The sequence below is a fragment of the Methanoplanus limicola DSM 2279 genome, from assembly GCF_000243255.1.
GTDB lineage: Archaea > Halobacteriota > Methanomicrobia > Methanomicrobiales > Methanomicrobiaceae > Methanoplanus > Methanoplanus limicola.
This window is the reverse complement of sequence record NZ_CM001436.1, coordinates 173706-231376: the sequence shown is the minus strand read 5'-3', so window position 1 is coordinate 231376 and position 57671 is coordinate 173706. Positions and strand designations below refer to the sequence as shown.

Annotated in this window: 37 protein-coding genes (1 of these 37 only partly in view); 19 read left to right on the top strand and 18 right to left on the bottom strand. The window is 39.4% G+C overall.

Going from position 1 to position 57671, the window contains the following annotated elements:
* Both METLIM_RS00995 and METLIM_RS00990 read right to left on the bottom strand, forming a co-directional pair.
* A protein-coding gene (locus METLIM_RS00995; RefSeq protein ID WP_004075968.1) for a DegT/DnrJ/EryC1/StrS family aminotransferase crosses the window boundary here: on the bottom strand, nucleotides 1-266 show its 5' portion. The gene continues 823 nt to the left of window position 1, outside the view; the window shows 266 of its 1089 coding nt (coding positions 1-266); its start codon is at nucleotides 264-266; its stop codon lies beyond the left edge, outside the window.
* Nucleotides 263-955: an acyltransferase gene (locus METLIM_RS00990; protein WP_004075966.1), complete on the bottom strand. Its 693-nt coding sequence runs from the start codon at nucleotides 953-955 to the stop codon at nucleotides 263-265. The genes METLIM_RS00995 and METLIM_RS00990 overlap by 4 nt, the downstream gene beginning before the upstream one ends.
* 652 nt (nucleotides 956-1607) lie before the next feature.
* Here METLIM_RS00990 and METLIM_RS16330 point away from each other — a divergent pair.
* The 3 genes from METLIM_RS16330 to METLIM_RS15290 all read left to right on the top strand — a co-directional run bounded on the left by METLIM_RS16330 (nucleotide 1608) and on the right by METLIM_RS15290 (nucleotide 6327).
* The gene (locus tag METLIM_RS16330; RefSeq protein WP_004075964.1) at nucleotides 1608-1745 is read left to right on the top strand and encodes a hypothetical protein; all 138 of its coding nucleotides are present in this window, start codon (nucleotides 1608-1610) and stop codon (nucleotides 1743-1745) included.
* Between the two features lie 629 nt (nucleotides 1746-2374).
* Nucleotides 2375-5416 (top strand): DEAD/DEAH box helicase, encoded by a 3042-nt coding sequence (locus METLIM_RS15295; protein WP_217177990.1) that lies wholly within the window; start codon nucleotides 2375-2377, stop codon nucleotides 5414-5416.
* Nucleotides 5413-6327 (top strand): SWIM zinc finger family protein, encoded by a 915-nt coding sequence (locus METLIM_RS15290; RefSeq protein ID WP_004075960.1) that lies wholly within the window; start codon nucleotides 5413-5415, stop codon nucleotides 6325-6327. The genes METLIM_RS15295 and METLIM_RS15290 overlap by 4 nt, the downstream gene beginning before the upstream one ends.
* Nucleotides 6328-6365: 38 nt before the next feature.
* On the opposite strand, the gene METLIM_RS00975 is transcribed toward METLIM_RS15290, so the two are convergent.
* On the bottom strand, nucleotides 6366-7352 hold the full coding sequence (locus METLIM_RS00975) for an NAD-dependent epimerase/dehydratase family protein (protein WP_004075958.1): 987 nt from the start codon (nucleotides 7350-7352) through the stop codon (nucleotides 6366-6368).
* Between the two features lie 140 nt (nucleotides 7353-7492).
* Here METLIM_RS00975 and METLIM_RS00970 point away from each other — a divergent pair, with 140 nt between their 5' ends.
* From METLIM_RS00970 to METLIM_RS00940, 7 genes are all read left to right on the top strand, one after another.
* Complete coding sequence (locus METLIM_RS00970) at nucleotides 7493-8296, top strand: cohesin domain-containing protein (protein ID WP_004075956.1); 804 nt, start codon at nucleotides 7493-7495, stop codon at nucleotides 8294-8296.
* A gap of 255 nt (nucleotides 8297-8551) precedes the next feature.
* Nucleotides 8552-8692: a hypothetical protein gene (locus METLIM_RS00965; protein ID WP_157202187.1), complete on the top strand. Its 141-nt coding sequence runs from the start codon at nucleotides 8552-8554 to the stop codon at nucleotides 8690-8692.
* Between the two features lie 31 nt (nucleotides 8693-8723).
* Entirely contained in the window at nucleotides 8724-11486 is a 2763-nt protein-coding gene (locus METLIM_RS00960) for a cohesin domain-containing protein (RefSeq protein WP_004075954.1), read from the top strand.
* A 17-nt stretch (nucleotides 11487-11503) separates the two neighbouring features.
* Entirely contained in the window at nucleotides 11504-15307 is a 3804-nt protein-coding gene (locus tag METLIM_RS00955; RefSeq protein WP_004075953.1) for a cellulosome anchoring protein cohesin region, read from the top strand.
* Nucleotides 15308-15319: 12 nt separating this feature from the next.
* The gene (locus METLIM_RS00950) at nucleotides 15320-16063 is read left to right on the top strand and encodes a hypothetical protein (RefSeq protein ID WP_004075951.1); all 744 of its coding nucleotides are present in this window, start codon (nucleotides 15320-15322) and stop codon (nucleotides 16061-16063) included.
* A 38-nt stretch (nucleotides 16064-16101) separates the two neighbouring features.
* The gene (locus METLIM_RS00945) at nucleotides 16102-19845 is read left to right on the top strand and encodes a PKD domain-containing protein (RefSeq protein WP_004075949.1); all 3744 of its coding nucleotides are present in this window, start codon (nucleotides 16102-16104) and stop codon (nucleotides 19843-19845) included.
* 216 nt (nucleotides 19846-20061) lie between these two features.
* The gene (locus METLIM_RS00940; protein WP_004075947.1) at nucleotides 20062-21324 is read left to right on the top strand and encodes a hypothetical protein; all 1263 of its coding nucleotides are present in this window, start codon (nucleotides 20062-20064) and stop codon (nucleotides 21322-21324) included.
* 453 nt (nucleotides 21325-21777) lie between these two features.
* Here the strand turns inward: METLIM_RS00940 and METLIM_RS00935 are convergent, their stop codons facing one another.
* The 11 genes from METLIM_RS00935 to METLIM_RS15900 all read right to left on the bottom strand — a co-directional run bounded on the left by METLIM_RS00935 (nucleotide 21778) and on the right by METLIM_RS15900 (nucleotide 35701).
* Nucleotides 21778-23412 carry a hypothetical protein gene (locus METLIM_RS00935; protein ID WP_004075946.1) on the bottom strand — a complete coding sequence of 545 codons (1635 nt, stop codon included), beginning with the start codon at nucleotides 23410-23412 and terminating at the stop codon, nucleotides 21778-21780.
* Nucleotides 23413-23952: 540 nt separating this feature from the next.
* Nucleotides 23953-25299, bottom strand: coding sequence for a coenzyme F390 synthetase (gene ftsA / locus METLIM_RS00930; protein WP_004075944.1), 1347 nt, complete (start codon nucleotides 25297-25299; stop codon nucleotides 23953-23955).
* 96 nt (nucleotides 25300-25395) lie between these two features.
* On the bottom strand, nucleotides 25396-26292 hold the full coding sequence (locus METLIM_RS00925; protein WP_004075942.1) for an exosortase/archaeosortase family protein: 897 nt from the start codon (nucleotides 26290-26292) through the stop codon (nucleotides 25396-25398).
* A gap of 165 nt (nucleotides 26293-26457) precedes the next feature.
* Entirely contained in the window at nucleotides 26458-27330 is an 873-nt protein-coding gene (locus tag METLIM_RS00920; protein ID WP_004075938.1) for a hypothetical protein, read from the bottom strand.
* A 365-nt stretch (nucleotides 27331-27695) separates the two neighbouring features.
* The gene (locus tag METLIM_RS00915; RefSeq protein ID WP_004075936.1) at nucleotides 27696-29138 is read right to left on the bottom strand and encodes a lipopolysaccharide biosynthesis protein; all 1443 of its coding nucleotides are present in this window, start codon (nucleotides 29136-29138) and stop codon (nucleotides 27696-27698) included.
* 233 nt (nucleotides 29139-29371) lie between these two features.
* On the bottom strand, nucleotides 29372-30415 hold the full coding sequence (locus tag METLIM_RS00910) for a GNAT family N-acetyltransferase (RefSeq protein ID WP_004075935.1): 1044 nt from the start codon (nucleotides 30413-30415) through the stop codon (nucleotides 29372-29374).
* A complete protein-coding gene (locus METLIM_RS00905; protein ID WP_004075934.1) occupies nucleotides 30412-32040 on the bottom strand; it encodes a polysaccharide deacetylase family protein in 1629 nt (542 codons plus the stop codon). Before METLIM_RS00905 ends, METLIM_RS00910 begins: the two co-directional genes overlap by 4 nt.
* On the bottom strand, nucleotides 32040-33119 hold the full coding sequence (locus METLIM_RS00900; protein WP_004075932.1) for a DUF354 domain-containing protein: 1080 nt from the start codon (nucleotides 33117-33119) through the stop codon (nucleotides 32040-32042). Before METLIM_RS00900 ends, METLIM_RS00905 begins: the two co-directional genes overlap by 1 nt.
* A gap of 20 nt (nucleotides 33120-33139) precedes the next feature.
* Nucleotides 33140-33763 carry a PIG-L deacetylase family protein gene (locus METLIM_RS00895; RefSeq protein WP_004075930.1) on the bottom strand — a complete coding sequence of 208 codons (624 nt, stop codon included), beginning with the start codon at nucleotides 33761-33763 and terminating at the stop codon, nucleotides 33140-33142.
* Nucleotides 33763-35082 (bottom strand): hypothetical protein, encoded by a 1320-nt coding sequence (locus METLIM_RS00890; RefSeq protein WP_157202186.1) that lies wholly within the window; start codon nucleotides 35080-35082, stop codon nucleotides 33763-33765. Before METLIM_RS00890 ends, METLIM_RS00895 begins: the two co-directional genes overlap by 1 nt.
* A 238-nt stretch (nucleotides 35083-35320) precedes the next feature.
* Nucleotides 35321-35701, bottom strand: coding sequence for a hypothetical protein (locus METLIM_RS15900; protein ID WP_048145414.1), 381 nt, complete (start codon nucleotides 35699-35701; stop codon nucleotides 35321-35323).
* Between the two features lie 16 nt (nucleotides 35702-35717).
* Here METLIM_RS15900 and METLIM_RS17250 point away from each other — a divergent pair, with 16 nt between their 5' ends.
* Nucleotides 35718-35924, top strand: coding sequence for a hypothetical protein (locus METLIM_RS17250; RefSeq protein ID WP_048145412.1), 207 nt, complete (start codon nucleotides 35718-35720; stop codon nucleotides 35922-35924).
* 30 nt (nucleotides 35925-35954) lie between these two features.
* On the opposite strand, the gene METLIM_RS00875 is transcribed toward METLIM_RS17250, so the two are convergent.
* Nucleotides 35955-36989 (bottom strand): MraY family glycosyltransferase, encoded by a 1035-nt coding sequence (locus METLIM_RS00875; protein WP_004075925.1) that lies wholly within the window; start codon nucleotides 36987-36989, stop codon nucleotides 35955-35957.
* Nucleotides 36990-37444: 455 nt separating this feature from the next.
* Here METLIM_RS00875 and METLIM_RS15285 point away from each other — a divergent pair, with 455 nt between their 5' ends.
* Both METLIM_RS15285 and METLIM_RS00865 read left to right on the top strand, forming a co-directional pair.
* The gene (locus METLIM_RS15285) at nucleotides 37445-43261 is read left to right on the top strand and encodes a PKD domain-containing protein (protein ID WP_004075923.1); all 5817 of its coding nucleotides are present in this window, start codon (nucleotides 37445-37447) and stop codon (nucleotides 43259-43261) included.
* 65 nt (nucleotides 43262-43326) lie between these two features.
* The gene (locus tag METLIM_RS00865) at nucleotides 43327-43749 is read left to right on the top strand and encodes a hypothetical protein (RefSeq protein ID WP_004075919.1); all 423 of its coding nucleotides are present in this window, start codon (nucleotides 43327-43329) and stop codon (nucleotides 43747-43749) included.
* Between the two features lie 46 nt (nucleotides 43750-43795).
* Here METLIM_RS00865 and METLIM_RS00860 read toward each other — a convergent pair whose 3' ends face one another.
* Nucleotides 43796-44803 (bottom strand): GNAT family N-acetyltransferase, encoded by a 1008-nt coding sequence (locus METLIM_RS00860; RefSeq protein WP_004075917.1) that lies wholly within the window; start codon nucleotides 44801-44803, stop codon nucleotides 43796-43798.
* A gap of 96 nt (nucleotides 44804-44899) precedes the next feature.
* Nucleotides 44900-48529, bottom strand: coding sequence for a glycosyltransferase family protein (locus METLIM_RS00855; RefSeq protein WP_004075916.1), 3630 nt, complete (start codon nucleotides 48527-48529; stop codon nucleotides 44900-44902).
* Nucleotides 48530-48917: 388 nt separating this feature from the next.
* Here METLIM_RS00855 and METLIM_RS00850 point away from each other — a divergent pair, with 388 nt between their 5' ends.
* From METLIM_RS00850 to METLIM_RS00830, 6 genes are all read left to right on the top strand, one after another.
* The gene (locus tag METLIM_RS00850; RefSeq protein ID WP_004075913.1) at nucleotides 48918-51572 is read left to right on the top strand and encodes a heparinase II/III family protein; all 2655 of its coding nucleotides are present in this window, start codon (nucleotides 48918-48920) and stop codon (nucleotides 51570-51572) included.
* Nucleotides 51573-51639: 67 nt separating this feature from the next.
* Nucleotides 51640-52431 carry an undecaprenyl-diphosphate phosphatase gene (locus tag METLIM_RS00845; RefSeq protein ID WP_004075911.1) on the top strand — a complete coding sequence of 264 codons (792 nt, stop codon included), beginning with the start codon at nucleotides 51640-51642 and terminating at the stop codon, nucleotides 52429-52431.
* Between the two features lie 181 nt (nucleotides 52432-52612).
* On the top strand, nucleotides 52613-53515 hold the full coding sequence (locus METLIM_RS00840; protein WP_048145410.1) for a PAS domain S-box protein: 903 nt from the start codon (nucleotides 52613-52615) through the stop codon (nucleotides 53513-53515).
* Between the two features lie 245 nt (nucleotides 53516-53760).
* Nucleotides 53761-54675 (top strand): Gfo/Idh/MocA family protein, encoded by a 915-nt coding sequence (locus tag METLIM_RS00835; protein ID WP_004075908.1) that lies wholly within the window; start codon nucleotides 53761-53763, stop codon nucleotides 54673-54675.
* 212 nt (nucleotides 54676-54887) lie between these two features.
* Nucleotides 54888-55064, top strand: a complete 177-nt coding sequence (locus tag METLIM_RS16325) for a hypothetical protein (RefSeq protein WP_004075905.1) — start codon at nucleotides 54888-54890, stop codon at nucleotides 55062-55064.
* A 337-nt stretch (nucleotides 55065-55401) separates the two neighbouring features.
* A complete protein-coding gene (locus METLIM_RS00830) occupies nucleotides 55402-56427 on the top strand; it encodes a GNAT family N-acetyltransferase (RefSeq protein WP_004075903.1) in 1026 nt (341 codons plus the stop codon).
* Between the two features lie 70 nt (nucleotides 56428-56497).
* Here METLIM_RS00830 and METLIM_RS00825 read toward each other — a convergent pair whose 3' ends face one another.
* Nucleotides 56498-57418: a hypothetical protein gene (locus METLIM_RS00825; RefSeq protein WP_157202185.1), complete on the bottom strand. Its 921-nt coding sequence runs from the start codon at nucleotides 57416-57418 to the stop codon at nucleotides 56498-56500.
* Nucleotides 57419-57671 lie beyond the last annotated feature (253 nt).

The following is a 57671-nucleotide window of genomic DNA, read 5'->3' as shown; positions in this document are numbered from 1 at the left end:
AGACTGACCGCTGATGCGGTGGCGAAGAATGTAAAAGACGGAACAATCACATCATCGCCTTTGGAGATTCCAAGTGCAAGAAGTGCTGCATGAAGAGCCGCAGTTCCGGAATTAACGCCAACTGCCTCTTTTGTACCTATAAATTCTGAAAATTCCTTCTCAAATTCTGAGACAACAGACCCGCAGGCTATCATTCCCGATCTCATAACCCCGGCAACTGCTTCGATTTCCTCCTCTCCTATGAAGGGTTTTGCAACCGGAATCATCTCCTGGCTCCCTCAGGTAACTCCTTAAACCGTGCCGGAGCACCGACTGCCAAAACCCCGTCCGGCACATCCTTTGTCACAACCGCTCCGGCAGCGACAAGTGCACCCTCACCAATTACAACTCCCGGAAGAATCGTTGCATTGGCACCGATTGAGGCGCCTTTCTTTATCACCGGACCTTTGATGCCACCGCGTGGAGGATACGGGTCATTAGTAAGTACAGCATTTGGGCCGATGAAGACGTCATCCTCAATTATTACATCGGTCGGGATGTACACAAGGCTCTGCAGTGAGACATTATTCCCGATTGTACAGTTGCCTTCAATTATTACAGAACTGCCGACAGAGACATTATCCCCGATAGTCGTCTTCTCCCGAATCATCACCGAATGTCCGGATGAGAAATTATCCCCTATAGTAACATCACTGTAGATGACAGTTCCAGGTCTTAATGTAAAGTTGTCACCGATGGTAACTCCGTTGAAATCTTCTCTGCCGGTATTTCCAAAACTACCGGAAGTTCTGATCTCCTCAGTGTTTTTGATTTTATCCAGATTCTCCCTTGAGGGAAAGCCAAGGGTAACACTCTTAAAAATATGCCCCCCGTCCCCCAGTCTGTTTATGCCATATGTGTCAGGCATATCGGTTTTATTGATTGTGTCAGGTATATCTCTGTCCATTGTACCCATTAAGTCACCGCACGTTAAATTGTCAGACTCTGAAATAATCAGTCGGATTATTATTAGTTATTCGTGTTTTATTCTTTTTAACTGATTGCCTGTCAAAATTTTTAATCGTAAGAAGCTCTACGATGAAAAACGGTGATGACTGAAAATAATCTGCATTTGTCAGATAAACTGAGGTATTTTACAGCCGGAATCATTTCTCTGCACTTCCAGTCATCTCTTAAAGACCTGGGTGCCGGTGCACTTAAAATCCCTGAGTGTTCCTGCCGATAGAGACATTATCACCGATTGTAACATCACTGTAGACAATTGTTCCGGACCTTAACATATGACCATTATCTATTGTGACTCTTCCTCAAGGACCTGGATAGTGAACTTGAAAATTTAAATCTCTATTATATTCTTCTCGTAACCATTCTCGTTCTTGAATTAATTGGAATATTTATATCCTCTTTTCTATTACAAGGTACGTGTCCATTGTTAGGCAACTGCAGTAGCACAATTAATTTATCTATGCCGATTATGAAGTAGATTTGGATAGTCTGAATGATTTGCCGGAGTTAAGTTATATAACCACCCACCTCTTAAATTCTTACTGCGGGCAACCATAGAGGAACTAAATAATTAAATAATATTGTGTCATATGAGTATAATTATGACTCATCGTGGTAAGGCAGCTCTTCTTTCAGTTAAAGCACCCTATGCAAAAATTATTCAGGGAAAAAAAGAATCTAAAATTGTAAAAAGAGAAATTGAGATTGGCCTTAAAAAGAAGAGTATTATAAAGATATAAACTATATTTTACCAATCCTTAACATCATTTATTTTCGTTCTAAATCTACATAATTTATCCGGTTTATCGGCACTGTCTGAAAATCCAGTGATGAACAGATTATTCTTGTGGAACACTTTCCTTTTTAGCTATTTTTGCCTATTTCATACCATCATATAACTGGAAAATCCAACTGTACCCTGAAGACGAAAATATTATGACAAAAGCTGTTAAAGAGGACTGAAATGTTTATTCCTGTCAGCACTTTTTTAATAGTTCCTGTTAGAAGCCAGAACAGCACCAGACATAACAGTGCTAAATAAATTCTGAAAGAGATGGTCAGGGATATTATATAATATCATACATTCCGGATGAAACCTCAGGCAAGTTCCGGCAATAAAGATCAGAAACAGAAACCTGTTTTACATATCCGTGATAAATATTATATCAATAAATTCCTGCTCCGCCTCAGAGATCAAAATCTGAGATTATAACTGCAGATTTTCTCTTCAGAGTTGATTAAGGCGAATTCACCATATTATCCGTATGCGCGGGAAGAAAGCCGTAATCCTGAAGATTACAAAATCTTATATTCAGTAAGAGATGTCTGCATTATTAAATCACAGGATGCCCGGAGAACCTTCATGGAAATGACAGATAATAAAACTACGACAGATATCAAAACCGGACCGGAAGTTACCCTGCATGCATTCTGGGACAGGGAGGAGGATTCCCTCGTCATATGGGGTGAGGACTTCACAAAAACAGGGGATAAGCCAAAGAGAAAGCGAAAGAAGAACGTTCCTCATCCATTCGCTGCAAGTCCTGCAACCCTGATAATCTCCCTTGAAAAGTTATTCCCGGGTACCATAGCATCTGTCACAACCGGAAGTTCATCTATAATGCTTCCCGGAGATAAATCCGGCACACCTCTCTCCTCCTCAGAAGAAATTCCGGAAGACTACAAAACTTCCGGATTCATAGTTCCCACATTATCCATAAGATCAAAAGATCTCTTCTTCCTCCTTGAATCTGTGAATCAGGATTCAGAGGTCTCTGCCGGAGATTCACTTGAATACTGGAGATTATGCCTCTCATATACTGTATTCATCACATCAGCAGGGCTAATAGTTCCAAAAGTTCATTACGACTATCCCGACACCTTACGGACCGGGTGGATGCCTGTTAAATTCGGCTATACGATGAAGAATTATCACAGCCTGCTTGAGAGTTCAGCCCCAAAGGTTGCCCTTTCCGGTGGTGAAGAACAGGAAGAGGTCTTTGAATCATTCATCAGTTCTGCGATAAAAGCAGTGGTTGGTCAGTCATTAGGGCCAAAATCCGGCGGTAACCGAAAGGAGAAGAGAGTAAGCCACAGAACCTCTGTGGATCAACAGTTCATTGAATATCTGAAAGGTGAGAGGGATCAGTTCACATCTGAAGAATACAAGCTCGGCAATTTCGCGCGTGTCATGAAGCCACACCTTGAACAGGCTGAATCAAAAGCAAGGGAGTATGAGAACGAACTGAGGCAGTCGCTGGAAGATGTTTTCATACCGCTCATCAGGGTGAGCAATAATCCGGATAACATCTACTCAGACTGGCTGCTCACATTTGGCTTTCAGTCTGAAAGTGACCCTTCGCAGATATATTCCACATATGACTTCTGGAGCGACCCTGCCATATCTGAATACTCAAAGGCAGGATATTTAAAAGCCATAAATGAGGGTTCTGAGATATATCCGCTCTTAAAGGAGAGTGCCGGTGATATGTACAGGGAACCTGTAATTCTTCCGGCAGACGATGCATTTGACCTTCTCCTGAACTACTCGGCTAAGCTTGAAGAGAGCGGCTTTGTCATTGAAACCCCGTCATGGTGGAAGAAGCCTGCCAAAAAGGCCGGGCTTAAGGTTTCGGTTGAGTCTGACGATGAGAATGACTTTTCAGCTTCATCAATAGCGGATTTCAGCTGGGAGGTTGCCGTTGGCAGTACAAAACTGAACGCTGAAGAGTTTGAAGACCTCGTAATGCAGAAAATTCCGGTGATAAAATACCGTGGCAACTGGATAAGACTGAACGCCGATGAGATAAAATCGCAGATTGAGCGCTTAAAGAAGAGATTTCCGGACGGAAAAGTCACCGCTGCAGAGATGCTGCGCCTTGATGCAGAGGAGGATACTGAGGTCTGCGTAAAGGGGCGCGCAGGTGAGATGCTCGCCGCCATACGAGAACCCGGGAAAATGCCGCAGGTCAGCCTGCCGGAAACATTCACCGGCACACTTCGCCCGTATCAGGAGAGGGGGCTGTGCTGGCTCTCGTACATGCTTGGATTTGGATTCGGTACATGCCTTGCCGATGATATGGGTCTTGGAAAGACGATACAGCTTATAGCATATCTTGCATCAGATCCGGACGGCACAGAAAAGACATTAATAGTTGCGCCTATGTCAGTCCTTGGCAACTGGAAGAGGGAGATCAACCGCTTCCTGCCCGGTGCCGATGTGTACATACACCACGGTGCCGCAAGATCGAAGGGTGAGGATTTTGTCAGTGTCATACAGGAGCACAGGATTATCCTTACGACATATCAGCTGATTCCGCGTGACGCCGAAGTTTTTGAAAATATGGAATGGGATTTAATCGTCCTTGATGAAGCCCAGAATATTAAAAATCACAGGACAAAGCAGTCCAGAACTGTCCGTAAATTAAACGGCAGAAAGAAGGTCGCCCTGACCGGAACTCCGGTTGAAAACCGCCTCCAGGAACTGTGGTCCATAATGGACTTTTTAAACCCCGGATTTTTAGGCACTTATACTGACTTCAAAGCGATTTATGGTGACTCTAAGCTCAATGAAAATTCCGGTGAGGTACTAAGAAGGCTGATACGTCCGTTCATGCTCAGGAGACTTAAGTCTGATAAAACTATTATTCAGGACCTCCCGGATAAGATGGAGATGAAGGTATTCTGTCCGCTCTCTGAAGAGCAGGCAGCACTGTATGCCGCATCTGTTGCAGAGATGCTTGAAGATATTGAGGAATCTTCCGGAATTGAGAGAAAAGGGCGTGTGCTCCGTGCACTTACGCGGCTTAAGCAGATCTGCAACCACCCGGCACTATTCCTCAAAGAGGGAAAGTTAAAGGAGGGTCAGTCCGGAAAACTTGACAGGCTTGTTGAGATGCTTGAGGAGGTGACTGAAAATGATGAGAAGGCCCTCATATTCACGCAGTATGCCACATTTGCAGATCTCTTAAAGGATTATCTCATAGCTGAGGCGAAGGTGCCGGTTTATCTTATCCACGGCGGAGTAAGCCGGGGCCAGAGGGAGATTATGATCAACCGTTTCCAGAAATCCGCCGGACCGGCGATATTTATACTGTCTCTTAAAGCCGGAGGAACGGGCTTAAACCTCACCGCTGCCTCTCATGTATTCCACATAGACCGCTGGTGGAATCCGGCGGTTGAATCCCAGGCAACAGACCGTGCATATCGTATAGGTCAGGATAAAAATGTGCAGGTGCGTATGATGATCTCGTCCGGAACTTTAGAGGAGAAGATTGATGCAATGATTGAGAGAAAGAAGGACCTTGCGGATAAGGTGCTGACTTCCGGAGATAAATGGCTTACTGATCTCTCCAATGACGAGATAAGGGATATAATAACACTCAGAGTTGAGGAGGATGAACTCTTATGAGCTGGTACTACACACCCTCGCAGCCGTACGGTGTTAAGGGCGGGCTTACTGCAAAGAGCAAAAGGGGCGACATAGGCACTTCCTGGTGGTCAAAAGGGATTCAGGAGGGTTTTCTGCCTCATTCTTATGACAGCTATATCTCAAGGGGTAAGAACTATGCCCGGAGGGGGCAGGTAATCTCAGTTAAGACTGAAGAGGGCCAAGTTACGGGCTATGTACAGGGGAGTGAGAGAACACCGTATAAAGTTACTGTTAATTTTGGTTATGCTGAGGAGAATTCCGGTCATGAAAAAGCCCTTGTGCATTACCTGAATGAAAATTATACTTCATTTTTAAGGATGCTCTCCGGAGATCTGACTGAGGATTTCAGCCGTGATATCAGGAAGAATACCGGGTTTACTCTTGTACCGGAGGGACGGTTTTCACTTAAAACACGGTGTTCATGTCCTGTGGGTTCTGAAGTATGCAAACATACTCTTGCTGTTTTATTTATTCTGTCAGAGCAGCTGGATGAGGACCCAATGCTTCTCTTCACTCTTGCCGGTATGGATAAGGAGAGGGTTATTGGTGAGGTGAGAGATCTTCAGTACAGGGGAGAAAGTGCTGATGAAGAATCTGAATTTACAGATAATCTGCCAAGCAGTGAAGGTACATTCTGGCATATGGGTGATAATCTTAAAAAAGCGGGATATTTTGATCCCGGCGATGAAATTGCCGTTTTAAGTTCTGTATCGGGAGATCTCTATAAGGGGCTGATGAAGAATACATCACCTTATGACAACACCGGAAGTATATCTGAGGATGTTGATAAGCTGAGGATTAAAGCGATGAAGCGCGCTGCAGATCTCCTCCGTTCATCTGAATACTATAGTGAAATGCTCCATCTGTTCTCCTTTTTGGCTGAAGAGTGAAAAATCCCGGATGAATAATCTGTTATTTCAATCCGGAATTATCTTTTCACATTTTCATTATAGTCTTTGAGTTTTAACAGGCCTTCTTTTATCTCTGTTTGTGCAGAGAATCCAAGTCCGCCTTCTTCGTAAGGTGCGGCTGCTTTTTTTACGCTGGCAAGTGACTTGTTTATGTCGCCGGGCCGCCTCTCTTCAAAGTTAATATAAACCTCTCTGTGGTTTATCTCCATCAGTGCTGAGGCAAGCTCCAGCAGATCTGTCTCTCTTCCGGTTGCGACATTATACACGCCGCCTGATGCACCCGGACATTTTCTGAATCCGTTACTGTATTCAAGGCCCATTGCGGAGAGGTTTGCCCGTACCACATCGCCGACATAGATAAAGTCCCTCGTCTGGCGGCCGTCACCGTATATTGTGATCGGTTCTCCGGCTGAGATTTTGTCAGAAAATATTGATATCACTCCTGAATATGGGGATTTCGGGTCCTGTCTTGGGCCATAGACATTGAAGTACCTGAGGGCGGTTGCCGAGACATTGTATAATGCGGAGAATACCTCTGCATAATATTCTCCTGTCAGTTTCTGGACTGCATAGGGTGTCATCGGTTTTGGCTTCTCATCCTCACCAAGCGGCATATTTGGGTTGTCTCCGTACACTGCTGCTGAGGATGCCATAACCACTTTACTGACGTTATTTTTCCGGGCGGCATTTAAGACATTTAATGTGCCTGTGAGGTTGACTTCGTTTGTCATATCCGGCTCTTCAACAGATTTCTGCACTGATGCTATGGCTGCCTGGTGAAAGATGCCGTCAGCACCTTTTACTGTCTCTTCAGGCAGATCGGAATTTGTGATGGAGCCATTAATAAATGTGATATTTTTCTTATCATCAAAGATCTCAATATTCTCCACCTTTCCGGATGACAGGTCATCGATGATGATGATCTCAATGTTTTTGTCTGAGGAGAGGGCTTCTGCAATGTTTGAGCCGATAAAACCTGCTCCGCCGGTTATGACATACTTCATTGGTGAGTTATTGGTTCTTTTGGTAAAAAAAGCGTGTGAAAATGGATTTACGTTTGTAAGCCGGATTCCGGAAAATCAGTTCAATTAATAAACGTTTATATTTGCGGGTATCTATATCTTATAATTTAATGGAGAATAAGATGAAATTAAAATTTAAAGTATCTGTCTTCTGCATTCTTGCACTTCTGCTTGCAGGGGTTGCCTGTGCAGGAAGTGTCATCTCGGTTCCGGCTGAAGGGCCAAATGAGGATGGCGCTATGTCAGTAACGGTTTCCGGAGTATCCGGTGTATCGGGCATCTCGTTTCTGCTTGAATACAATAAAGATAATCTTGCTGTTGAGAGCGCATCTTTAGGCAGTGCATTTTCCGGAGCCAGCCTTACCAAAAATATAGATAATGCTGCCGGAAAAACAAAATTTGTGATTATAACAACCAGTGCGATAAGTGTTGAGGATGCCTCTGACCTTGTAAATGTCAAATTCAGTGTCATTGATCCGGCTGACACTGTTGTAACTATTAATGATCCTGAATGGTCTGACAGCGTTGATTTTCTGCCGCATGACTTTGATTCTGTGATAGACGGTTCGCCGGAACCTGCTGCGACTGCAACGGCAGCACCGGCTTCATCAGCTTCTTCATCTTCTTCCGGAGGACATATCAGTTACTCTCCTGCAACATCAGCAACATCTACACAAACCCCAACTTCTGTAGCGACTTCAGCGCCCGAAGTTACGGCGGCTGCAACAGAAGAACCTACAGCTTCCGCTATTGATGTGGTCCCGGCTAAACCGGCAGAAGGAACTGTCACTCCGGATGTAACAGAGACTGGCGGCGCTCTTCCTGAGGCGGAATCCACAGTGCCTGCTTCTACACCGGGATTTGGTATTATTGCAGCTCTTCTTTCAGTTGCTTTTGCTGCTGTGGTGATTTCCTCAAGGAAATAATTTAAATACTCTTTTTTAAAAAATTATTGTTCTTCGGACTTTTGGGTATTTTAATCTCATTTTCCGGGCTGTATTTTCATATTAAAGAATTAATTATTTATAGCATTAATCAGAATTATTCACGTATAACTAATTCGCAGAAGGCTGTAAATTCCTGGGTTGGGGAGTTTATTTTTGCTGAGCAGATCTGCCCGGCAGACGCTGTGAATCCAAGTGGAGGCTGGCGGCTTTAAGCATGATGCGGTATGCTGTGTTGTGTCTGAATTAGGTTTCCTTAAACGGTTTGATAAGTCCCTGAGGAAAGATCCCAAATGGGGCGTCACAAATGGGGCGTCACGAATGGAGAGTAACGGAAGGGACAGAGCCGGAGGATTTGACTGGTTAGAAGAAAATTAGTGTTATGTTTTAAAAATGAGGTGAAAAGTTTATGAAAAAATTAAAGGTATCGCTATTGCTGGCTATGGTTCTGTGCCTGCTCATTGGAGGAGTCAGTGCATATACAGAACTTTTAGTATATTCTGGCAATATTGTCCCGCCCGGAGGATCCACTCAGGTTCCGGTTTATGTGTACGGGCTTGACAATGCAGAAGGAGTCTCATTTAATATGAGCTTTGATCAGACTAAAGTTAGAGTTGATGGCGTCACTGCTCTCGGAACGGATTTTCCTGATTCAGCTGTTTATGCAAATCCGAACAATGATACAGGGAAATTATCTGTTGCAATTACAAATAATGAAGGAATAAGTGCTAATTCCAGGAAAACTATTGCATATATCACCTTCTCAGCAGTTGCTGTAAGTGGTGATTCAGATTTACAATTTGTAGCCCCTTCAACTTACAGTACCAACTTTGGTCCGGTTGAGTTTAACTATACTTATTCCGGACAGATAAGTGTACGTAATCAAAGAACTATTATTGCACCTAATGGAAATCTGATCTATGGTCAGGGTAAATATCTGCCGGTTCAGGTCGATAATATTTCTGGTGCAAAATCAATCAGTGTTAATCTGATGTATGATGGCAGTTATGTCTCAATTGAAAATATGGCAACACCTTATGATGGAATAATTATTGACCAGGGTACTGAAGCAACCAATGGCAAAATTAGTGAGGAACAATATTATCAAATGATAAACTCTGATTCTTATAAAGAGTATCAGGATTTAATCAGTATTGATTCTCCTCACGGTCATAACTGGGCATATATCTATTTATTTATCCCTGATGGATTAACTACGGTTGTTCCTCAGGATATTGTGAATATATTCTTCACTCCAACTGAAACCGCAGGAACTGCTAATCTTACTGCTTATGGTTCCTACAGTGACGGAGATGATAATAACCGTATTTCACCTGATACGGCTTTTCCCTTTGACAGAAATGTCCCTGGTCAGATTGTCACATCCGGTGGTGGAGTAACTCCTGGTGGAGATATTAGAGCAGAATCCGGAATTCTCCCCCTTGAATCTTCCAGAGCATTTCCGGTTCAGATAAAAGGAACCACAGGTTGTGCAGGTTATTCTTTCGAGGCTCAGTGGAATTATGAAGATTTAAGCATTAATTCTGTAACATTAAATTCCAGTGCTGCTGGTGTGGGTGTTACAATTGATCACATGCAGAATGGCACATACTGGGGAGAGCCAAAAGCATACTGTACATTAAGCATTGGTAATCTTTCAGGATTTAACAATGACAACTGGGCATCTTTAGTTGATTTTAGTTTCACTCCAAACACGACCCGAATGGGTGATACCTGGTTTAATATCTCTGATGAATCTTGGGATGCCCCGTTATCACATGTGGTTCCAAAGGATAATGTAACAATTTACAATCCTGCAATCTCCGTTGGAAATGGAGTAATTACAATTATTGACACTGAACCTTTGCCGGATTTCGTACCAAGTGTTGATGCTCCACATATTGTAAAAATCAACCGTGATGATATGGTTCATGTAAAAGGACTCTATCTTTATGTGAGTAATCTTGGAACTGCTGATTTCAATTCTTCCGGTGTGGAAGTACCTGTTATAGCAGAACTGGGTAATTTTTCGGAAAAGACAAAGTTTGATAAAATTGTTAAAGTCGGGGACACAGTACAGGTTCTTGGGTTAAATATCGATATGAGTGCAAAAGATTATGGTATTGATCCTGAGACGACAGAACTTCCACAGGATAAAGTCATTAAAGTAACTGTTAATCCTGAACCACGTGTTGTAGAAGAAAAGAATTATCAGAATAATTCTGTAAATCACAGCTTAAGAGTGACTGCACCTGATCTTGCAGCAGAAATTGTTGCACCTGCTAAAACTACTCAGTCGGTTTTAACACCCATAGGAATAAACATCACAAATCTGGGTGAGGTGCCAAGTGTAAATACAACACTTGTATATGAGATTACTAATGGAGAAATAGAGACTATCCAAATCCCGGCTCTGGATCCAAACGGTTCAGTTATGATCTGGAAAAATATGACACTTGTAACAGGAGAATATCTTGTTCAGGCCAATGTAAATCCAAATCATCTGACTGATTATGAGACAACATATTCCAACAACAGGGTAAACAAGACAATTACATCATATGATGTCCCTCAGGTTAAGATCGAAATGCCAAAGGATGTCGTATATATACCAGGTACAGAAGTAAAAATACCGGTGATTGTGAAGAATGTTGATGATCTTGCAGCATTCCAGATGACATTTGCATATGATTCACCTGCCCTTACTGTTAAGGATGTCCAGGCCGGCGAGATTGGAGGGTTTTACAAGAACCTGCTGAATGGTTCGGCAATATTCAACGGGGCACAGGTTTCCGGTCTGACCGGAGATATAACTACTGCAACAATTATTGTTAATGTAAGCGGAAAGAGTGGCGATACATCCAAGCTTAATCTGGATGCAGAATTGTGGGATAATAACGGTCTTGAAATCCCTGTTTCTGTCACAAACGGAAATGCACTTGTAATGTTATATGGTGATGCCAATAACGATGGTAAAGTCAATCAGGCAGATACTCTTAAAGTCCTTAAATGGGTTGTTGGTATAGATGCTGATAATCCAATATCGGGGACAACGAGGTTTACACAGGTTGATGTAACAAGGAATAATTATGTGGATGTTGGTGATGCGATGTTTATCTCCCAGCATAATGTTGGGTTAAGGGATGAATATTTTGACATCATCCTGAAATAATTCAGGGAGTGGTATAAATGAAAAAACTTAAATTAATATCTCTGGCATTCCTCTGTATTGCATTGATATTTGGTGTTGCCTCTGCGGCAACATTATCTATTAATCCTGCTGATACAGATTTAGCCATGGGAGAAAAAGCTCTGCTTGCTGTTAATGTAGCAGATGTGCAGGGTCTTGGCAGTTTTGATATTGATGTAACGTGGGATTCTTCCATTGTTTCATTGTCAGATGGAACTGATGTTATAGCAGGACCTTCGATAGATAATTTACAGAGTAATGTTCAGAGGGGGCGTGTCCGTCTTGCAGGTCTGAATTCAACACTGGAAGGTATTTCCGGAAGTGAGACCCTCTGTTATCTGAATTTCACCGGTGTCGGGGACAATGGTCAGACTTCTGATGTTAATATAAAAGTTAACAGATATGGATTTCTGAATTCAACTTTTGGGAAGGATATCCCTGTTGATCAGATAAATCAGGGCAAAATTACAGCACGTGTTTCAAATACAATTGATGCACGTATAGGAGTTGCCGGAAGAGAAGTTCCCGATGATAAGGAGACAACAATTAAGGCAACTGTTGCAAATCAGCGCAATTATGAAACTTCAAAGCTTAATGTTAATGTAACATTTACCAAAGATAGTGCTGAAGTTAAGAAAGAAACTTACAGCGATGTTGTCATAGCTCCGGGAGGAAAATTCATACGTGATATTGCATGGACTCCTGGTGCAGAGGGCCTTTATCTTGTCAATATTACAGTTACCTCCGAGGATGCCGTAAAGGGTAGGCCTTCAGATGAGAAGTCTATTAATGCTATTGATTATCAGCTGGACATAATTGGTGATCATGCTTATGGATATAGTAGTGCCAGGGTTGACAACTGGTTTTATTTCTATTTCAGGGTTGAAGCAAATAAGGCCGGGAATGTTATTCTAAATGTTAACGCTCCTGAGGGTTTTGAAATTTACGGCGGTGAAAACCAGACAAAATATCTCTACAACAGCAATTATAATTATGTTTATGTCCATATGAGAACCAGCAATCCCGGAAATTATGCAGGTGATGATTTTACATTTAATATGTCTGCTAATGGGAAATCTGATTCTATAAAGGGCAGGGATATCAGGATTTATGTTCCTTCAATGGAAGTGAATTCAATTGGAACAGAGGTGGTCTCTGATGGTAGTTCAGCAGATTTTATATTCAATACACTTCACACTAATAATACCAACCGGAATTCCACAGTAATTGTGGCACAGCTTGGTGCACAGGGAAGAACATTATCAGGTCTTGGATATCTGGTGGGCTACCCGTACGGCTGTGTGGAGCAGACTACATCAAAGATGATGGCTTCTTTAAATGTAAAGAACTATTATCTTGGACGCGATGATCCCCCTGATGATTTCGATCGGATCCGTAACAGAGCCAATGAATCAGTTGAAAGAGGTATTAATGTACTTGTGAATGGCAAACTGCGTGGTCAGCATGATGATGGCGGATGGAGTCTCTGGGGCTATGGAAGTTCGGAGGCATCTTCAAGTTCCTATGCAAGCTACACTCTGGCAAAGATTAACAGGACCGATGAGGATTTAAGACACCTGCTTAATGGTAAGATCTCTTCGGGCGGTACAGTACAACCCAATACTGTTAACTTTGATATGCTGATTAAGTGGTTTAATAAAAATCATAAAACAGAATCAGGCACGATGTACTGGGAGTGGGAGGCACCTGTATGTCATTCATGGACATCTCAGTCCAATACTCCGTTTGTAATGCTTATACATTCAATGATCAATGAAACCTGTGAGGTTAAAGGAGAATATAAGGATTATATGCTACGGAATATGGAGAATGCAACAAAGTACGTTGTCAATAATATTAACACCGGCAGGATCTCCGGAGATGACAAAAACATGGCAACAGCCCTCAGTCTCTGGGGTCTGGAAGCGTTTGGTATCACTTCTGCTGATGTAAGTCAGGAAGCTCTTGATACTGCAAAAACGACAGCCAGGGAATATCTTATTGAGGCACAGAGTAAGGAGGATGGTTCATGGTCAACAGGATCGAAGTACGGCTGGTCAAATACAGGTCGTATAACAGAGAGCACAGCATATGCAATTCTTGCACTTAATGCAACAGGAATTACTGGTGATAATACAACTATAACTGATGGTATTAACTGGCTTGTTAATCAGTATGAAAATGGTGGAAAGTGGGGTTATACATGGGCAAGTCAGGCAGCTATTGATGCTTTAATCACATGCCAGGGCAGTGTTAAGACTTCAGGTACAGTCAGTGTTGATATTGACAGTGGCAGTATTGTTAAGAATGTGGCTTTAAGTGATGCTGCCGGTACACAACGTGTTGAGGTGACACTGACTGAGGATGAGATGAAAACTCTGATGAGCGGTGGAACTCGTACGAGGGGCATAACCGGGAATCCATTTGGTGAGGTCAGGTATCATACAGTGGATGTTACTCTGACAGGTGACGGCCCGGTTATTGTTTCAGTGGAGAACACCCAGTGGGCGCCACTTAATGAGATTGACAATTTAATCAGAAATTCACAGACTATTCAGGATCTTGATGCCGGAGAAACCGTTCATTTCACAATGTTTAACCGGAATATTGACGATTCAGCTGAGATTGATGACATAAGCAACTTTACACTTGCATACAGTTCTTCTCCTGATCCATTGGTTGTAGGTAAGGAGGGAGAAATTACTGTTGGTGTAACGTCTGATGTTGACTTATTCTCGCCGATGATTGAGGTTCCGATTGCAGGATTTGTCTTTGATAATACCTCAGGTATAAATGATAAATCAATTTCGTTTGAGGTGTTAAACAGCACTGCTAATGCAGAACAGGATTCGATATTTATCCAGCCGGAACAGTGGGTGGCAGATACTCCGTATTCCTACTCCTTTAAAGTAACTCCAGATGACTATGGCACGCTTAACATGTCATTCAGAATAATTCCTCTGTATGATGATGAGAAGGTTGCAATTGCCGGACATAATTTCGATGTGACCGGAAACGGCAGTGTTACTATCAACGTCCAGAATGAAAATTATAATGCAGTTAAGGCGGACAATATTACTGTTGACGGAGTGAAGGTATTTGATACATCAAGCTATACTTTCAGTGATCTTCCGATTGGCAATTTCTCCTTAAGTGTGAAAAAGGCTGATTATCCGGAGGTACACGGTACAGTAGGAATTACTTATAATAAAACATCAATTTACAATGTGACAATGCCGACATCAATGGATGAACCTGTTCTGATTTTCTCAGAAGGGGATTCCGGAAGTATAGCCGGTAGTTCACATACTCCGGGTGTCCTTAGTGCAATGAAAAAAGAGAACATGACTTATAATGTTTCAGTTATGGGTGAGGGTGGAAGACTTGCTATTGCTCTTAAATTCCCGATGCGCTATCTGATGACTGATCCGGTTGTTAAACTCAATGGCGTTGTACTTGGTGCTGATGAATATGAATTAACTCGTGGAACATTTGTTTACGACAAAGATTCGGGAACATACTCAACTACAGATTCTACGCTTGTAATTTACAATTCACCATCCGGAACAAATTACATTGAGCTTGAGTTTGAAGGGGGTATTTGGGGTGATGCAGACAATAGTGGAGAAGTAGATCTCTTCGATGCACTTGATATTCTTGATTTCTATCTGGGTAATATTGAAGGATTTGATACCTATGATTACCCCAATGTAGATGACCTAAATTCAGATACGATTGATCTGTTTGATGCCCTAAAAGTTCTTGACAGATATCTTGGCAATGTGAATGAATTCTATAATTAGAGGAAATAATTAATGAATAGATTACTAATTCCTTTTTTTGCACTCTTGCTGGTTTCAGTTATAGTGTCTGGAACAGGAGCGGCAGATGTAGTACTTGAAGATGATATGCTTGTAGTTAAAGGGGTTCAGGATTCCATTGGACTTGGTGCTTTCAGTGTGGTTCTTGAATATGGAAACAGTGTTGAAATACAATCGGTTAAAGGTGAGTCAGGTTTTCTTGTTGCTTCAAACATTAAAGACGAAGAACTCATTACTTTAATTGCGGGTATATCTGGTGATGGACTTACAGGTGATATTCCTGTAGCTGCTATCAATAAAACAGGTTCGGGAGATATTGAGGTGTATGTAAGAGAACTTGCAAATGTAAAGGGTGATCCGATTCCTTATACAAATCCAGTATATGGGGAACCGGTTCCGACTAAAGCTCCTGAAGCAGTTTCTAGCTCAGGCAGTTCAGGAGGTGGCATTTCTTATTCTCCCTCTACTGACAAAACTCCTGATGCATCAGCAACTGAAACTCAGGTAAAAGATTCAGAAAATACAGATTTAAGGGAGGATGAACGGTCAGATCAGGTTCCAACAGGAGATTCAGAAACAATTGCAATTACTACTTATGGGGAGAGGAATAATGAAGTGTCTGATCAGAAAAATGAGGTGAAATATCCGGAAACCACAAAATCTCCGCTTGGTTTGCTTGTATTAATTCTTTCTATTGGAAGTGTATTTATATTAGCAAGGAGTAAGTTAAAGTGGTAGATTGGGTCTATTTAAAAAAGTATAGGAGGAGATGAGATATGATGATTCTTAAGAAAGGTTCGTTGTTATTAATTATTTTATTAATTTCTGCTTTCACAGGATCTGTTGCTGCTGGAGGAACCGGTGTTCTAAGTTCTTCCAATGCTACAGATGTAAAAGTAGGAGAAATTGGCTATGTCATATATTCGGTCGATAATAACTTTAATCCGCTGTTATGGTCAATGGGTTGTAAAATCTATTATGATTCAGATGTAGCTGAACCGATAGATTCGGAAAAGATTAGCAGTTATGCTTCCAGAGGTAATACTTATGAATCGGGTATGAAATTGAGTTTGCTGGATTTAAATAAAGATGGTATTCCAAATGGGGAAACCGGTATTTATAATTTCTCATTCCGATCAAAAAAGAATGATGGGAGCAGGATGGAACTTGGTATAGTTATTGATCTGGCTAAAGATGTTGGTGGCAATACTATTACTAATAGTTATACTTCCGTAAACGGTACATTTGTCACACTGGATGAAGTAGCACCTGTAATAAATAACATCACTACATCAGCAAATGTAGCAAAAGATTTCAAGGTTACCGGTTTTATTACTGAAGTGGGTGGAATGGGTTCTGCAAATGCAACTGTCAGTAATACCACAGCATCTCAGGTATATAATCTTACGCTGACTAATCTTGGAAGTGGTCTTTATAGTTATTCAGCCGATGTTTCATGGCCTGTGTTTGAAACCGGGGTGAAAATTACTGTCAATGCTGTAGATGCAAAAGACAACCATGCAGACGCGGTTGAGAAAACCGTTAATGTAGTTAATGCAGGATTCTCATCGGCAGTACCTGAGGGATATATCAAAACACGACCTGTCAATGCTTCGGCATATATGAATAATATTGACCAGGCTACGGTCACGATGATCATTGGTGGTAATGTTGCACCAACCAATCTTGCTTTAACGTTCCTTTCCGGAAACACCGGCTATGTAATTGGTGATCTGACTCCATTATCTCCGCTTGCAGATGGAAATTACTGGGTAAATGTCTCAGGTACAGATACAATTGCAGGTGATAAGCGTCATCTTAACTGGACATTTGTTCTGGATACAGCTACGCCTACACTCGCACTAACAATTACAGATTCTGACGGCGATGGTTACATCGAAGCAAACGAGGACCTTACCTTTAACTGGAATGCTGGTTCTTTTGGTGCAAGTGGATTTAAGAATGTTGAGATAATTGATAAAAAGACATCATCTGTATTATGGACTGATGATTCAGGTCCTTCAGGTGTAGCTGTTCAGAACTTTACTGAAGGCAACCGTGACCTCTCTTTCCGTGCATATAGCAATGCAGGAAATTATGCAGCAGAAGATTTCCATCTTTATAACAATTACATTGTATGGATTAATTCAACTAAGTTTGGGACAATTTCAGGAATTGAAACCAATTATACTGCAATGGTAAGTCTGGATCTTACAGATACAAGTAATGTAATGCTGTACAACGGAAGCAGTGTTAACCTTCCGGCTATTGGGACAGTTTCAAGAAATGTAACCGGTACTGGCCAGGTGACAAGTGATACATATGTTACAGTTGACAAAAATGCAAATGCTACATATCCGGGCGCTGATACTTACCAGAAAGTTGGATATTATGGTCCTTCTGATGTAATTGACTTTGAGATAACAGCTCCTGCTATCACACATGCCAATGTTCTTCTGATGGAGGCAAATGAGACTTACATTAATCAGCTGGTGGATCAGAAATCTGTGAGTGGAATTAATTATACTGAACTTATCAGGAAAACAGCTTACATCTTTATTGAAGGCGGCTGGACCAAAATAACTGTTCTTGACGATGGAACATTCATTCAGGATGAAATTGTGGGCAATCGTCTTACTGTAGAAGGTTCAATTACAGATACTTTGAAAAAGATTGAAAATCAGGTTGATTTTTCAACAGGTTATCGTTTAAGTGAGGACTGTGTAATTGGCACTAACAAGACTATAACTCCGGCAGTTGGCGATTATGCTCTTGGAGCAATTTCCTTTGATGCTGAACGTATTGGTATTATTGGTGTGATGCCGGTTGTATTTACCGAATCAACAGATCAGGGTACTGTTTCAGGGACGAGATTTGCAGCAAACAGTTCATTTGATGCAGGATTCACAGACAACTGTAAGTATTTCGGTGTTGGGGTATATCGCGATACAGAGTACAATGCTTCTGTACTGATAGACTTTGCAAAGATCAATGCAGATATGATCTCTGCTGAACTTAAAGCAGGTGGTGTTCCTGCAACACAGAAACTCTGGCATAATATCTACATAAGCCCGGATTCAGGCAATTATGCATATGCTAAGAACAGCAATAATCTGACCTTTGATCTTTCGGGACTTAAGGTCGGTAATTACAAGGCAGTTCTCGCTGGTCTGAGTAATAAAGGGACGGCACAGGCAGTAGGTGTTCATGACTTTACAATTCTGCCGCCATTGCCGGTAGCAAACTTCACTGCGGAACCACTGGTAGGTACAGCTCCTCTTACAGTGAATTTCACAGATTCAAGTTTATATTCTCCGACAACGTGGGAATGGTATTACAGCGCCGATAAAGGTTCAAACTGGACTTTATTCGATACTGTCCAGAACCCTGTAAATGTATTTACGCCAGGTAACTATTCGATAATGCTGAATGTGACAAATGCAAACGGAGCAGGCAGCAAATCAATAATTGATTACATTCAGGTGAATGCACCTGCACTTGTTCCGGTTGCGAACTTCACAGCAACACCACTAAGTGGCCAGGTTCCTCTGACTGTTCAGTTTAATGATACAAGTATCAATTATCCGACAACGTGGGGCTGGTATTACAGTGCTAATGGTGGAACAACCTGGAATAATTTCAGTATGTGCCAGAATCCATCATACCAGTTTGCTTCAACAGGAACTTATTCCATTATGCTAAATGTTAGCAATGCATTTGGAGGAAACAGCACTTCAAAGATTAGTTACATTACAGTAAGCGCTGCACCAACACCAGTGCCAACACCAGTACCAGGCCCATCCGGTGGTGGCGGCGGCGGTGGCGGCGGCTACTCCGGTGGATTTGGCCCGACAGTCCCTTCATATCAGTACACAGGTGAAGGAGTTTTAGAGACAAACAACCTTGGACAGGTTCAGGGTAATGTAGAAGTGGTATCACCTGACGGCGGAGCAAAACTGCTCCTCTCAAACGGTGTTCAGGTACTTGACGCAAACGGAAGAGCGCTCTCTGAGGTCTCTGTTACTCAGGCCCAGGCAGGATCAGTTCCGGGAACAAGCGGTGCTCTCTACAAGTTCGGGGACTTTGTCTATGAATGTCTGCCGGCAGGTGCACAGTTCGATCCGTCAATTGACATCAAATTTGAACTTACAGAAGCACAGTTCAATGCCCTCAATCCGGGCCAGACATTCTCTGTAAGGTACTATGACGGAGCATCATGGGTTGAAGTTCCGACATACGTCAATCCAAACACCCGTGAAGTCATAGGAGAAATAACACACTTCACCTACTATGCACTCATGGCAGTCGGAGGAACATCTGCACCGGTAGTTCCGGGAGCAGAGGTTGTGCCGACAGAACAGCCTACAGGAGCTGTTACACCAACCGGAGAGGAAACACCTTCACCTGATGAAGGAATGCCCGGATGGATATGGATAGTACTCATTGTAGTAATCATAGCTGTCGCAGGCGCTGTCTTCTACCTCTATAAGGAAGGTAAGCTTGGCGGTTCCAACAGCTAAATTTAAACCAAATTTTTCTTTTTTAGCTTTAATTTCTGTATTCTGAGTTTAGCTTTATTTTCTGAATAGTTATCATTCCAAAGTCCGGAATTGACAATACTTCGTATGGTGACTGTATTCACCGGGATATCCATGCGGCTTTTAACTGAACAGCGATACGTTTAGATAAAAGTTTAAAGATATTATAATAAATTACAATATTTGAGAGAAATGACTATGAATAAATTTAAAAAATCCATATTCTGCGGAATAATTCTCCTCCTTGTTATGATTACAGGGGTTACGTCCGCAGTTTCAGTTGCAATCAGCCCTGATAATATTGATGAAGGAGATACGGTCACAATAAGTTTTCAGGACTTAAATGATAACAGCACTTTTGCCCTTAGAATGCAGTCTGTAATTGGTATAGGAAATGAGACATCATTTCAGTTTGTGGCTACCAATGTAAATGTTCCCTTCTCAATGTCAGACCCGGAAGTATATGTCCGGGCAAAACCGGTGAACAGCGCCGGACTGAAGGCTACCTCCGGAGGTTCAATTAAAAGCGTTGAATATCTCGCCGATGAGACTAAAATTGTGGACTTCTCACAGGGCCTTGACAATTTAGGCGCCGGGAGTATCGAAGCACTGAGAGTTTTTGGTGAAACAGAAGCAAAAAATCAGAACATAGATATCTCCCTGCAGCTTGAAGGGATTAAAACAGGTCCGTCCAGTGGCTCCATAAGTTTTGGACTTTCCGGAATTGAGAGTGGCAGTGCCTGGATATACATATTCGTTGACGGTTCGGAGGTTATAGGAAAGGAGATAATTATAGGAGAGCCACCGGTGACAGCAACGCCTACGCCTACTCAGACAACTTCGTCATCAGGAGGTTCATCGCATGACTCATCAGATGACGAGCCGACATCAGAACCAACTTCGTCTGCAACGGCTGAACCAACTGAAACAACGGTTAAGACAGATGAGGCATCATCAATGGACGGCATTGCAACGATATTCTTCAGGGAGGATGCAATCTCCGGCGCTGTGCCTGAACAGGTGTTTATAACAAAAGTAACTCCAAAAGAGATCCCGTCTGACTGGCAGGCAGTCTCTGAAGGATACATTATTTCACCCTCAGGTGCAAAATTCAGCCCGGAAGCTACACTGACAATCAGGATGAATGAGAGCATATCCTCGCAGGCATCAGCTCTTCGTCCGTTTATAGTAAAATATACCGGAAATGACTGGACAATAATGCCTTCAGTGGTCAGCGGAAACGCAGTAAAGACTGATATTGACAGTACCGGGCAGTACGCTCTTGTCATCATCAGCAGTGGCGGCCAGACATCTTCCGGCAGCACAGCAAATTCAGGATATTCAGATTATTCCGGTCAGCAGGAATCACCCACCCAGGCATCCGGGATGTCAGCTGCACTGATACCTGCATTTATCGGTATTCTTGGCGGAATTCTTCTCCTGACCGGAAGAAGGGATTAATTCCACTAATATTTTTTACTATTTTTTACATACATTCAGCCGGAATATTAGTAAATGGTCACTAAGAACTGGTCCGGTGTGGTCAATGACAGTTAAGTTATGTCTATTCCTGTTTATGGTTTGGTGCTTTCCTGACTTTTATCTCCTGCTGACGGTTTAAATGGAACCTGATTAATTTCCCAATCAGCAATATTGCGTATGTGCTCCAACCTACCAAACTTTGGTTTGGGCACATTTTCTTTACGCATATTGTTTTCATGTTCCATGACCATTTACAACTATATCTCAGTTGCCGGATGCACTGTAAAATCCGGCGTGCTCTGTCAATGCAGATTTAATTTGAGCTTATTTTACAGTTGTCAAAAGACAATAATGAAAGCTATTGATATACTGTTAATTTTCCGGGGAAAAAGAAGAAGATTTGATGAATTATCTGCCTGAAAGTTATTATCATCAACTTCCAAGCATCTCAAAGCACCATGTCGGTTTGCCCCATGAACCGCCAAGGTTTATCTCAATATAGGCTCTCTCCTCATCAAAATCTTCCGGAACTTCGAAGATAAGAACAGATTCAAAATGCTCTCTTCTCCCAAGTGATTTCATACTGTAGGGCATTCCCATATTTACAATATAATCAGAAGGCGTTGAATCTGTATATACCTGGTTGTTCCAGTTCAGTTTAAACACAGATTTGGAAGGTGTCCTGACATTGTCACTGCCTCCGCCGCGATAGCCCATATGTGTTATATCCACAGTAACCATGAAGAATTTTTTGCCGTAATCTGCCTTAACAACAGGACTTGTCTCACCAGTTTTGGATTTTGTATAATATGAAAATGCTGTTTTATATCTCTCAATCTTTATAGATATGTCATTTGTACCTGAACTGTCCCTGTAAACGTAGCTTTCAGTAAGTTTATATGATTTTGGAAGCATCTCAGGAACCGGAATTGAGAAAAGGCGCTCTTCATTGACGGTTTCTTCGATATCAAGTTCTTCTGATACAGTATTCATAGCTGCAACAGCATCCTGAAATGCCATAACCCCTTCAATAATCCTCGTAGTATCATAATAATATGAGCCGTACCAGAAGTTCATGGCCGCTTTTTTATATACATCATATGCTTCAGTGGCATTTTCAACAGTTGAATAAAGACCCTCCTCCTCCATAATTCCTTCATTTAATTTGGTCTTATGCTCTGAAGTGCTCTTAATCATTGCCTCTGAATATTTGCCTACATTCTGCCAGTCCTTATCATTGGCATAGTCCATGATCTTAAATGCCATATCACTGAGGCTTTTGGAGGTTTCGGCGATATAATTTTTTACCTGCTCTCTGGTATAGATATTATTTAATATCTCTACTTTATCTGAGTAATCCCTTTTATTTTTGAATTCAAATCTGGTTGCAGGGTCTTCATAGTTTTTAATGCCGGTATTTTCACCGATTTTAAAGGAAGACCACTCCTCTGCTTCAATATAGTAGCCCGGACCCGGAAATCCGGGTAATTCCAGGACATCCTCTGCAACCATCTTAAAAACTACATCTTCTTCCCTTCCGCTCGTATCTTTGAAATTTATAAAGAGAAATGCAATGTTTTCTCCGTAATTACTGTTAAATATCTCGGTAAATATTTTTGTTGCATCAACTTCATATGCCCAGATGGTATTCTGGAGTGTGTTTAAATCACCACTGTTGTAATTTACGTTAACAGTAATTCCCTTCTCACGTCCGAGATATTCGGTATTGATAATTTCAGTATCCGGGATCAGATCTATGACAGTTATGCTGAAATTCTCTGCAAATTTACCAGGTCCAAGATAATCGTCCCTTGCGCAGCTGAGCGATGCAGCAATTTCTGCAATAAATGTATCGTTATATACGACTGAATCTTTCTCAACCGATTTTTTGATCTCTTCTTTTGGCCTTTCATAAATCAGATTAATTGTGTCCATTATTCCTGTGGACGTTGATATTGTGTCAAGGGTGCTGTTTGCTTTTACTGCCGCAGCTGTCTCCTGTGGTGGTATATCTGCCGGTTCCGGACTTTCTCCGAATATTGTTCCGGACACAGAGATTGCAAGCATTATCAGGAGAAGTGCGCCAAAGAGAACAATTCTGTAATCAATTCCATGAATTTTTATAGCCGGAACTGATAATTTTATCTCCGGTGATACATTCTCCTTATCAAAAGCACCTGTTATTACTGCGTTTTCAGCAGTTTTATCTTCAGGAACCGATACTTTTATTTCGGGGACTTCTGCCTCTCTGCTTAAGACCTTAACCGGAAGATCAGTTTCCTTTTCCGGAGCCGGAGCTGTTACTCCGGTGACTTCTTTTTCTGTATTTATTACTTCAGTATATCCCTTGATGCCTGAAAAAAAGTATGCATCTCCGGATTTTCGGAATTCCTTCTTCAGACAGATCCCTCATTTATTTTTATCTGTGGATATTTCCGTCAATTCTCTGTTAATTAGAGCGTGGACTATCCAATCATCTCTAATGTGTATGTTATATTATTTAATGTATGCCATTCAGTCAAAAATAGTGTGGATTTTTTTATACTCCTTAACTGACATATACTCTCTGTTTGTCCTGCACCTGCTGAATCTATGAAAATAATTTCATTACCTTCTGTCGACAATTCTCTTTGGCCGGGCCTTAAGCCTGTATAGTTCAAGTCCGCCCTTTTCAGTAAACCTGAAAGCAATCTTTAACTGGCCCTCTTCATACTGTAATTTCAGTCCTGGAACTCTCTTCAGGAATTTATCTGTAAAATTATCTTTTATAAGCCCGCGGTTGCACCTGCTTAAATCTTCACATTCCATGGAGACACGCATTATCGTCTCATCCAGGTCCTCACCACTGTAGATGAATGCTTCATACTCTCCTGTCAGGTACTGCATATTTTCCGGATAAAAGACAGCCGCCTCAACATCAGTCCTGTTGACCGGAACACCGTATATGTAATAATTCTCAGCATCCCTCTTTGGGTTGTTAATTCTCATATGGGTTCTTTTGCAGGAGCAGACATCTCTGGATATAACGCTTGTGATGTCATCAGTATTGTAATTTATAAGCACTGTTCCGGCATTTTCGCCTTCAGGCACAAGAGTTGTGATGACGATCTTTCCTTCTTCTCCATCCGACACAAAACCGTTCATAGTCTGGTCATAGAGATCAAGGTGAATGAGGTCCTCAGCAACATGCAGCCCCTCTCTCTGTCCGCACTCTCCGCACATTGTCCCTTCAGTGCTCCCATATGAGTTGCAGGTTTCAAAGCCCCACAGGCTGTCAAGATATGCCCTTGATTCCGGAGCAAAACTCTCCCCTCCGACAATTAATTTTCTTATGCCTGATTTTTTCGGGTCAAGCCCTGCTGCCTCCATTCTCTTTGCAAGCCGGATCAGCTTAAAGACACTGCCGACAATGGCGGTGGGCTTATAACTCTCTATAACCCTTAACGGAAATGTGCATTTTCCCTCCGGAATTATAGTCAGGCCTATCTCTTTTGCAGCCATCGTCATTGCACTGGCACCGACATTCATGCCGTATGATGCACATATTGCGACCCTGTCTCCCCTTTCAAGACCATATGATACAAAAATCCGGGCATATTTTTCAGAATATCTCTTCCAGTCATCCCATGTAAGAAAGAAGGACTTTGGAACTCCGCTTGTTCCGCTCGTCTCATTAATAGTATGGACATTCCGGCAGCTCACACTTTTAAAATTAAATTTTTCAGTAACAGGCGGCTGATTTTGCCTGATAGTATCTCCGGTGATAATCGGAAGCTCCCTTAAATCCTCATGCTCTTTTATTGAAAGTGGATCTATCTTATGTTCCAAAAACCATTTTTTGTAGAATAATGAATTTTCAGCAGCATATCTTACAGTATTTCTGACCCTCTCATCAATAAGAATGTCAAGGTCTGCCCTTGGCATCGTCTCCTTCTCTTCGTTAAAAAAAGCCATAAACCATCAGTTCTGAATTAACTCTTTGGCTTAATTAGTTTATCGGAGAAATAACACTGTAGTTGAAAATCATATCGGGTAGCTTTGATGGGAGAACTATTCAATGGATATTTTATTCAGAAATTTAAGGTCAATAAAATGTTTGAAATAAATATACCAAAAGATAATCATCCAGATTGTAAAGAGTACCCATCCTATGTGAACATGTACCTGTTCAATTACTCCTACAGGTCCATATATATATCCGCTTAAAGAAATCAGAAATATTCTTCCGATGTTTGCAGCATAAGTCCCGATATATCCTATCGATACAAAACAGACCGACCTTAAGTTTATGCTTTCTGGAAATGTTGAAAGAACAATAAGCGAAGCAACTGTGAATGTCCCAAGTGACCATATCCCAGTACAGTCATAAACTATTGCAAGATTTATGGTTTCACCTGATACTGAAAGATAAGATATAGTATTTCCGGAAACTGTGGGATTAAGTCCGGCAATATTCATAATCCCGGAGGATAACATAACAGTTGGTGGAATCAGCGGACCTATAAGCCAGTCCTGGTTCCGGAGAAATATTTCATATCCTTCAAATCCAAGCACTGCAATTAATGGAAATAATACGGGGAGAATCAGTTTCTTATATCCTGCGATCCCAAATAGGATAATACCTGCACCTGAAAGAAGGATTGAAAATTCTCCTATGGAATATGGTGGATTGCCAAGGCCAAGCGGTATATTTAAAAAACTGAATATACAGACTCCTGTTCCGGCTAATATAGCAAATATTTTATCTTTTTTATTGAAGCAGATCTGATCTTTTGTAGAGAGATATAGTAAAGATATACAGGATAATATCCAGATCAAGAGTGCATCCATTTTGGAATAACTGCTTGGGGTTGTAATAAAATAAACACTCAGTAGTATAATTATCAATATTATCCATATTAATGCTATTACTGCTGGCGAATTTACTCCCCTGGTTGTCTGTGGCATAAGGGATTTTTCACTCTGATTTAATGATTATATAATATTTTGCTGTTCTGCATTGAATAACACCTGATAATTACTCAAAAACATTGTACATTTATAGTATCTGAGTACAGTCAAAATGTTATTATTATGAATTATAAAATATATGTTTGATATTGAAGTAAATTATTATTCATTTTTCCGGTTCTGAACCATATAAACTGCAAATATGGATCCTACAATAAGTGCCAGTGATACTGCAATTTCGGGGAATTCAGGAACATAGGATACATGATCGTTTAGGCAGTTGTCTGCCACCCTTAGGCTGGAGAAGCTTACCTGTCCTGTAACATTTACAAGTGCTTTGCTGACACATATTTCAATGACATAGTTGTCATATCCATTGTCCTGTTTATTCAGCCACGTCTTGGTGTAAATAAAGTCTGCATCACCGACATATGTTCCAGTACCGTCAGAAATTACGTCAGGTCCAACCGGACAGAGGAGACCAATATCTTCCCATTTAGGGTCTTTTAATATCTGTCCCTGAAATGCATCTTCACGGGTCCTGATACCATATTCATAACCGTAGTCTCCTGTTCCTGCATTATTGTCAAGATTTAAAGCAATATCTCCGGGTCTTAACCATCCTGAGCCGTTAGGTACGACTGAGGTTACAATTGCGACATAGAAATTTTCTGCATCCTGATCAAAGTACATTGCCTCAAGGTCATTGTGTTCTCTGCCATAAGGCTCACTTTCAGGCAGACCTGTATCGCAGTTTGTCATATAAGGCTCATCATAAAATGTATATGTACTGCCGGTTCCTCTGATATGTACTCCTGTACTGCCTCCATGGTTGGGATTGTGATTGTCTTCAACCATGTACATTATTCCTTCATTAGGAACCCAGGTATCATTTATACTCCAGTCACCTGTTTTTAGTTCTGCAAGACCCCAGTCAGAGAGGTCACCGTCTATGGTATAAGCAGAAGCTGCTGATGTGAGTCCGACAATAACCAGTACTATCCAGACCATCAAAACTCTGAAATCATTTTTCATTCTTTTCACTCCCATAAGGATATCGGCCACTTCTTTACGGATATATTCAGATATCTCAGTTTTATTATTGAGATATTATCTGTCAGATTACTGGATATACAGAACCGGCTTTGAATATCCTCACTAATGAATGTTTTAAACTCCTTTGTTGTATTTATTTGAATGCTGTTCTCTGATCGCTGCAATTCTGATATAAGCTTTGATATAATTTACTGATTGTCGGCACGGTAGGATTTTTCAGTGATGCATAAGTAGGAAACTGATTCTGCCTGCTCAAATCAACCGGAAAAGGAACTGGTCAGTATAAATGATCAGTCATCACTGGATTTTCAGACAGTGCCTGATTGTCGCAGGGGTAGTATTTTTCATATTTTAAAAATATCAGCTATTGTTTTTTTATCCATATATCCTGATAATATCAGAAGACCGTTATACAATGCAAATGAAATGAATATCCCGGCAATTGCTGAAGGATTTGTGAGATAAATCAGAGATGCTGTTATTATAAATGCTATTATCAGCTTTTCAATATCAAACAGAATTATTTTCAGGTATTTTATATCACCTGAATTGATTATTGTGATAATTGTTAGAATTACTGCAAGAAGACAATACGAAAGATATGGGCCGGCAAAACCGTTATCATAGTTATACTCTCTTAGGATTTTGATTGCTATATCTGTCAGAATGATATAAAACGGCAGGAGACTGAGGGGGTAGACTACCTGTATAAAATACTCCTTTGTTGTCTCTGCAAATGATATATTGAGGTTTGCAAGGTAATTCTGAATATACAGAAAAATAAATCCTATTATCAGGATATAACAGTAATCGCCGGCAATGGAATATTTTTCAGGGAAAAGAATTCCTACTATGAAATCCGAGTAAAAATACATGACAATCAGGAAAAAAAACATCTGGCTGAACAGGGTTCTTGAAAGTTTACCCAGTTCACTTTTTCTGTCAATCTGTGAATTATTGGAATTTGTTGCCTCCGGTACTGAGAGGAAATTCATTGTTCCAAGAAAGAAGAACGCAATTGTTACCAGGGTTAGCGATACATCAAAATATCCCTGCCATATAATTCCAAGATCGTGGCTGACAACAATTTTAATCAGTAATATTCCTATGGTTGAATATGTTTCGATGATTAATAATGCTGTTCCGAATGCCAGCATCTTTTTCCCCGGAATTACGAACTCCTTAAAGTGTGGAAGATAGCTTTCTCTTCTTTTAGAGAAAAGAAGATATATTAATGGAATTGTATTGGATAAAGCAAAGAGAATGATAATTATTTCAAAGGTAAGATTATTTACTGTCAGAAGGATAATTATCAGTATCAGTCGTACAAGAGAAGGAATAGCAACTATCATTCCCGGAATAGAATATAATCTTAGTCCGGTTAAGAGTCCCTGAAAATCAGCAATAATTCCCATTGAAAACATTGATATTATAAGTGCCCAGTAAAACAGCCACCTGTTTTCCATTGGGATATTCAGATATTCAAAAAAGACGTTCTGGTAAATTAAAAGAAGAAGTGATATTATTATTCCAATTATAACGCTTGAGATGACTGAGAATCTAAAATAATATCTTCCCTTTTCTGCATGAGAGAGTATATAATTGAAGTTAAGGCACATAAGTATCTGAAAAACTGTGGGAAGGGATATTGCAACCAGAGTTATTAGTCCATATTCATAGGGGGTTATGGCATTTGCCAGAATAAGTTTTGTGATTAAACCTGAACCTCTTTGCATCAGAAGAAATGCTATGAAAATAATGGAATAAAAGGTAAGGTTTCTCTTCATTTTTATCAGCTACTTTATACAGAATGATGGTTTCCAGTTCTTCTTCCGGGGAAGAAACATATATTCAATGTCCTATGAATTGTATCTGATTTCTGAATTAAACTGTATTTCCGGGAGACGAAAATTTCAGCCATAAAATAATTATTATTACTAATTATTCTGAGATTTTATATTTTAGCTGCTCAGTCTGTTATTATTCCTCCGTATATCCAATTTACAGTGTATTCCGTTTTTTAAGAACGATATTTTTCAAAAGCAGGTTTTAATATTTTTTTATAACCGGATTCAAGTAATCCTGTTGCGGGAGTTGTTTTTTTTGCATTAAATCTGATCCTTAAATCAGGGTTGAATTTAGAAAAGAAGGTATGCAGTCTTTTATTGCCTGCAATTCCCATCTGAACATAATAATCCATTCCATTATCATATGCATCCTGCATCTCCTCCCAGGTTATGAGCATATTTGGTGAAGGTGTGAAGTTTTTTGGTTTCGGGCTGCCTATCCAGCTTAGTTCTTCGTTTTTAAATTTCAATTTGATGTTGGCTGTCAGGACTTCACCGTTATATTTTGCAACCAGTATTCTTGTATTCTCCCTGAAGTTGCTGTATATATCAATGAGGAATTCCTTTGGAATGTTGGCATTTCTGTTCTGTTCCCCGTATCTCTCTGTAACCAGACGGTGTAATGTATCTATATCTTCCTGACCTCCGATTTCAATGGTGAGTCCCATTTTTTTTGTCTTATTTATCTCCATTCTTGTATTTTTCTTCATATTTTTCCATAATTTATCCATCCCGGATTTAAGATCAAATATATAATCATAATTCGGTTCGATTTCATATCCCTGCCATTTAAAGGCTCTTGGATCTGAGCAATGGGGTGAGAGGCTGAAATTAATATAATTTGCCTTTATTTCTGTTTTGATATAATTATCAACAGCCTTCTGAGTACCTGTATAATAACTCTCTTTTCTGTTCTGTTTTAGGGATTCAGAATTCAGGAATGCTGGTCCCAGATAAAGCAGACCCAGGTGTGGAGGCGGTGAAAAAACCATTTTCAGTCCGGCTTTTTTTAGGAAAAACAGCGGGTAGACTGCAATTGGTTCTATATTGTTGTAGCAGATAAGCGGTGCCAGGGAGAAATCTGAGTGTTTTTCACATATTTTAAGCCATTTCCATCTGTGAAAAATTGTAGCCTGATCTGATACTTCAACGATTTTGTCCCATTCGGTTGCATCATCTTCATCTGCAATCCTTATATTGTATGGATTATTCGTCATGTTATCTCCAGAATAATCTCTTTATCTGAAATTTTTTTTATGATATTTATCGAAAGGGAGCCGGAATCTGACCTGATTATTTCTGCACTATCTTCTCTAAACTGAGTAATGCTCTTTCCAGGAATGATTAAGTCAATAAATACCTCATTCTCCCCCGAAGAATTAATTATTATTTTTTCACCGTCCATTACGGCTGAAACTTCTGATTTATCCCTTTGAATCCACCATAATGCAATATCATATCCGGTTGTGATCCATGCATTTTTTTGTTGGCATAAATAAACAAGCCTTTTGTAATATTCTCCCAGAAAAGGGTACTCAAGCTGATTGAATACAGGAGGGTGCCATAGTGCTGTCAATAAACCATTTAAATCTTCAACAGTGCTGATTATTCTTATTACTTCCTCCCAGCCCCTGTCACCCGGAGGAAGGGAGATGTCCATTAATGATAACGGCATTTCCAGAATATTTATCCTGTCCATATCCTTTCCTGCCGGATAAAATGGAAAACAGGTTCCGAATCTGAATCCGTTTCCATAATCTGATTTATAGCCCAGTGATGTGTCATACATAAGTCCGGCATTTATCTGGCATTCCCAAGTTTTTGGTATGTTCATGTTCAGCCGGTGCTGTCTGATTCCATAGATTTCTGCACCGGAGATCTGCTCGATTTCATCTTTCTGAGATTTTAAAATATCCGGATTTTCATATGATAATGTCGAACCGTGAACACCTATCTCGTTGCCTGCTTCACTGAGATCTTTAATCAGCTGTCTAACATAGGGTTTATTCAGGTTATGGGATCTTCCGAGCATATGCCAGTTTTTTGGACTGAATATAATCCCCCGGGTGTTCTCCCTGAGAAAATAATAGGATGATTTTACACCTGACTCTTCTTCAGATTTCATTAATTCATCAAATGTCCAGTATGGCTCTTTTCCTTGAATTTTATTATAAAAGGAAGCGATCTGGTTTTTAAGACTTAGATAATCACCTTTTTTAAGTGCCCGTAGAGGTTTTGTTATCCACTGGTATGTTTTTTTGAATTCATCAACGTCATGTGTAAGACAGACTGCAAATTTTTTCCCGTAAGGCCAGTATGACTTTCTGATAAATGGAAGGCTGAGGCGTCTACAACCTTTAATAATGCAGTTTATTAAGAGATCTTCATAATAATCCACAGCAGGACTTCTAAGTACCGGAAAGTTAATTTTTCCGGAGATGTCATCTGGTCTCTCGTAACTTCCTGAAAGAATATTGCCTGTCTCCATGAAAAGGTCAAAACCAATTTCTATGGAATTATCAGCCTCTGAAATACAGGGGTATTTTCTGTTTCCAGCGATATATTCTGCAATTATGGAATTGTTGCTATTCTCTGTTTTTTCCGGGATCTGCCAGAGTGGGAAAGTAATACCTTTATACTGAATTATACCTCTCTGGTCTTCGGTCAGATCAGAACTGAGAATATTTACTGAGAATTCTGAATCTTCTTTAGTTCCGTAATTTACTGCCGGAAGTTTTTTTTCTTTACTGTTAATTGTTACAGGAATACCTGATTTGTCGATAAAGTGATTTATGGCAAAAAGACGCAGTGGATCATCGGTTGTATAACTGATGGAATACATTATCGTCTCTCCGTGTTATCGTGTTTATATAAATAAATTTCCGGATATTTTTCAATGAAATCTGCCATCCATTCAGTAACATTTATTTTATCCCTGAGCAGATTCTCCTTTTTTTTCTGCCATCTGAGTCCTGAACTTTTATCTTCAAGAATTTCTGCTGCTTTCTCTGTTGCCTCTTTTTGCCCGGGGTAAAAGAAAAGCAGTTCATATTTGTCCCTCAATTCAAGGAAATTTCCTGAACCTTCACCTGTGGCTCTCCCGTTGGAGTCTGATTCTATATGTATCGCAGGTGTTCCAAGTACTGCGGCTTCAGTTGAGATTGTCCCTCCCTCACCGATATAGAGATCTGCGAATGCAAGAAGAGAGTGAAATTTATCCGGGGAGATATTGATGGCATATTTCTGTAGTCCTCTGTCTGTTTTTTTTTCGGAACTGATGAATATTCTGCCGTATTGTTCCAGACTTTCCACTATTTCACGGGGATTTTTGATTCCTTTGAGTCCAATATCATGTGATGCTGCCCATGATATGAATCTTAGAATTATATATGTTTCATCTTTCCCTACTCCCAGATCATCCAGAACTGATATATCCGGCAAAAAAACATCGGGATGGAGATATGCAAGTTCCTTATATCCCCTGAAACGTACATGCTTCCTTCCATAATCATTCAGGAAGCATTCAGGTGTGCATACTGCATCTGCAAAAGGATTATTCAGGAAAATATTGAGTCTTGCACTTTCAGTATCAAGAAATGATATGTAAGGCTTTTTTATTGCAGCTGATACATGGGCAAGATAGGGTGAGCAGAATCCGGCAAGTATATCCGGTCTGAAATCTCTGGCTGTATTATATATTCTGTAATCAAATTTTATCATTGCCCCGGCTTTACCCAGAATTCCGGCTTTAGGTTTCCCTACATTAATATAATCAAAACCTGCTTTTTCAAGCAGTTCCGGGGCAGAATCCTTATCTCTTGCAGTTATCTTTATTTCATGTCCCTTTTCTTCCAGTTTTTTTATTGTATTTTTAAAAAAATGAACATGTGCGGGATGGCCGATATCAAAAAGTATTCTCATATCTACAACCCCTCACACTTTTACCTCAAAACCCACTTTATGACTTCAAAAGCTTCTGCAAATTCTTCCTCAATCTGTGTTCCTCTTGTTGTTGCAAGCCCTTTTATGAAATCACAGTTCAGATAGGGTCTGTTTTTCTGCGTTTCATAGCATTTCAGGGCATCAACTTTCCTGTTTATATGTTCTTTCTTCAGTGAGACAAATGCAAGGGTATTAAAGGAGATATTATTCCAGGGTTGTTCATAACCCAGAATTGTACACTGCTTAAATGCCCTGAGTGTCTCTTCCCGTGTTGTCTTATGGTCCTGGTGGGTGTCATATGATGAGGGAGTAAAAACTGTAACCGGGTTGATCTCTTTCTTTAATTCTATAAGTGTGTCAAGTATTTCCTGTCTTAACTGTGGAAATTTTCTCACTTCATACTCAAATAAAATAAGTTCATTAATTCCCAGAATTTTTGTGGCTGCAGCGACTTCCTTTCTGAGAATGTCTTTTGGATAATTTTTTGGCACTGAATTTTCACAGCAGGATAATGCTGCATAACTGACATTATACCCTTCATCGCAGAAACGAGAGATTGCACCACCACAGCCCAGTTCTCCGTCATCAGTGTGGGGACTTATAACAAGAATATTTTTTGTCATTAGTTCACCGGAAAATTTATGACGTTATGGTAAAGGAGAGGGATTTTATTCAAATCTTCTTCATTTTCCATATTTTCTTCATAAGTTATATCATTCTTAAAAATGTATGCCCTGTACATCTGCTCAACACTACTGCTGTTTATGGCATCCTTCCATTTCCGGGAAATATAATCCGGTTTAAAATTCATGAAGAGATCCAGTGCTGAAGGAGTTGAAGAGAAAATTTTAGAGGTTATAATTCCGTTTTTCTTAAGATTAAGAAGTCTGCCTTTTTTTGCCTGAAGTTCTTTTGAGTCATTCCGGTTTTCATTTTTTCCGGCAGTCAGAGATTCAGAATTTCTGATTTCTTTTATCATCTCATCCTGAACACTTAAAACCAGAAGAGGGAAATTCCGGGAAACCAGAACATTTTTGTTAATATTATATGTGCGGTATAGTTGTCTTAGTGCATTTTTATGGATATTTCCAAGGTAATAGTCCTTTGATCTCCATGCAAAGGTTGCAGGGGTGTGAAAGCCAAGGTAAGCAGAGATCTGATCCGATACCCTTCCGTATTCAAGACCACCTCCCGGTCCTGATATGAAGGCAGTCACTCTAAGTCCTTCAGAAAAGATCATGTTTCTTGCAACAGCGGAGAAGCTGAGATCCTTAAAATAATGTCTGATACCTTTGAAATCCTGTTCTAGCAGTAATTCATGTCTTTTTTTGCATACCGGACATATACCTGAGACTGTTTCTCCTGATGTCCTTTCAAGGGATACTTTTCCACCACATCTGCACTGATACCATAATGGAATTTCTTCTGGTCTGACAGGCCTCAGATTAAGATTTTCCTTTTCAATTGTTTGATTATAGGCCTTATTATAGCTTTTAACTTTCATCAGAAGCTTTTTTGTTTCTTCAGTAAATATCTGTTCTTTGCTTATGTCAGAATAACGAAAAAAATGAAGTTTAATACCCAGAATCCCGGCGCAGATCCCGGAAAAAATGAAGGCATTGAGATCAGCAAAGTTTTCTGCACCTTCGTAACTCTTCCACATTATTTCAGAGACCTGATCATAGACCTCTTTATTGTTTCTGGAATAAATTCTGCTGATCTTTTCTGTTTCATCTTCCCATTCTGAGAATTCCGGTTTGTTTATTGTGCAGAAATATTTCCATCTATCTTCTTTTTTTATGGTAAATCCAATCTTCTCTACTCCGTTTTTATTCTGAGCCGGAATTACATTTTTATATATATATGGTGATGTTGTCAGATTCTGGTCTGCAAAACCAAAAAAGGCTGTTGTATCAGGATTTTCAGGTAATAAATTTTCCATTAAATAATTTATAAGGAATGCTTTTTTAAATACACCTGAATACGGCATGTAATTTGGCTGATGGCCTGTCTCAAGAACAATTTTATGTTCTTCACTGCTATGGTATTTTTTTGAGATGGGATTTATTTCAGGTAATCCTGCATCTTTTTGGAATACAGTGGCTAAATTAATAACTTTAGATATATTTTCCTTCTGTTTGTCACTGATATTATTAGCTTGTTTTTCAGATATAATTATGTCAGAAATACAGTTCTTCATCATTGTCTCTCTCCAGGAAGAATAATGCTGAAAGCTCAGGTTTTATTTGGGCTTTATCCCCGTTTTTTCTATCATTGGCTTCTTTAAGCTGTCCGGAAATAAACAAATCGCAAGATATTGCCTCTATATTTCCCTGTTTTGATTCAGTTGTATCATAAATACTGCTGGTTTCATCCAGAATAATATGCTCTCCGTTATGCTGTCCCGGAGTCTCTCTCTTTTCATCGCTATTGTTATTCTCTGGTAAAAACCCGGGTTTCAGTCCCCTGCTTTTAATTTTTATTCCTGTTTTCCAAATGATTAATCCAGCTGATGTAAAAATTAAAACCGAGACTGATATATTTTCCGGCGTAGTTCTCATTGCCAGGACTTCATCTATGAAAAGGACTATCAGAATTACTGAGATTATGCTTAGTACTGATGAGAGTGCAATCCTCCTGAATAACGGCATCTCTGTACTTTCCGGAAAAATTACAAGGGAAAGTGCGAATCCCGGAATAAACAGGCATAGAAGAAAAGCCAACGAAGCCCTGATGATGAATACAATTGTTTCAAAAATTTTAATCTCTCCTGATATCCGGTAATTTTTTTCTCTTTATATGTCTATGTCTTGCCTAACCGGGAATAAATAATCCTGCGGCACAGAATATTATTGTCAGTATGTACATGACATCTGTTGCCCTCTTTTCTTTCATCGGGAAATAATAAGGCAGGACCCATTTGAGGGTCAGTGCATTAGGGACTTCAAGAGTGCCGTCCGGATTAATTTTCCCAAATTTTGCAACCGGGTATTTCCGGGAGTTTATTCTCCAGAATATATAAAGGAGGAAGTTAACAGTATGGGGAATAAGCATGACAAAACCGCTGAATAAAAATCCCTCAACTACTATTATTGATCCGATTGCAGCACCAACTGACAGTGCTCCTATATTTCCCCAGAATATCTTTGCCGGATATTTCTCGAAAAACCAGTATCCGGCAAGTGTTCCTGTTAAAGTGACTATATATAATACAGGGAGAATCTCTCCGTCAATCATTGTTTTGGCTATGAGTGTTATCAGTATTATCAGGGAAAGTCCGGGTGCCATCCCGTTAAATCCTGAATGCATATTTACAAGATTTGCGACTACCGGAACATAAAGCGGCAGAATAAGCTGGATATATAGTATTCCGAGATCTGTTGTTCCAATGAACGGCATATATACAGAAGTTGCAGTGTTGCAGGCTATCAGGGAATAAGAACAGTAATAGAGGAGTATCAGTTTTGCCGGTCTTCCGATATCGATCATATCGTCCAGTATTCCAAAGAGGGCAAAGAGCGTAACTACTGTAATTATTACGTAGTTTGCAGGTTCGATATAATTGCAGTAAAATAGTGAGATTACTGATACTGAGAATAAGGATACCAGGAGTATAATTATTCCCCCGTTCACTGCAACTTCCGGAAGACCGGATTTGTACATATCCTTTGCAGTAAATCCATTATCTTTTAATTTTCTGATAATGTGGGGCATTATGGCAAGGGTAATTATAAAAGGAATTATGAAAAATACGAATAGCATAAAGTTCAGTGAATTGATTATTTCATAGAGCCACACTATCATACTTCTGAGTGTTGTAAAATCGGTATTTATAGATATATCGGGCATTAATGCAAATTTTGATCTTTTTTATCAGGGTGTATAAGTTCTAAACCGGGGGCTGTTTCTGACTTTTTCCATTCAGCCATACTGGCTGTCTATTAATATAAAATTTTTAAGTTTTCTGTTTTTGTTTATTTTTTCCTGGTTTCTTTTAATCTGATTCCGGTCGGGATGTTATCTTCAATATTATAGAGTTTGACAATCCGATTAATTCTCAGGTATGTTATATATTTGTGTTTTGTTTCAGTGATTATCACTAACAATAATCTTTATGTAATATGTGGTTCTATTACTCTTTACAACTGGGGTGTAAGCCATACCCGGTTCAAAAAAATTAGTTTTGAAATCCTGGGTCTGAGCTTCAGGAATATTTGATTTCCTGGGCTAAATCAGAATTTTACCCGTGAATCGACTGTAAACAGAGTTCAGAGTTCTTTAAATAACTACAGAGGTGTTAAAAAATGACAACAAAAAACAAAAAATCTGAGATAATAAACATAAATTATAAATTCGGGCTCATTGTCGGAATTTTATTATTTCTTGCAGCAGTTCCAGCGCTTGCATCAGCAGCGTCAACAACCGGTATATCGCATCCGTCATTAATGTTTGATGACATAAGTGAAGTGCCTGGGTATCAGTATCGTACAGAATCACCATGGAATTCCTGGGAGTCATATATCCTTCAAACAGCGGATAGTTATCTGACATTTGATTTTTCTGATCCTCAGTGGCCGACATATGACAGGATTTTATACCGTGCGGCATTTACAAGAGATCTCGGACTGGGTTACCAGATTACCAAAGATGAAAAATATGCAGAAAAAACCCGTGAGGCGCTGTTAAATATTGGACTTGGTTCACAGTCATCATGGGAAAGGGCAAAAGCTGTGAGAGATTATTCTCTTGCATATGACTGGGTTCAGCCTTATCTTAATGATACTGATGACAGGGTCATACGCAACAAACTAGCTGAACTTGCCAATATTGCCTATCTTGATCTCAATGAGAATGGTGCCAACAGAGATTATGTTACCTTTTCAGATTATCACGGCCAGGCTTATCCAAGTATTGCTGTAGCTGGTCTTGTTCTTGAGGATTTTACAAATCCGGACAACATCCCTCTGCAATCATCTCCTGAAGACTGGAAAAAAACAGGTACTGATTATTTATTCATCAATGATGAGCTTCATTCCTATAACAAGCCGTTAATTGAATTCGGCTTTGACAGTGAATCCGGTAAAAATTACCTTGGTGCATATAAATCATATGTAATTGCTGATCTACTCTGGTGGTTCCAGATATACAGTCATTATTATGACAGAAACATCTTTGATGATTATCCGGTCTCAAAAAAGATCGTTACTTCGGAGATCTGGGAGACACTTCCTAACGGATATATGAACAACGCTGTAACATCAGGAAACACGCTTGTTACTTATCACAGTGGTATTCTTAATCTTCTTGATGACGGTGAAAAAGCAGAAGTTATGAATTATCTTGATAAAACGGAAGGGAATAATCTTCTGCCATACTCATATGAGAATGATGAGATGCCCTATATATATTTCTACATGGTCTATGGCAATTATAAGAACATTGCTCCGTCTCCCCCGACGTGGACTGATCACCTGAGTCCTGATGCATCATATCAGGTTTTCAGGGAGAACTGGGAGACCGATTCTGACTGGCTATCATTAATGACCTTCAATGGTAAGACCAACAGTAACCGTGATTCAGCTCACCACGATCAGCTCTCAATTGAATACTATGGTGAAGGAAATCTTCTGCTGGCAGATGCAGGGGAGAACAAGTATGTACTTGATACTCATTATGGACCCTATGGATTCCAGCATAACAGTATTGCAATTGAAAATCCTGCTGCACCTTACCCGGTTTCAAGCTGGTCTGACAGTGAATCAAGAGGTGTTTACAAAGGAAACTTCCTGGGTGTTTATACACCTGTGACTGTTGAAAACATTGTTCAGACTCCGTGGACTGACATGCTTACTGCCAGGGAGACAATTAACCATGTTATTGGTGATGAATGGAGTGATCCATATGTGCTTGCATCTCCTGTAGATTATTCAAGGACAATTATTCATAATGACAATGATTATTTTGTTCTCTTTGATCGTCTGGAAGGCAACAGCGAACTTGTATACAGAAATGTGTTCCGTCCGGCAAGTCTGGACATTACCCCTACCAGAGATTTAAATGGTGACTATGCTTATTCAGAATCTGAAACCGGCCATGTAAACGGAAATCTTAAACTTGGCGGTACAGCATATGACTGGCTCTCACTTCCGTACAAAACAGAGACCAATACAGGAATTGAGACAAATTCTGTAATCTGGGATACTAAAAATCCTTATGGGAATAATGTTCATATGAATCTGTTCTCTGTTCCCGCTTCAGAGGTTATTCTTACAAAGCAGGTTGGAAGGATTGCCGGTTACAGTAAGGAATCAGAGGTATTCTCACCCACATTATACCTGAGGGAAGAACCTTCAGAGGACCTTTACAGAATAACTGCACTTCTCTCTGATTATGCCTATGAAGAACAGAAGACAGCAGAAGAAGTTATAGTTAACGGCAGCGGCAGCGCTCTTAAAGTAACTTCACCCAAAGGAGAGGATTACTTCTACTCCGGAGACCTTGTCTCATCTTTTGACAGGTTTGAGACTGATGCAGATATTGCGTATATCAGATATAATAATCCTGCTTTGGATTATCGTTTAACCTTAATAAAAGGCAGCTATCTTAACGCTGAAGGACAGAAATTCATTGAGATCTCCGGAACTGAAGTTGTTACTCTGAACCGCAATGCTAATTCAGCAACAATAGTTACAGACGGAACTCTTGCTGGTGATATCATACTTTACCAGATCGGGAATTCTGTTTCAGGAATTACAAAGGACGGTATTGTTTATGGAGACTGGGGTCTGTCAGGTGACAATTCTTATCTGAGAATTGGTCTGGATTCCGGAAAACATGAATACAGAATTACATTTTCAGGAGAAGTTCTTCCTGAGCAGAAAATTCCGGTTGCAGATTTCACTGCCGATGTAAGAGCTGGTGAACTGCCACTTGAAATTCATTTCAGTGATACAAGTCTGAATACCCCTTCAATCTGGCAGTGGAATTTTGGCGATGGAGAAACATCATTTGAGCAGAATCCGGTTCACATATATAACGAGTCCGGGAATTATACTGTTACACTTAAGGTGAGCAATGCGGATGGTAATGACACTGAAGTTAAGGCAGATTATATCAGTGTCCTGTTATCTCCTGCTGCTACCGTTCCTCCTGGAGAGAGTTCATTAGATGCTGACTTCACTGCTGATGTCACAACCGGCAGTGCCCCGCTTACCGTTAAGTATACTGACATTAGTACCGGGCAGCCCGAACACTGGACATACTACTTCGGAGACGGTGAAACAATCTATGCACAGAACCCTGAGCATGCCTATGTTAATCCTGGAACCTACACTGTAACTCTCCGTGTACTTAAGGACGGCGGCAATGAGATGGACTATGAGGAGAAGAAAGGTTTCATAACAGTAACTGAAGCTGTTCCTGTTCCTGTTCCTGTCCTTCCGGTCGCAGATTTCACTGCCGATATAACAGAAGCAGAAGCCGGCACTGAGATCCGGTTCACTGACATAAGTTCAGAAAATCCTGTTTCATGGCAGTGGAGCTTTGGTGACGGGAATATATCCGGAGAACAAAATCCTGTTCATATTTACAGTAAAGCAGGAATATACACAGTAACGCTTGAAGTAATTAATGCCGACGGCACAGATGAAGAAGTTAAGACAGATTATATTAATGTCCTTCCAGTCCCTGTTGCCCCTGAAGAAGTACTTAATGCTGACTTCACTGCTGATGTCACAACCGGCAGTGCCCCGCTTACCGTTAAGTTTACTGACATTAGTACCGGGCAGCCTGAACACTGGACATACTACTTCGGAGACGGTGAAACAATCTATGCACAGAACCCTGAGCATACCTACGTTAATCCTGGAACCTACACTGTAACTCTCCGTGTACTTAAGGACGGCGGCAATGAGATGGACTATGAGGAGAAGAAAGGTTTCATAACAGTAACTGAAGCTGAAGCTGAACCTGAACCTGTTGCTGTCCTTCCGGTCGCAGATTTCACTGCCGATATAACAGAAGCAGAAGCCGGCACTGAGATCCGGTTCACTGACATAAGTTCAGAAAATCCTGTTTCATGGCAGTGGAGCTTTGGTGACGGAGTCATATCCGGAGAACAAAATCCTGTTCATATTTACAGTAAAGCAGGAATATACACAGTAACGCTTGAAGTAATTAATGCCGATGGCACAGATGACGAAGTTAAGACAGATTATATTAATGTCCTTCCAGTCCCTGTTGCCCCTGAAGAAGTACTTAATGCTGACTTCACTGCTGATGTCACAACCGGCAGTGCCCCGCTTACCGTTAAGTTTACTGACATTAGTACCGGGCAGCCTGAACACTGGACATACTACTTCGGAGATGGTGGTGCCGCTTATGAGCAGAACGCTGAACATACATACACTGAATCCGGAACCTACACTGTAACTCTCCGTGTTATTAAGGATGGCGGCAATGAGATGGACTATGAGGAGAAGAAAGGTTTAATAACAGTGACTGAAGCTGAAACTGTTCCTGTCCTTCCGGTCGCAGATTTCACTGCCGATATAACAGAAGCAGAAGCCGGCACTGAGATCCGGTTCACTGACATAAGTTCAGAAAATCCTGTTTCATGGCAGTGGAGCTTTGGTGACGGAGTCATATCCGGAGAACAAAATCCTGTTCATATTTACAGTGAAGCAGGAATATACACAGTAACGCTTGAAGTAATTAATGCCGATGGCACAGATGACGAAGTTAAGACAGATTATATTAATGTCCTTCCAGTCCCTGTTGCCCCTGAAGAAGTACTTAATGCTGACTTCACTGCTGATGTAACATTTGGTTCAGATCCTCTTGCAGTACAGTTCGCTGATATAAGTACAGGTTCACCTGAGACCTGGGTGTATTCCTTTGGAGATGGTAAAGCAGCATATGAGCAAAATCCTGTACACACCTATGCAAATCCGGGCAAATATACTGTGATGCTCCTCATTACCAAATCTAACGGTCTTGAAAGGGATAGCGAGAAGAAAATCGAATACATTACTGTTAATGATGAACCTCTCCCTCCAGTTGCAGGTTTCACTGCGGATATAATGGAGGCAGAAGCCGGCACTGAGATCCGGTTCACTGACACAAGTAAGAATTTCCCTGTAAAATGGCTATGGAGCTTTGGTGACGGAAGTACATCAGTGGAAAAAAATCCGGTGTATACATATGCTAATGCCGGAGAATATACAGTTACACTTGAAGTTAGTAATGCAGACGGAACCGATACTGAAATTAAGGCAGATTATATCAATGTCTTTTCAGCACCTGCTGTAACTGAACCACCTGTGGAAGAAGTAATTGATGCAGATTTCACTGCTGATTTTACAACCGGCAGTGCACCTCTTGAAGTTTCATTCACTGATTTAAGTTTAGGAGAACCTGATAACTGGGTTTACTCCTTTGGAGACGGTGATACTGCGTATGACAAGAATCCTGTACACATCTATACAGAACCCGGTACATACAGTGTAACACTCAGCATCCTTAAAGACGGAGTCAATATAACGGATTTTGAGGAGAAAGCAGGTTTCATTACAGTTACTGAACCTGTTCCGGTTTTGCCTTCTGCTGATTTCAGTGCTGATATTACCGAAGCAGAAGCCGGCACCGGGATCCGGTTCACCTATACAGGTACAGAAAATCCTCTGTCATGGAAATGGAACTTTGGCGATGAAGGCACATCCGTGGAACAGAATCCGGTTTATATCTATGATAATCCCGGGAAATATTCTGTCTCGCTTGAAGTAGCCAATGATAATGGCACTGATACTGAGGTTAAAACAGATTATATTACTGTTCTTTCATCTGCTGAACCGGAACCTCCTGTAGAGGAGGTACTGAATGCTGAATTCCTGGCTGATGTCACAACCGGCAGTGCTCCCCTGGAAGTTTTGTTTACAGACAAAAGCACAGGTTCTCCTGAAACCTGGGTATATTCCTTTGGTGACGGAAAAACAGCATATGAAAAGAGTCCGGTGCATACCTATATTAAACCGGGAAAATATAATGTAATGCTTCGTGTTACCAAGGAGAATGGAAAAGAGAAGGATACAGAGAAGAAGATGATGTATATTGTAGTTACATAAAAACTACTTTTTTTCCAATACCTTGCATAGTTTTATATGTGGCTGTTTATGAATAATCCACGGCTATGTCTGATGAGAATTTTGGAAATTACCTGCATCCGTTTATCAGGACCGCTGTAATTATTTCTCTGGTTCTGTCTGTAATATTTTTGGCTTATTTTTACTTAGGGACTGATGATCATTATTCAGCCCTCTATCTTGTTCCGGAATCTTATTCCGGTTATGCATACTCCGATAATATTTCTTTTGTTTACGGAGTCAGATGTTTTGAAGGAGAATTAACAACATATAATATTAAAATATATCTTAATGAAGATATCCAGAAATACGATTCCTTTGAACTTGCCGATAGGGAATCCGCTGTTAAATATGAAACTGTTTCTGTCTCTCCTGATGTAAGTTATCCTATGGCAGTAAAAGTTGTACTTGAGGGTGGTCAGAATGAAGAATATGTATATTTCCGGATCAAAAATCCTGATAATCTATAATCATTATTAGTTTTATTACTGAATATTATCCGGAAAAATCTCCTTTTTAGTTGGTTTTATTGTATACCTGCCCTAGGTATTTCAGATATTTTGGGCTGTATTTTTCTGCTGAATGCCATATTACTGGTTCCGGGTTAAATTTTGATTTAAAAAATCTTAGTCTGGGGTCGCTGCCTGAATCCATATTCTCAAAATATTTTAAACCATGCTCTTTTGCCCACTTCAGTGACTCCCATACCAGCAGTTCGTTAGGTGAAATACTGCATCCTGGGTTTTTGAGGGTGCCGATCCAGAGGAAAAATATACCTTTGAAATAAAGGGATATAATCCCCCCAATCCTTTTTTTGTTCTCTTTTGCAATGAATACATTCAGATTTTTATTGTTGTATTCATTATATATTTCATATATAAATTCCCAATTTCCTGAGGGCCTGAGATTCTGATCCTTTAGGCGTTCTGATAATGATTGAAATATATACCTCATATCTTCCAAGTCACCAAGATTAACCTGAATACCGTTACTGTCGGCTTTTTTTATTGTTCCCTTTATTCTTTTATCAAAATCATTCCATATATCATCAATATCCCTTTTCAGATCAATTCTGGTGGTGTATAATGGTTTTACATCGTACCCTGACCATGAAAGTGGTCTTGAATCATAATAACCGGGTACAAGTCTGATTCTTGCATATCTGCACCCAAGTTCAGAAAATAATAATTCGTCAACTATCTGTTGTACATTGATGAATCTGGTCTCTTTTTTTCTCTGCTTAAGGTTTTCATAATCTACAAAGAGCGGTCCGAGATAATACATAAATGATCTTGAAACCGGCGACATTGCAATATTAAATGCGGACCTATTTTTCAGGAAAACCGGATATATTGCCTTAAGCTCAGTTCCCTGATATATCATCAGTCCAAGCAGACTGGAGCCTGAATATTTTTCTGCAATCCTCAAAAAATTCCATTTATGAAAGATAGTGCCATACTCTGATGATAATACGGATTTATCCCATATATCTGAAAGATTATCATTGCACAATTTAATTTCCATTTATTTCACCGGTTTTAATAATCTCTATGATGTTTTTATCATTCTGTGACGAAAATTCAGGTTCAATCCTGATTAAAGGACTTATTATTACTATAATTATACTATTCCAAGAATTGCCGATATTCTGTCAGTTACAACAAACTCGTAACTGTACATTGTATAACCGGCTTTTTTAACAATTATTTTGTGTTCTCCCCTTCTGAGGAATACTTCAATAATTCCGTTTTCGTCAGTGTAGTAGATTTCAGAGTCTATAATTACTGTGGCTTTATCAATTTCCTCTCCTTTATCATCAGTTATTTTTATTTTTGCCTCTCCCTCCCCCAGGCATCCACTAATTTCCGCTAAGAGTTTTTTTCTCTCAAAATCAGGTAATATACTGATCTTTTTTGACTCCCCGGGTTCAAGATTTACACTGACAAAAATTATTTTCTGATCTCCTGATATCTGCTCCTTTACAATTTTGGAGTTTTGGGCAATGTAACTGCCATCTTTAACTGCCGGCATTTTAATCCGGAATGTTAAGCCTTTTACTGCCTCATTATTTTTGTTTCTTGCAGTAATTGTTATTTTATCATTTTCTTCTGCAAAATTATATTCTATGTTTCCTATCAGTCTGAAATGCCGGGCCGTTTCATCTGCTGAAACGGGGAAAAGACCTAGAATTTCAGCATAATTCAGAAATTCGTCCATTTTTCCGGATTTCATCTGGTTTGAAATATCACTTTCTGTTATCAGGAAAAGTGCCATGTCATTATTTTCAGAAGCACTTTCTGCGACTTTTTCCCAGTCTTCAAAAAATTTTTCAGAGTTATTTGTAAAGCTTAGAATATTTGTTGCTGGCTTTGATATCGGCAAAATTATTATGTCTGTTTCTTCACCGTCAATCAAAACATTTTGTGGATGCCTGAGTCCTTCATTATTTATTAAATTGTAATATGGTACATTTATCATTATTGAGGTTATATATGGTGTATTTTCTACAGAGTATTGTTTCAGAGACTTAAGATTAATCTCTTTTTGGGTTCTCCCCAAAGTTTCAGTTAATTTTATACTGCTGTTTTTGGTTGAAATTTCCCTGAATTCTCCGGGTCCGGCAAGAACTGTTCCTGAATTGTAACTACAGAATATAAGTGGAAGAATTCCGTCAGGGTAGAGATGCAATGAAACTCTGTTCTGCTCATTTATTCTTCTTTCTGCAGTTGTTTCAGCGCCCGCTGATATGTACTGGGTAATATGCACTGACGCTCCCGGTTCTACAATCTCATATTGCCTCAGCCCGATAACGCTGTATTCACAGGAGATAATTCCCTTGTAATATAGATAGTCCGGATAAACTGATGTATCCTCATAATCAATGAATATGCCACTGTCCCCTTCGGAAATATATATCCTTTCAAATTTATCGTCAAGTTCTACACAATCCTGGGAAGGATAGATGGTTTTTTCATATCTTTCATTGTTATTAAAGTAAAAAAAATTGTTTGATGGCGAGAAAAATTCAGAGTTAAAATACAACAGCATCGGGACTCTTTCTTCATTTTCAATACGGTCATTTGAGATAATATATTCTCTTTTTATAATTTCAGGATAGAATGTATATCTTACCTCGGCGGTTGAAATATTAATTCTGTCTTTGTTTTTTATTATAGTTCTGTAAATTAACTGGTTGTTGTCCCTTTTTATCTCATAATTATTACCTGAGTTGAATGAATATTGTGAGGGACTGAACTGTTCATCAGTACTATAAAAGTAAAAGGAGGCCATTTCGTTAATAGACCCTTCCTGAAGGAGATTGTGGTAATTATCACCGATATATTTTATTGTTGGATTGTATTTGTCTACAGATATTTTATAGGCCTCTGTATTTATCTCAAAACCAGATCCTATTTCATTTATGGTAGGGCCACTGTTCTTATGATAACCTTCGTTAGGCATCAGTGTGTTTCCGGACTGGAGGGAAAGGCTGTAAATTCCAAAATCCCGGCATGAATATATCCTGTCAAGATCAATGTTGTGATCTATTGTTAAGTCCTCTGGTTTGCCATGAAGATTGGATATCAGTTTATCTGACAGGAGGTAGTATCTGGTTCCAAAGAGCGTATAGTGCTCCATGGCATGATTCCCATCTCCATAGAAATAAACTCTGTTCAATATTTTTGTAAAGGTTTTTGTCCTTGAACCCTGCATCAGTCCGTATGTACTGTCCTGTTTTTCTGTAAATATTGGAATATTTCGGTAACCAACTCCAACAACCTTTTCATCAGGACTTCCGGTTCCTGAAAGCCAGGTCATACCGTTTATTATGTAGTCGTCACCTGAGAATTTGTTATTGTAATAAGCATTGCCAATCAGAGGTATAATTATTGCTGAAGAGATTATCGCGAGGGTCAGAAGAAGAAGTAAAAACCTGCCTCCTTTTTTCTTTTGCTGGAGTATTTCTGTAATTTTGGAAAACCCCAGAACAGCAGAGACCGGAATTATAAGGATCAGGTAATTAATTTCCCTTAGTACTCCCGTTGCTCCGGCAATATCTTCTGTTTCATTGATCCATGCGGGTAATACCGTAACTGCAAGGAGTGAGATCATGAAGCATTTTCCTTTTGAATCCAGCCTGAAAAAACCTGCAAAGGATAGTATTGTGTGTACAGGTCCTATCCAGAAAGGGATCAGCAGAGATGAATGGGATATGCTTGCCGGAATTAAAGCATAATTTCTGCTTTTTTTTATTTCATTATATTTTTGAATAAAAAATTTGTTTACGTAGATCAGAAACTGTCCCAATGCAAAGAAGAGTGCTGAGTAAATTAAGGCATATACAAATTCATCATTTACAAACATATTGTTGTATAATATATAGCTTAAGTCATCTGCAAAGAAGATATGAAGTTTAGTAGCCATAAAATTGCCTGGTATCATAAACATTGAAGATTTGTTTGCATACTGCGGTAGTAGATGGGGGAATACTCTCACAGTTACCCAGTATACAAAAAATGATGAGGCAAGGATAAAATATACTGTTTTATAGAATTTACCCTGGAACAGGCATCCGGCAAGGAAAAAAACGATAGAAAAGATCATTAAATAAATAAAAGTACCTGCATGGGAAAGAGCAATTGTTATACTCATCAATGTGATAATTACTACAGTTTTCAGACTCAGTTTTTCAGAATAGGCAAAGTAAAACGCGAGAAGCAAAAAAGGAATTACAAATACGGAAGGTCTGAATGTTTCAAGTGATATAGCTGCTATGGGCATAGAAAGCAGAAAAAGAATTGAGAGTATTTTCTGCCATTTGTACATCAGGAATGATCCGGAATATACATAATAGGTTGATATGATCACAGCCAGATATAATGCTGAAAAAATTCCGGCTGTTAATATTGGTTTTAATCCTGATATTTTGGAGATTACGGCAATAAACAACCATGAACCAAAGGGATAATTATATGAGTTTTCATTCAGACCGGGATTAAACACTATTTTACCAACCTCTTCGTAAAAACTGAACAAAGAATCGGTATTATATATCTGCATTGTATGGAAGAGATGGGTATAAGTATCAGTTCCAAATGGTCTTCCAAAGAATAGCAGAGGAATAAAGTAGGCTATAGTAAGGACAAATATCAGGAATAATATCAGCAGGGCAGATAGCTTGTCCTGCTGCGGAAAAAATCTGTTAATTCCGGATTTAATGTAGAATAATAATTTGTCCGCTCTCTTCATTTTCACTGTTCCTGGCTTAAATATGACTGTTTTTTCTTTGTATTTTTATTGCATGTCAAACATTCCTGACGTAATGCATATGTTTAAGGATCGGAAATGTAAGTTTATCAACAGTGATTTTCTGAGATTTTTGATATTTTAATTCTATGCCTGATTCTTTATCTGTGCTTTTGACTTAGAATAAAGAGTGGGAAGTAATATTATCATCCACAAATTCTGTTGAATACTTTAAGATTAACTATGTATTCGGGCAGGCAGACTGAATACTATCCTCAGGGATTTTATCATTTGCTATACTGCCATATTGAGTACTCCGGCAAACCGGCTTTAGAAAATTCATGGCATACTGATATATCTGCATGGTCTTTATATCCGGAGTGAACGATTTATGAACTCAAAAAAAGATCTGCCAATATCCTTCAGATTATGTCCAATAATATTACTGACAATTATTTTTTCCCAGGTACAGGTATCCGAAGCACAACTTAATCATCCATGTCTGATTTTTGATGATATTACTGAAGTCCCGGGCTATCAGTACAGGAGTTCTGAACCCTGGAATACTTGGGAGAGTTATATAATTAGCCGGGCAGATTATTCACTTGAAATGGATTTTTCCGTCCCTGAATGGCAGAATTACGATAAGATATCTTACCGTGCAGGTTTTGCAAGAGATCTTGGTCTGGCCTATCAGATAACAGGTGATGAAAAATACGCCGGGAAGGCAGCTGAGGCACTGTTTAATATTGACCTTGGGGATCAGGAGCCATGGTCAAGGTCATCAGCCGTAAGGGACTACGGTCTTACCTACGACTGGATACAGTCATATCTGGATGAAGAAATGGATAGAATTATCCGGAATAAATATGCTGCATTTGTGGATTCTGCATATCATGAGCTGAACAGTAACGGTGGAAATACTGAATATATATCTTTTTCAGATTATCATGGTCAGGCATATCCCAATGTTGCTGTTGCCGGAGTTGTCTTATCTGATTTTACTAATCCCGACAATATTCCACTGAATTCAGGGCCTGGTGAGTGGGTTAAGACAGGAACCGAATACCTCTTCATTGATGATAAACTTCATTCCTACAACATACCGCTTATTAATTTTGGTTTTGACAATGTTTCAGGCAAAAATTATCTAGGTGCCTATAAAAGTTATGTGATTGAAAGTCTTCTGTGGTGGTTTCAGATATATAGCCACTATTATGGGAGGAATATTTTTGAGGAATATCCGTTATCAAAAAAGATTGTTACTTCTGAAATATGGGAAACTCTTCCAAACGGTTATATGAATAACTGTGTCACTTCCGGAAATACACTCAAGACATATCACAGGGGTATTCTTAATCTTCTTGATGACGTGGATAAAGCGATAGTTCTTGATTACCTGAAAAAAACGGAAGCTAAAAACATTCTCCTTTATTCATCGGAGAATAGTGAAATGCCTGATCTCTATTATTATATTGTATCTGATAATTTCGACAATATGAAGTCCTCCCCTCCTCCATGGAAATCATACCTGAATGCTGGGTCCTCTTATCAGGTTTTCAGGGAGAACTGGGAGGAAGATTCAGACTGGCTCTCTCTTGTAACATTTAACGGCAGGACCAATAGTAACCGCGATTCTGCTCATCATGATCAGCTGTCATTTGAATACTTCAGTTGCGGGGATCTTCTGCTTGCTGATGCCGGAGAGAATAAGTATGTTCTTGACAGGTATTACGGACAGTATGCTTATCACCATAACGGAATATCGTTAGAAGATGCAGATAATCCACATCCTGTCTCTGAATGGTCAGACAGCAGATCAAGGGGTGTTTATAAAGGGAATGTAAATGGTGTCCTTACTCCCGTAAATGTCAAAAATATTGTGGAGACCTCATGGATAAGTACTCTGGGAGCGGAGGAGATGATATCTAAGGTTATTGGAGATGTGTGGGCAGATTATTATTCAGTTTCACCTCCGGTGTATTATGAGAGGACAATAATTTACCCGTTTAATGATTATTTTATTATTATTGATTATTTTGACGGGAATTCTGACAGAATGTACTGGAATGTATTCCGGCCGTCAGGACTGGCAATAGTGCCCACCCTGGATATAAATGGGGATGGAATATTTTCTGAAGATGAAACCGGATATATCCCGGGTGAACTTAAGATTGGAACATCCGGATATGACTGGTTAAGTCTTCCATATAAGAGGGAGACTGCAACAGGTATTATTACAGATAATATCACATGGTCAGTTACAAATCCATATGGTAAAAGAGTTAATATGAATATCTTCTCTTCACCCGCATCAGATATTATCATTACAAAAAATATCGGCAGAATTGCCGGATACACCTATCAGTCAGAGGTATTTTCACCTGTCGTGTATTTCAAAAGCCCAAGTTCTGAAGATTTTAACAGAATTACCCTTCTAAATTCAGGTTATGAAAATGAGGTTTTAAATTCAGCAGAAACACTGAAGGTCAGTGGCAGTGGCAGTGCAGTAAAAGTGTTCTCAGGTTCAGAGACTGATTACATATATTCGGGGGAGGGTTCCTGCGTGTTTGACAGGTACAATACGGATGCTGATATTGTTTTCATCCGGAAATCGACTGATAACCCGTATGAATATTACCTCTTTTTTGGAGGTTCATATCTTGGTATGGACGGTTCTGATTTATTTCTGTTTAATGAGGATAATTCCGGGAAGTATATGAATTTTTGTGGTATGAGTGGAGAGTTGAAATCTGTAATCATAGATGGCATAGAAATTACAGGTGAAGATGTCAGTAATTCCGGATGTATATATTTCCCTGATTCCGGAAACAGCAGCCATATTATTGAAATCAACTTGGGAAACAAAAAAATATCAGTTATTTATTTTGATAATTTCCGGTCTGATTATATATTGGGTTCTGAAGGAGCAAATGATCCGGCTGTCAGCAGGAAGTTTGCCGGTATTTCATTTTACCTGTTATTGTCCGGATTTAATCTGGCACTGCTGGTATTTTTGATCTCATTCAGGAGATCTTCTTTATAGAAGAGGTTTTCACTTCACTAATGTGTGACAAAATTATTAATCCCAGTAGGAGAATCCATATTATATAATGAACGGTTCTGAGGCTGTAATTGCAGGTGTAATTCAGGGTATTTTTGAGTGGCTTCCTGTGAGCAGTGAAGCCCAGACAATGCTTTATATGCTCAATGTTCTGAACCTTGATCCACAGACTGCTCTCTCTTATGCATTTTATCTTCATTTTGGTACTATGCTTGCAGTATTAATTAAGTATAGGGATGAATTTTTTTCTGTTCTTATGTCGCCTCTCTCTGAACTTAAACTCAGTTCAGTAATATTTTATGGTACACTTTTTACTGCATTTTCAGCAATTCCTTTGTACCTGCTACTTCGGAATCTTTCAACATTTGTAAATCCGGTTTTATTTACTATGATTATCGGATTTATGTTAGTCCTGACCGGAATTCTGATGAAAATCGCTGATTCAAAAGGTGATAAGGATATTAATGATATAAGCAACCGTGATATAATTCTAACCGGAATTGCACAGGGTTTTGCAGTAATCCCGGGGATTTCAAGATCAGGAATTACTGTTACTGCATTACTCATCAGAAAGGTGAATCAGGAGACTGCATTAATGGTCTCATTTCTGCTTAGTGTTCCTGCAACCGCAGGTATTCTTTTTATTGATTTTAATTCAATCAGCAGGATTCCTCTTCAGTCAATGGTGATATTATCTGCCTCATCACTTTTCTTTGGATATATCTCTATGGACCTTCTTCTAAAGATTGCAGTAAAAGTTTCTTTCTGGAAATTCTGTCTGTTATTTGGCCTGGTCACAATAATCTTTACATTTCTGTATTATTTTCTGAATATTCTCTGAATATCTCTTTTCTGTGATGATGGGTTATATTTTTTAATTTTTTTTAATCCGTATGTATTTTGGTGAGGGTAAGATAATGATATAATTTATCATATATCACTTATGAAACAGAGACCATATTATCATTAAAGATTGACAGAAACGCATGGGTTTTATAGGATACTGTTATTATAATAGTTTAATGAGCAACAGGGATTCTGCAGTATCTGAAATACTGACTCTTCTGAAGCAGCATCCGGAAGGTCTTACTGTAAAAAAAGTATCCGAAGGTATTGGAATGAACCGTATGACGGTTGCACGTTACCTTGATACCATGCTTATCTCCGGATATGTTGAAATGATAACATTCGGTCAGTCTAAGATATATTCAGCTTCAAGCAGAATTCCCATTAATGATATTTTAAACTGCCTTTCAGACTGTATAATTACTCTGGATCAGGACTATAATATTGTCTTTGGAAACAGATCCTTTTTGGATCTTGTGGGCAAAGAAGAAAATGAAATATATGGCAGATATGTTTTTGATATTTTAAGTCCGTGCGGGGAGAATTTTGGTTTTGACATCTTAACAGAATTTGATAATCAGGAAATTTCGGTGATAAAAAATGATGCGGTGAAGAAATTCACGGCGAATTTTATAAAAACTGTTTCTATTGATGGGAATATTGGCATTGCAGTTTTTTTAAGGGATATAACTGATATTACCAATATTCAGTCCAGACTTAAGAAAGTTGAGAATTTATACGATTCCCTGATTAGAGGATTCAAAAATATTATTTTCTATATTGATTATAACGGGCTTATTACATATGCCGATCCGGGTTGTATTGGTGTTTTGGGTTATCAGCCTTCAGAGATGGCTGGGAAATATATTTTTGATTTCATATCCGGAGATGAGAGCAGAATTCTGGATTGCCTTGATATGAGGAAGAATTCAGGCAGTTCTGCACCTGAGAGTTTAAAATCTGAATTTATACGTCATGACGGAAGTTTTGTTGTTCTGAATTTATTTATATTCGCCGAATATACCAGTTCATCAGATTATTGCGGTTTTCAGACCTTATGCACAGAAATTAATTCTTAGTTTATTCACAGTTCAATCCTGAAAGCCTCTGCATGGCATAATCTTATTTTATTATCTGAACCTCTCAGAATCAGGATTTAAGAGTACTGTTCAGATACAGGAGATTTTGGTATATTCTGGAAAAGAATAGTATATTTTTTCTTAACGGGTTTTTCAGGAATGTAAAAGGTCACGAAAAACTGATCCAGTGTGCTCACTGAAGAATTGGTTACAGATTTAATTTCAGTAAACTGAGGTAATTTATAATGGATGTAGGGGTTATTGGAACAGGCGTTATGGGGAAGAATCATGTGAGAGTGTATTCGGAGATGAAGGAAGTCGGAGATCTTTTTTTGTATGATGTCAACAGCAGTGCGTCATCCGGAATTGCAAAGGGATGCGGGATAAATGTGGTTGATTCAGTTGATGAGCTGCTAAAAAACGTTGATGCTGTGAGCATCTGTGTCTCTACTCAGTATCATTATGAGACCGCAGTACAGGTTGCCAGGGCTGGTATCAGTATGCTGATAGAAAAACCGATCTGTCAGACTTCAAAGCAGGGTGAAGAGTTATTATCAGAAATTCCTGATGATATTGTGGCTGGAGTGGGACATATTGAGCGGTTTAACCCGATTGTTAATGAAATATCCAGAATTATTGATTCTCCTCTTTATGTAGAAATGAAGAGACATAACCCTTCATCTATCAGGATAAACGGAAGTAGTGTTGTTGAAGATTTAATGATTCATGATATTGATATAATATTCAATAATGGCCACTTCAGGGGTCCCTACAATCTTTACTCTTCCGGCAACAGTGATATATGCGGCGCAATATTTGAATTTCCCGGTTTTCCTGTATATCTCTCAACGAGCCGGAAATCTTCAAAAAAGATCAGAATGGTCTATATCGAAGAGGAAAATTTTACTATAGAGGGAGATTATATGACTCAGGAGGTGTATATTCATAAAAAACCTGAAAGGTATTCTCATGATGCTGATAAATACATTCAGGAGAATATTGTGGAGAAAGTAATGGTCAGCAAGGTTGAACCCTTAAAAGTGGAACTGAACACTTTTGTTGACTGTGTTAGGTCTGGTAAGGAATTTCCGGTCAGTCCGGATCAGGCAGTAAAGAATGTTCGTATATGTGAAGATATCAGGCAGAAATGTGGCTACTGATTAATCTCTGAGATTATTCATGTTTCGTCTTCTGAAGTTTTGGAGAATCTCCCATAATCACTATAACAGAATCCTGTGAAATATCTGTTTCCCTTGTTTTACGTTCAATTTGACTTTTACAGGATTGAAACAATTTACTTTTTTTAATTATGCCCGGCTTAGATTTATAACATTTTTGTGACTATTCAAAAAATGAATACCCGGGGGTTTTAATGAATTGTAACAGTTTATTTTTCTGTATCATATTTCAGTTTTCTGTACTTATTGCGGCAGCCGGAGCAGCATGCATAACCGGCATTAATGTTGCAGACAATATTCTTTTTAGATCTTCACCGGATGGTGAAATAGATATTGTTATTGTAAGGGGAGGGCCCAATGCCGATATGTAGTTCTCTGTCTATATGTTCTGATTCAGAACCTTTTTCAGTGACGGTTAATCCGGCTGAAGGGAGATATTATGTTATTAATCATATTGGGTTCTGTTGTGACAGATGTAATCGCCCTGTAACGGAATATGTATCATTAATTGTTGGTTAAGTACTGTTCTGAAGTATATTTGTTGGCTGCTATAAATGTTATGGGGTTTTTGGTTTGATAAGTGTTGCATGAATTCAATAGTTATTCCTACTGAATTATGAGATCAAATGCATTTATACATCTTATTTTGTGCGGGATAAAATTCTGATACAGTCTTAAGATATTTAGTTTATGGTTGAGGTATTAAATATGGAATTAAAGGTTGCAGATGAGGGTGATAAAAATTCCTGGGATGATCTTGTTTTTTCTTCTGATAATAGTACCCTCTATCATACATGGGACTGGCTTGTAAAAATGAATGAGCATTCTTCAATTAAAGTCTTTTCCGGCAGTATTGATCCTGTACTATACCGCTTAATGGCTTATGAAGGTTCAGAGTTATACGGGCTGATTCCACTGTATGTATATAAGTTTCTGTCAGTTAATATTGTATTTTCCCCTCCTGTTGGGGTTGAAAACAGTTATCTGGGCCCCGTAATTAAGAAATATGATGATATAAAACTCAGAAATAAATATTCTAAATTTATCGTATTTCAGAAGGTACTGGATGGTTTCATGAAGGATCATCTGATGTCGGATGTAATTAAAATTGATATGTCTCCCTTCCCATATGATCCGAGATCGTTTATCTGGAGTGGTTATAGTGTGGTACCAAGGCACACATATGTCCTTAGCCTAAAAGAAGGAAAAGATGTAGTGTGGACAAATATTCACATAAATTTACGTTCTGAGATTAAAAAAGCCCGGAAAGCAGGCATAGTCATTGAGGAAGGTTCAAAGGAGCATATTGATCAGCTATTTGATCTTATGGTCAAAAGAGGGAGAATTCATACTTCAAGGGAGTATATTCATGATATTTATGATGATTTTTCCCGTGGATATGTCAAACTGTTTATCGCCAAAAAGGATGATCAGTTTCTGACCGGAGTTTTGATCACATATTACAAAAAAAAGGTTGATGCCTGGATTGGTGCTCCCGGGCTGTTGTTTGGAAATCTTAATCTCAATGGAATATTATTGTGGCATACTATTGAATGGGCATGTAGTCAGGGTTATGATTACTATGAAATCATTGGAGCTGACACTCCGGAATTATTTCCCTTTAAAAATAAATTTAATGCTGAACTACGTCACTATTATTCAATGAGGTGGTATTCACCTCTAATCAGAATCGGTAAAGGAATATACCATTCATTTAAACCGGAATTCCGGTGATCTGTTTATTTAAATATTATATTTTTTCTGAAAAATATGTGGTTGGGCTTCTAATTACTTGGCTGAATTATCAGACTGCATCCTCAAAACCAAGAATCATAGTCCCTGTATGGGTGTCTCCGGGAAATCCTGACAGGATATGAATTGAGAAATCCAGCGATTCAGTACTGCAGGGCATCAGTTTTTCCGGAATAATTACATCCTCTCCGGGAAAGTAATCAATTACTGTTCCGCTGTTTCCCATTCTTGTATCAAACAGTACATTCCAGAGGCCTTTGTAATCCTTTCCAAAGTCCATATCGTCCTGGGTGACTGTTATCCTGACCGGGATATTGCCTGCATTTCGTACTGTCGGATATCCGTCATTTACAGCGAATACACTGTTACCTGTAACCCATTTATTCACTTTTACAATAGTGCTCTTATAATCAACAGAGCTGAAATCGGATTCTATACACCCAAGCGGCAGGTATTCAAATTCAAGTATCAGTTCATTGGAAGGGTTGGCGGACTGGTCTATGCACCTGATTTTAACTGTATAATTTCCGGCCGGCATACATGACGGAAGAATAAATTTTCCTGTCCATAGTGCCCCTGTCCCTTTTTTTAATCTGTAATTTGTCTCTTCAAAGTCTGAGTCCGGACTGAAGAGAACAATTCCCGATTCATATGCTTCAATAAATTTGGCTAATTGAACCGTTCCGCTTCCTTCGTTTGTAAATGTTATACTCTGGTAGTATTCCCCGCCGGAAAATGAATGAAGAGGTTTATATATCTCAGAAGAGGTTGATATCACGTCACCTCCGCTTTCTTCATCAAATACGACGGCATAGATACTCAGGTTTCTGCTATTGCCATATCCCGGTTCAGGATAGAACTGAGATCCGGTCAGTATGTGGTTCTCATCACCGTTTTCAAGGTTTATTGTCTCATCTTCTGTCCAGGTGCACAGGACTTCAGGTTTAAGTCCCCCCCCGGCCGAAAGTTCCACTGAGGTTGTAATTATTTCTGCACTGCTTTGTACAGGAATAGTTAATATGCCTGTTAGCATTCCCAATATTATAGCTGATATAAATAACCTGCTTAAATTTTTACTCTGCATATTTTTATTACCCAATTTCAAAACCCCGTATTAATTAAATTCTGTTGAATGGAGGTGAGTAAAATAAGAATATTAATTTATGCAAAGCAGATTCGTGTTATGCCGATAACATCTATTATTCCATTATTTGTTATTTTAGCTG

Bases quoted from the DNA above. Each gene is read 5' to 3' on its own strand.
- METLIM_RS00925 (WP_004075942.1), bottom strand. From the start codon at position 26,292: ATGCCACAGACAACCAGGGGAGTAAATTCGCCAGCAGTAATAGCATTA.
- METLIM_RS00915 (WP_004075936.1), bottom strand. From the start codon at position 29,138: ATGAAGAGAAACCTTACCTTTTATTCCATTATTTTCATAGCATTTCTT.
- METLIM_RS00990 (WP_004075966.1), bottom strand. From the start codon at position 955: ATGGGTACAATGGACAGAGATATACCTGACACAATCAATAAAACCGAT.
- METLIM_RS15900 (WP_048145414.1), bottom strand. From the start codon at position 35,701: ATGAGAACTACGCCGGAAAATATATCAGTCTCGGTTTTAATTTTTACA.
- METLIM_RS00850 (WP_004075913.1), top strand. From the start codon at position 48,918: ATGAACTCAAAAAAAGATCTGCCAATATCCTTCAGATTATGTCCAATA.
- METLIM_RS00890 (WP_157202186.1), bottom strand. From the start codon at position 35,082: ATGGAAAATTTATTACCTGAAAATCCTGATACAACAGCCTTTTTTGGT.
- METLIM_RS15290 (WP_004075960.1), top strand. From the start codon at position 5,413: ATGAGCTGGTACTACACACCCTCGCAGCCGTACGGTGTTAAGGGCGGG.
- METLIM_RS00845 (WP_004075911.1), top strand. From the start codon at position 51,640: ATGAACGGTTCTGAGGCTGTAATTGCAGGTGTAATTCAGGGTATTTTT.
- METLIM_RS00905 (WP_004075934.1), bottom strand. From the start codon at position 32,040: ATGTATTCCATCAGTTATACAACCGATGATCCACTGCGTCTTTTTGCC.
- METLIM_RS00975 (WP_004075958.1), bottom strand. From the start codon at position 7,352: ATGAAGTATGTCATAACCGGCGGAGCAGGTTTTATCGGCTCAAACATT.
- METLIM_RS00830 (WP_004075903.1), top strand. From the start codon at position 55,402: ATGGAATTAAAGGTTGCAGATGAGGGTGATAAAAATTCCTGGGATGAT.
- METLIM_RS00875 (WP_004075925.1), bottom strand. From the start codon at position 36,989: ATGCCCGATATATCTATAAATACCGATTTTACAACACTCAGAAGTATG.
- METLIM_RS00935 (WP_004075946.1), bottom strand. From the start codon at position 23,412: ATGCTTGCAATCTCTGTGTCCGGAACAATATTCGGAGAAAGTCCGGAA.
- METLIM_RS00910 (WP_004075935.1), bottom strand. From the start codon at position 30,415: ATGACGAATAATCCATACAATATAAGGATTGCAGATGAAGATGATGCA.
- METLIM_RS17250 (WP_048145412.1), top strand. From the start codon at position 35,718: ATGAAAAGGACTATCAGAATTACTGAGATTATGCTTAGTACTGATGAG.
- METLIM_RS00835 (WP_004075908.1), top strand. From the start codon at position 53,761: ATGGATGTAGGGGTTATTGGAACAGGCGTTATGGGGAAGAATCATGTG.
- METLIM_RS00860 (WP_004075917.1), bottom strand. From the start codon at position 44,803: ATGGAAATTAAATTGTGCAATGATAATCTTTCAGATATATGGGATAAA.
- ftsA (WP_004075944.1), bottom strand. From the start codon at position 25,299: ATGGCTTTTTTTAACGAAGAGAAGGAGACGATGCCAAGGGCAGACCTT.
- METLIM_RS00895 (WP_004075930.1), bottom strand. From the start codon at position 33,763: ATGACAAAAAATATTCTTGTTATAAGTCCCCACACTGATGACGGAGAA.
- METLIM_RS00970 (WP_004075956.1), top strand. From the start codon at position 7,493: ATGAAATTAAAATTTAAAGTATCTGTCTTCTGCATTCTTGCACTTCTG.
- METLIM_RS00940 (WP_004075947.1), top strand. From the start codon at position 20,062: ATGAATAAATTTAAAAAATCCATATTCTGCGGAATAATTCTCCTCCTT.
- METLIM_RS00955 (WP_004075953.1), top strand. From the start codon at position 11,504: ATGAAAAAACTTAAATTAATATCTCTGGCATTCCTCTGTATTGCATTG.
- METLIM_RS00950 (WP_004075951.1), top strand. From the start codon at position 15,320: ATGAATAGATTACTAATTCCTTTTTTTGCACTCTTGCTGGTTTCAGTT.
- METLIM_RS16330 (WP_004075964.1), top strand. From the start codon at position 1,608: ATGACTCATCGTGGTAAGGCAGCTCTTCTTTCAGTTAAAGCACCCTAT.
- METLIM_RS16325 (WP_004075905.1), top strand. From the start codon at position 54,888: ATGAATTGTAACAGTTTATTTTTCTGTATCATATTTCAGTTTTCTGTA.
- METLIM_RS00865 (WP_004075919.1), top strand. From the start codon at position 43,327: ATGTCTGATGAGAATTTTGGAAATTACCTGCATCCGTTTATCAGGACC.
- METLIM_RS15285 (WP_004075923.1), top strand. From the start codon at position 37,445: ATGACAACAAAAAACAAAAAATCTGAGATAATAAACATAAATTATAAA.
- METLIM_RS00855 (WP_004075916.1), bottom strand. From the start codon at position 48,529: ATGAAGAGAGCGGACAAATTATTATTCTACATTAAATCCGGAATTAAC.
- METLIM_RS00960 (WP_004075954.1), top strand. From the start codon at position 8,724: ATGAAAAAATTAAAGGTATCGCTATTGCTGGCTATGGTTCTGTGCCTG.
- METLIM_RS00945 (WP_004075949.1), top strand. From the start codon at position 16,102: ATGATGATTCTTAAGAAAGGTTCGTTGTTATTAATTATTTTATTAATT.
- METLIM_RS15295 (WP_217177990.1), top strand. From the start codon at position 2,375: ATGACAGATAATAAAACTACGACAGATATCAAAACCGGACCGGAAGTT.
- METLIM_RS00840 (WP_048145410.1), top strand. From the start codon at position 52,613: ATGAGCAACAGGGATTCTGCAGTATCTGAAATACTGACTCTTCTGAAG.
- METLIM_RS00900 (WP_004075932.1), bottom strand. From the start codon at position 33,119: ATGAGAATACTTTTTGATATCGGCCATCCCGCACATGTTCATTTTTTT.
- METLIM_RS00920 (WP_004075938.1), bottom strand. From the start codon at position 27,330: ATGAAAAATGATTTCAGAGTTTTGATGGTCTGGATAGTACTGGTTATT.